This window comes from Brevibacterium marinum (assembly GCF_011927955.1).
Taxonomy (GTDB): Bacteria; Actinomycetota; Actinomycetes; order Actinomycetales; family Brevibacteriaceae; genus Brevibacterium; species Brevibacterium marinum.
Genome location: NZ_JAATJN010000001.1, coordinates 749143 through 806813, shown reverse-complemented (window position 1 = coordinate 806813; position 57671 = coordinate 749143). Strand labels below are relative to the sequence as shown.

Annotated in this window: 55 protein-coding genes and 2 pseudogenes (2 of these 57 only partly in view); 14 read left to right on the top strand and 43 right to left on the bottom strand. The window is 62.0% G+C overall.

From position 1 onward, the window contains the following. Positions 1 to 439: the 5' portion of a TetR/AcrR family transcriptional regulator gene (locus BKA07_RS03540; RefSeq protein WP_167949675.1), read on the bottom strand. Its footprint begins 257 nt before the window's first position; 439 of the gene's 696 nt are visible here — the first part of the coding sequence; the start codon lies at positions 437 to 439; its stop codon lies off the left edge, out of view. Positions 440 to 570: 131 nt separating this feature from the next. Between BKA07_RS03540 and BKA07_RS03535 the strand changes: the two genes are divergently transcribed. Then, a complete protein-coding gene (locus BKA07_RS03535) occupies positions 571 to 2181 on the top strand; it encodes an MFS transporter (protein WP_167949674.1) in 1611 nt (536 codons plus the stop codon). Positions 2182 to 2245: 64 nt separating this feature from the next. Here the strand turns inward: BKA07_RS03535 and BKA07_RS03530 are convergent, their stop codons facing one another. The 7 genes and pseudogenes from BKA07_RS03530 to BKA07_RS03495 all read right to left on the bottom strand — a co-directional run bounded on the left by BKA07_RS03530 (position 2246) and on the right by BKA07_RS03495 (position 11156). Continuing rightward, positions 2246 to 2467 carry a hypothetical protein gene (locus tag BKA07_RS03530; protein ID WP_167949673.1) on the bottom strand — a complete coding sequence of 74 codons (222 nt, stop codon included), beginning with the start codon at positions 2465 to 2467 and terminating at the stop codon, positions 2246 to 2248. A gap of 371 nt (positions 2468 to 2838) precedes the next feature. Next, entirely contained in the window at positions 2839 to 4059 is a 1221-nt protein-coding gene (nrfD, locus tag BKA07_RS03525; RefSeq protein ID WP_167949672.1) for an NrfD/PsrC family molybdoenzyme membrane anchor subunit, read from the bottom strand. Beyond that, complete coding sequence (locus BKA07_RS03520) at positions 4056 to 5204, bottom strand: 4Fe-4S dicluster domain-containing protein (protein ID WP_167949671.1); 1149 nt, start codon at positions 5202 to 5204, stop codon at positions 4056 to 4058. The genes nrfD and BKA07_RS03520 overlap by 4 nt, the downstream gene beginning before the upstream one ends. Before the next feature lie 305 nt (positions 5205 to 5509). Further along, positions 5510 to 8731, bottom strand: a pseudogene (gene fdnG, locus BKA07_RS03515) (formate dehydrogenase-N subunit alpha); the annotation flags it as partial. A 133-nt stretch (positions 8732 to 8864) separates the two neighbouring features. After that, positions 8865 to 9557 (bottom strand): methyltransferase domain-containing protein, encoded by a 693-nt coding sequence (locus tag BKA07_RS03505; RefSeq protein WP_167949669.1) that lies wholly within the window; start codon positions 9555 to 9557, stop codon positions 8865 to 8867. After that, positions 9554 to 9988 (bottom strand): thioredoxin, encoded by a 435-nt coding sequence (trxA, locus tag BKA07_RS03500; protein WP_167949668.1) that lies wholly within the window; start codon positions 9986 to 9988, stop codon positions 9554 to 9556. The genes BKA07_RS03505 and trxA overlap by 4 nt, the downstream gene beginning before the upstream one ends. A 130-nt stretch (positions 9989 to 10118) precedes the next feature. Next, the gene (locus tag BKA07_RS03495) at positions 10119 to 11156 is read right to left on the bottom strand and encodes an LCP family protein (RefSeq protein WP_167949667.1); all 1038 of its coding nucleotides are present in this window, start codon (positions 11154 to 11156) and stop codon (positions 10119 to 10121) included. A gap of 539 nt (positions 11157 to 11695) precedes the next feature. Between BKA07_RS03495 and BKA07_RS03490 the strand changes: the two genes are divergently transcribed. The 3 genes from BKA07_RS03490 to BKA07_RS03480 all read left to right on the top strand — a co-directional run bounded on the left by BKA07_RS03490 (position 11696) and on the right by BKA07_RS03480 (position 14044). Then, complete coding sequence (locus BKA07_RS03490; protein ID WP_167949666.1) at positions 11696 to 11899, top strand: cold-shock protein; 204 nt, start codon at positions 11696 to 11698, stop codon at positions 11897 to 11899. Positions 11900 to 12144: 245 nt separating this feature from the next. Next, the gene (locus BKA07_RS03485) at positions 12145 to 12789 is read left to right on the top strand and encodes an HAD family hydrolase (RefSeq protein WP_167949665.1); all 645 of its coding nucleotides are present in this window, start codon (positions 12145 to 12147) and stop codon (positions 12787 to 12789) included. Positions 12790 to 12820: 31 nt separating this feature from the next. Continuing rightward, entirely contained in the window at positions 12821 to 14044 is a 1224-nt protein-coding gene (locus BKA07_RS03480) for an amidohydrolase (RefSeq protein WP_167949664.1), read from the top strand. A 30-nt stretch (positions 14045 to 14074) separates the two neighbouring features. On the opposite strand, the gene BKA07_RS03475 is transcribed toward BKA07_RS03480, so the two are convergent. From BKA07_RS03475 to BKA07_RS03465, 3 genes are all read right to left on the bottom strand, one after another. Beyond that, a complete protein-coding gene (locus BKA07_RS03475) occupies positions 14075 to 14818 on the bottom strand; it encodes a GntR family transcriptional regulator (protein ID WP_342448984.1) in 744 nt (247 codons plus the stop codon). A gap of 145 nt (positions 14819 to 14963) precedes the next feature. Continuing rightward, positions 14964 to 15539: a sugar O-acetyltransferase gene (locus BKA07_RS03470; RefSeq protein WP_167949662.1), complete on the bottom strand. Its 576-nt coding sequence runs from the start codon at positions 15537 to 15539 to the stop codon at positions 14964 to 14966. A gap of 94 nt (positions 15540 to 15633) precedes the next feature. Continuing rightward, positions 15634 to 16161, bottom strand: coding sequence for an SRPBCC family protein (locus BKA07_RS03465; RefSeq protein WP_167949661.1), 528 nt, complete (start codon positions 16159 to 16161; stop codon positions 15634 to 15636). Between the two features lie 99 nt (positions 16162 to 16260). Here BKA07_RS03465 and BKA07_RS03460 point away from each other — a divergent pair, with 99 nt between their 5' ends. Together BKA07_RS03460 and BKA07_RS03455 are read left to right on the top strand one after the other, a co-directional pair. Next, the gene (locus BKA07_RS03460; RefSeq protein WP_209043850.1) at positions 16261 to 16578 is read left to right on the top strand and encodes a GNAT family N-acetyltransferase; all 318 of its coding nucleotides are present in this window, start codon (positions 16261 to 16263) and stop codon (positions 16576 to 16578) included. 62 nt (positions 16579 to 16640) lie between these two features. Further along, a complete protein-coding gene (locus BKA07_RS03455) occupies positions 16641 to 17831 on the top strand; it encodes a winged helix DNA-binding domain-containing protein (RefSeq protein ID WP_167949660.1) in 1191 nt (396 codons plus the stop codon). 22 nt (positions 17832 to 17853) lie between these two features. Here the strand turns inward: BKA07_RS03455 and BKA07_RS03450 are convergent, their stop codons facing one another. The 6 genes from BKA07_RS03450 to BKA07_RS03425 all read right to left on the bottom strand — a co-directional run bounded on the left by BKA07_RS03450 (position 17854) and on the right by BKA07_RS03425 (position 22292). Then, complete coding sequence (locus BKA07_RS03450) at positions 17854 to 18192, bottom strand: LysR substrate-binding domain-containing protein (protein WP_425339315.1); 339 nt, start codon at positions 18190 to 18192, stop codon at positions 17854 to 17856. A 17-nt stretch (positions 18193 to 18209) separates the two neighbouring features. Further along, positions 18210 to 18743: a GNAT family N-acetyltransferase gene (locus BKA07_RS03445; protein ID WP_167949659.1), complete on the bottom strand. Its 534-nt coding sequence runs from the start codon at positions 18741 to 18743 to the stop codon at positions 18210 to 18212. Positions 18744 to 19428: 685 nt separating this feature from the next. Next, positions 19429 to 19656 carry a hypothetical protein gene (locus tag BKA07_RS03440; RefSeq protein ID WP_167949658.1) on the bottom strand — a complete coding sequence of 76 codons (228 nt, stop codon included), beginning with the start codon at positions 19654 to 19656 and terminating at the stop codon, positions 19429 to 19431. 484 nt (positions 19657 to 20140) lie between these two features. Further along, entirely contained in the window at positions 20141 to 20314 is a 174-nt protein-coding gene (locus tag BKA07_RS03435) for a hypothetical protein (RefSeq protein WP_167949657.1), read from the bottom strand. 119 nt (positions 20315 to 20433) lie between these two features. Further along, complete coding sequence (locus tag BKA07_RS03430) at positions 20434 to 21066, bottom strand: response regulator (protein ID WP_425339314.1); 633 nt, start codon at positions 21064 to 21066, stop codon at positions 20434 to 20436. A 5-nt stretch (positions 21067 to 21071) separates the two neighbouring features. Further along, complete coding sequence (locus BKA07_RS03425) at positions 21072 to 22292, bottom strand: sensor histidine kinase (protein WP_167949655.1); 1221 nt, start codon at positions 22290 to 22292, stop codon at positions 21072 to 21074. Between the two features lie 167 nt (positions 22293 to 22459). On the opposite strand from BKA07_RS03425, the gene BKA07_RS03420 reads away from it, so the two are divergent. The 3 genes from BKA07_RS03420 to BKA07_RS03410 all read left to right on the top strand — a co-directional run bounded on the left by BKA07_RS03420 (position 22460) and on the right by BKA07_RS03410 (position 26669). Next, entirely contained in the window at positions 22460 to 23224 is a 765-nt protein-coding gene (locus BKA07_RS03420; protein ID WP_167949654.1) for an ABC transporter ATP-binding protein, read from the top strand. Further along, a complete protein-coding gene (locus BKA07_RS03415; RefSeq protein WP_167949653.1) occupies positions 23221 to 25617 on the top strand; it encodes an FtsX-like permease family protein in 2397 nt (798 codons plus the stop codon). Before BKA07_RS03420 ends, BKA07_RS03415 begins: the two co-directional genes overlap by 4 nt. 89 nt (positions 25618 to 25706) lie before the next feature. Next, complete coding sequence (locus BKA07_RS03410; RefSeq protein WP_342448982.1) at positions 25707 to 26669, top strand: nucleotidyltransferase domain-containing protein; 963 nt, start codon at positions 25707 to 25709, stop codon at positions 26667 to 26669. Between the two features lie 403 nt (positions 26670 to 27072). Here BKA07_RS03410 and BKA07_RS03405 read toward each other — a convergent pair whose 3' ends face one another. From BKA07_RS03405 to BKA07_RS03315, 19 genes are all read right to left on the bottom strand, one after another. Then, complete coding sequence (locus BKA07_RS03405) at positions 27073 to 27939, bottom strand: uroporphyrinogen-III synthase (RefSeq protein WP_167949651.1); 867 nt, start codon at positions 27937 to 27939, stop codon at positions 27073 to 27075. A gap of 209 nt (positions 27940 to 28148) precedes the next feature. Further along, positions 28149 to 28412, bottom strand: coding sequence for a CGNR zinc finger domain-containing protein (locus BKA07_RS19175; RefSeq protein WP_245161822.1), 264 nt, complete (start codon positions 28410 to 28412; stop codon positions 28149 to 28151). A gap of 150 nt (positions 28413 to 28562) precedes the next feature. Continuing rightward, on the bottom strand, positions 28563 to 28823 hold the full coding sequence (locus BKA07_RS03395; RefSeq protein WP_167949650.1) for a hypothetical protein: 261 nt from the start codon (positions 28821 to 28823) through the stop codon (positions 28563 to 28565). 393 nt (positions 28824 to 29216) lie between these two features. Further along, positions 29217 to 30617, bottom strand: coding sequence for a vanillate/3-O-methylgallate O-demethylase (gene ligM, locus BKA07_RS03390; protein ID WP_167949649.1), 1401 nt, complete (start codon positions 30615 to 30617; stop codon positions 29217 to 29219). 115 nt (positions 30618 to 30732) lie between these two features. Continuing rightward, positions 30733 to 31578, bottom strand: a complete 846-nt coding sequence (locus BKA07_RS19700; protein WP_167949648.1) for a tetrahydrofolate dehydrogenase/cyclohydrolase catalytic domain-containing protein — start codon at positions 31576 to 31578, stop codon at positions 30733 to 30735. Positions 31579 to 31642: 64 nt separating this feature from the next. After that, on the bottom strand, positions 31643 to 32527 hold the full coding sequence (gene purU, locus BKA07_RS03380; protein ID WP_342449134.1) for a formyltetrahydrofolate deformylase: 885 nt from the start codon (positions 32525 to 32527) through the stop codon (positions 31643 to 31645). Positions 32528 to 32621: 94 nt separating this feature from the next. Continuing rightward, entirely contained in the window at positions 32622 to 33482 is an 861-nt protein-coding gene (locus tag BKA07_RS03375; protein ID WP_209043848.1) for a methylenetetrahydrofolate reductase, read from the bottom strand. A 321-nt stretch (positions 33483 to 33803) separates the two neighbouring features. Continuing rightward, a complete protein-coding gene (locus tag BKA07_RS03370; RefSeq protein ID WP_167949647.1) occupies positions 33804 to 34535 on the bottom strand; it encodes a response regulator in 732 nt (243 codons plus the stop codon). 25 nt (positions 34536 to 34560) lie between these two features. Next, a complete protein-coding gene (locus tag BKA07_RS03365; protein ID WP_167949646.1) occupies positions 34561 to 35817 on the bottom strand; it encodes a GAF domain-containing sensor histidine kinase in 1257 nt (418 codons plus the stop codon). An 87-nt stretch (positions 35818 to 35904) separates the two neighbouring features. Beyond that, the gene (locus BKA07_RS03360; protein ID WP_425339313.1) at positions 35905 to 36516 is read right to left on the bottom strand and encodes a 4-carboxy-4-hydroxy-2-oxoadipate aldolase/oxaloacetate decarboxylase; all 612 of its coding nucleotides are present in this window, start codon (positions 36514 to 36516) and stop codon (positions 35905 to 35907) included. A 77-nt stretch (positions 36517 to 36593) separates the two neighbouring features. Then, a complete protein-coding gene (locus tag BKA07_RS03355) occupies positions 36594 to 37319 on the bottom strand; it encodes a PIG-L deacetylase family protein (RefSeq protein WP_167949644.1) in 726 nt (241 codons plus the stop codon). Between the two features lie 52 nt (positions 37320 to 37371). Continuing rightward, positions 37372 to 38148 (bottom strand): SDR family NAD(P)-dependent oxidoreductase, encoded by a 777-nt coding sequence (locus tag BKA07_RS03350; protein ID WP_167949643.1) that lies wholly within the window; start codon positions 38146 to 38148, stop codon positions 37372 to 37374. Between the two features lie 2 nt (positions 38149 to 38150). Further along, positions 38151 to 38426, bottom strand: coding sequence for a muconolactone Delta-isomerase (locus tag BKA07_RS03345; protein WP_167949642.1), 276 nt, complete (start codon positions 38424 to 38426; stop codon positions 38151 to 38153). A gap of 62 nt (positions 38427 to 38488) precedes the next feature. Then, complete coding sequence (locus tag BKA07_RS03340; protein ID WP_167949641.1) at positions 38489 to 39190, bottom strand: alpha/beta hydrolase family protein; 702 nt, start codon at positions 39188 to 39190, stop codon at positions 38489 to 38491. 79 nt (positions 39191 to 39269) lie between these two features. Continuing rightward, on the bottom strand, positions 39270 to 40655 hold the full coding sequence (locus BKA07_RS03335; RefSeq protein WP_167949640.1) for an MFS transporter: 1386 nt from the start codon (positions 40653 to 40655) through the stop codon (positions 39270 to 39272). Positions 40656 to 40761: 106 nt separating this feature from the next. Next, complete coding sequence (locus tag BKA07_RS03330) at positions 40762 to 41643, bottom strand: class III extradiol dioxygenase subunit beta (protein ID WP_167949639.1); 882 nt, start codon at positions 41641 to 41643, stop codon at positions 40762 to 40764. Continuing rightward, entirely contained in the window at positions 41636 to 41992 is a 357-nt protein-coding gene (locus BKA07_RS03325) for a protocatechuate 3,4-dioxygenase (protein ID WP_342448981.1), read from the bottom strand. Before BKA07_RS03325 ends, BKA07_RS03330 begins: the two co-directional genes overlap by 8 nt. A gap of 94 nt (positions 41993 to 42086) precedes the next feature. Then, complete coding sequence (locus tag BKA07_RS19890) at positions 42087 to 42503, bottom strand: AMP-binding enzyme (RefSeq protein ID WP_167952825.1); 417 nt, start codon at positions 42501 to 42503, stop codon at positions 42087 to 42089. A 181-nt stretch (positions 42504 to 42684) separates the two neighbouring features. Beyond that, the gene (locus BKA07_RS03315; protein ID WP_342448980.1) at positions 42685 to 44037 is read right to left on the bottom strand and encodes an aminomethyl transferase family protein; all 1353 of its coding nucleotides are present in this window, start codon (positions 44035 to 44037) and stop codon (positions 42685 to 42687) included. 138 nt (positions 44038 to 44175) lie between these two features. Between BKA07_RS03315 and BKA07_RS03310 the strand changes: the two genes are divergently transcribed. Both BKA07_RS03310 and BKA07_RS19885 read left to right on the top strand, forming a co-directional pair. Further along, complete coding sequence (locus BKA07_RS03310; protein WP_167949637.1) at positions 44176 to 45108, top strand: LysR family transcriptional regulator; 933 nt, start codon at positions 44176 to 44178, stop codon at positions 45106 to 45108. Between the two features lie 133 nt (positions 45109 to 45241). Continuing rightward, positions 45242 to 45742, top strand: coding sequence for a transposase (locus BKA07_RS19885; protein ID WP_425339348.1), 501 nt, complete (start codon positions 45242 to 45244; stop codon positions 45740 to 45742). 112 nt (positions 45743 to 45854) lie between these two features. Here the strand turns inward: BKA07_RS19885 and dnaB are convergent, their stop codons facing one another. The 4 genes from dnaB to BKA07_RS03290 form a co-directional block, all read right to left on the bottom strand. Continuing rightward, complete coding sequence (gene dnaB / locus BKA07_RS03305) at positions 45855 to 47192, bottom strand: replicative DNA helicase (protein WP_167949636.1); 1338 nt, start codon at positions 47190 to 47192, stop codon at positions 45855 to 45857. Positions 47193 to 47339: 147 nt separating this feature from the next. Further along, on the bottom strand, positions 47340 to 48713 hold the full coding sequence (locus BKA07_RS03300; protein ID WP_167949635.1) for an FtsX-like permease family protein: 1374 nt from the start codon (positions 48711 to 48713) through the stop codon (positions 47340 to 47342). A 28-nt stretch (positions 48714 to 48741) separates the two neighbouring features. After that, the gene (locus tag BKA07_RS03295; protein WP_209043847.1) at positions 48742 to 50103 is read right to left on the bottom strand and encodes an FtsX-like permease family protein; all 1362 of its coding nucleotides are present in this window, start codon (positions 50101 to 50103) and stop codon (positions 48742 to 48744) included. 8 nt (positions 50104 to 50111) lie between these two features. Beyond that, the gene (locus BKA07_RS03290; RefSeq protein ID WP_245161820.1) at positions 50112 to 50975 is read right to left on the bottom strand and encodes an ABC transporter ATP-binding protein; all 864 of its coding nucleotides are present in this window, start codon (positions 50973 to 50975) and stop codon (positions 50112 to 50114) included. A 251-nt stretch (positions 50976 to 51226) separates the two neighbouring features. On the opposite strand from BKA07_RS03290, the gene BKA07_RS03285 reads away from it, so the two are divergent. After that, positions 51227 to 51640, top strand: a complete 414-nt coding sequence (locus tag BKA07_RS03285) for a VOC family protein (RefSeq protein WP_167949634.1) — start codon at positions 51227 to 51229, stop codon at positions 51638 to 51640. A gap of 41 nt (positions 51641 to 51681) precedes the next feature. Here the strand turns inward: BKA07_RS03285 and BKA07_RS03280 are convergent, their stop codons facing one another. Continuing rightward, positions 51682 to 52536: an IclR family transcriptional regulator gene (locus BKA07_RS03280; protein ID WP_167949633.1), complete on the bottom strand. Its 855-nt coding sequence runs from the start codon at positions 52534 to 52536 to the stop codon at positions 51682 to 51684. 268 nt (positions 52537 to 52804) lie between these two features. Here BKA07_RS03280 and BKA07_RS03275 point away from each other — a divergent pair. Continuing rightward, positions 52805 to 54688: pseudogene (locus BKA07_RS03275) on the top strand (FAD-dependent monooxygenase). Between the two features lie 149 nt (positions 54689 to 54837). Here BKA07_RS03275 and BKA07_RS03270 read toward each other — a convergent pair. Continuing rightward, positions 54838 to 55425, bottom strand: coding sequence for a TetR/AcrR family transcriptional regulator (locus BKA07_RS03270; protein WP_167949632.1), 588 nt, complete (start codon positions 55423 to 55425; stop codon positions 54838 to 54840). A 101-nt stretch (positions 55426 to 55526) separates the two neighbouring features. On the opposite strand from BKA07_RS03270, the gene BKA07_RS03265 reads away from it, so the two are divergent. After that, a complete protein-coding gene (locus tag BKA07_RS03265; protein WP_342448978.1) occupies positions 55527 to 56441 on the top strand; it encodes an SDR family oxidoreductase in 915 nt (304 codons plus the stop codon). Positions 56442 to 56472: 31 nt separating this feature from the next. Here BKA07_RS03265 and BKA07_RS03260 read toward each other — a convergent pair whose 3' ends face one another. Next, positions 56473 to 57671, bottom strand: the 3' portion of a protein-coding gene (locus BKA07_RS03260; RefSeq protein ID WP_167949631.1) for an AMP-binding protein. 355 nt of this gene lie beyond the right edge of the window; only the last 1199 of its 1554 coding nucleotides appear in the window; its start codon lies off the right edge, out of view; its stop codon occupies positions 56473 to 56475.

Genomic DNA, 57671 nt, shown 5'->3' with positions numbered 1-57671 from the left:
GGGTCTGTCCGACTGCAGAACGCGCGGGTTCGATGATCGTGGTCAGGTACTGGTCTCGGAGTTCGGGTACCGGAGCGCAGTCAGCATACAGAGCGCTGAGGGTTTCGGGGCGAATGGTCCGGTAGGAGGTGAGGAACACGTTGAAGCTCTCATCGATGTCGCACAAGGTGCACCCGGTGTCAGGAGGCGTGGGAACGTCCAGCCGAGAAGCGATCGCGGCCAAAACCAGAGGAGCGCGCCCGGACCAGCGGCGGTAGATCGCCGGTCGAGACGTCCCGGCACGTCGGGCGACGGATTCCAGGGAGACGCCCGGGTACCCCTCCTCGTCGAGTGTGCCCAATGTGGCGGTGATCAGGGCATCGTCGATCTCCCTGCTCCGAGGCCGCCCTCCGGTCCCCTGCCTCGCCGGGGCTTCCGCCGAGTCGCCTGATTCCGTCATAACCACATTCTAAGACGTGGATCCATTGCGATATGTGATGCATCTGGTCGCAGCCCTCTTCCAGGGGTTGTGCGACGCGTCTTCATTACATTACGATCTGTAACGTAACGGAATGAGCGAAGGAGCCCGCCATGAAGCCGACTGATACCGAACGCCCGACGTGGCGCCAGTGGACCGCACTGCTGCTGTTGGGACTGCCCATGTTCATGATGGCCACCGACTTCACCGCGATCTTCTTAGCAGTGCCCCCGGTGGCCGCCGATCTCGAACCGACGGCGACCCAACTGCTGTGGATTGTGCACATCGGGGAACTCGTCGCCGCCGGCACGCTGATCACCATGGGCTGGCTGACCGGACGGATCGGACCGCGCAGGTTGCTGCTGCTGGCAGTGACCCTCTACGGAATCGGTTCAGCACTGGCGGCGTTCGCGCCCGATTCCGAGTCCTTTCTGGCCGCCCGCATCCTGATCGGCACGGCAACAGCTGCGGCAAGCCCCGCCGCCTTCGCAATGCTGCGGTGGCTGTTCACCAACGCCCGTCATCACAGTGTCGGCTTCGCAGTCGTGATGGGCGCATTCCCAGTCGGGTCGGCACTGGGCCCGCCGCTGACCGGTCTGCTTCTGGACCACTTCTGGTGGGGGTCGGTGTTCCTCATCAATGTCCCGGTCGCAGCCATAGCGGTGTTGGGCGGCCTCTGGCTCTTCCCCGATGCGACTGAGAGGACTGCCGACAGGATCGACATCATCAGCGTCGTGGTCTCGATGGCGGCGGTGATGCTCATCGTCTTCGGCCTCCAGGAGATCGCCGATCGAGGCATCTCTGTGACCTACATGCTCTCGATCACCGGCGGCGGTGTGCTGGGCTGGTGGTTCATCCGCCGGCAGCGACGCATCTCCAACCCCCTGGTGGATCTGAGTCTGTTCGCCTCTCGTGTGCTGCGCATCCTGATGATCTTCTTCCTGCTGTCGCCGCTGGCCTTCATGGCCGCGGACTTCATCCTCATCCAACACCTGCAGATCGTGGTCGGCATATCGACCAGCAGACTCGGGTTGGTCCTGGCGGTCCCCGGGGCCGCCTCGATCGCCGCCACCGCGCTGACTCCCGCCCTGACTGTCAGATTCACCCCGGCAACGGTGATGACCGTGGGGACAAGCACCGGCATCTTGGGACTCCTTGTGGTCCTGGCCGCGGTGATTGCCCACCCGGCAACCTGGCTGTTCGCCGTCGGCATGACGATCGCCGCACTGGGAGCGAGTCCGCCGATGGTTCTCGGTGCACAGCTGGTGATCACCTCCGTGTCGAGGGTGCAGACCGGCCCCGTCTCAGCGCTTCAGGACATCAGTGCGAGCCTGGGCAGCGTGTTGGGCATCATGGTTCTCGGCAGCCTGTCGACTGCCGTGTACCGCCTCAACCTCAGTTCTGCCGCACCTGACGGGCTCTCAGACGCCGAGGCGGCTGCCGCCGCCGACAGTCCCGGTGCCGCAGCGGCGATCGCCGCTGAGAGAGGCGGAGGCTCAGGAGAACAGCTGCTCACCAGCGTCCATGACGCCTGGACGTGGGCAACAGTGACCGTCTATGCCGCAGCAGTACTCATCGGGGTGCTCATCGTATTCATCGTGGGTCGTGGACTGCGCGGTGTCAGGCTCCCCTCCGATCACGGAACTGACGGTTCGGAACCTGACAGAGTGGCGCCCCCGGCGACGCGAGCACAGGCGCCCACCGAATGCCTTCCCGAACCGTGACGGGGAGGACCATGAGCGAGAGGCAATCGGTGCTGCGAATCGCACGACTCAGCTGACGACAGCGTCAGCGCGGAGTGACGTCCTCAGCGGCGAAACGCCTGAATCCGCTGAGGAACATCCAGTAGAAGAATCCCACGACGGGCCCAGCGATCAGTGCCTGCCACCATGAGAACGCGTCGCTGCCCCGGCCGAGCAAGTGCATTCCGAAATGCACGCACGGAAACATGATGGCGACGATGGCAGCCTCTTTCATGCTGCCCCGGTCTTTGAGCAACGATTCCTTCATAGCCCTTCCAGACTACTACGGCAGACGTAATGCACAAGCCACCTACCTCAACTCGCTATGCACCCCGCACCGTCCGTGCGATAACACCGCGTTGCAAAGGGGTGTTTCAAGGCTAACGGTGAATGGCGGCGAACTGTCGGTAGGCCGTGATGCGTGCTGTAGGAGATGGCGTCGACTGTAGGCGGTGGCGCCAACGGTAGGTAGCACTGACGGTGAGGATGCCGGAAGCGGAGCAAAGCAGCACACCGGCGCGCGGCCCAACGGCCAACAGCCGGCAGCCAGCCCAACGGACAACACCCGAGTAGCAGCCGGCAGCCGGCAGCCAGCCCAAGCGCCAGCCGCCGGGCAGCAGTGCAGCCAGCAGCTGGCCCCTACACCCCGGTTGTGATCGAGTCGTCGACGATGCCGCGGGCGCGGCGCTCCTCGAGGCGATCGCGCTGAGGTTCGACGACGTGGCGGGGGTCCTTCGTGGATTCGATGCCGGCTTCGAGGACCCCGAAGCGGGTATACGCCGAGGCGGCCGCGAGTGCCGCACCGCTGACGACGGAGAGTGCCCGCAATGCAGCCCGAGTCTTCCAACTGCCGCCCAGCTTCTTCGCGAACAGCCTGGCCCCGATCTCGACAGCGGCAGTGCCCGCCGCACCCGCGATGAGCAGCTTCTCCGCCCGGTGGAGCTTGCGGCCGGGTTCGCCGTCTTCGAGGGGGTCGACCTCGGCGGGGTGCATGCCCTGCTTCATCTGGTTCATGCCGATGACGTCACCGGCGGCGCCGGCGAGTCCGAGCAGACGAGCCGGGCCGGTCTCGCGCACTGGCGCGAGAACCATGCCCGCTCCCCCGGCGGCCATGGACGCCGAGGCGACGAACACGTACGACAGGCCATTGCGGCCGGCAGCGTTCCAGGTCGGGACCGCAGTATCGCCGAGCAGCGCTCCGGTGTACGCGGCCAAGGGAGTGGCGAAGAGGGCCGACTCGAGCGCGGCGGGAGTCTCCATCGCGTGCAGGACACGGCGCAAAGAGCCGAGCGGAAGACGCAGCCCGGTCAGACGGTCGACCTCGATGGCGGTCAGGACACCAGAGCCGACGCCGAATCCGGACAGGATCCAGGTGCCCAGGCTCATCGGCGAACTGACCTTGAACACGCGCATCATGTTGAGGAAGCGCTCGGGCCGGCCGAGGTCGGCGACAAGCGCCGCTCCGCCGGCCACAGTCGCGGTGATCGCGGTCAGCCGGGTCGCGATCCGCAGCTGCGGACGGTCACTGAACTGTGCGCCGAGCCCCAGCAGGCTCGAGCCCCCGGCCAGACCGCCGAGGAACAGGTAGATGGCGATCTCGTCGCCCCATGGCGGCGCCTTGACGATCGGCCTGCCGTAGTAGGAGGAGAACTCGACGTCCTCGACCATCGGCATCTCACGATTGCCCTCGGCGCCGCGGTTCTTCCACCCCTGGCCGCCAGAACCACCCTGACCACCACGACCGCCGTCACGACCACCGGGTCCACCGCGACCGCCGCCCGGTCGCCCGCCTCGGCGGCGTTTCTTCCGTCCGCCTTCCGGCTCGGGTGGGCGGTAGGAGTCGTATTCGGATGTGCTCATGGACGGCGGCTCCCGAGGAACGCGAGGCCGGCCGCGGCGGCCATGCCGAGTGCCGCAACACCGGCTGAGGCGAACATCTGGGGCAGGTCCTTCGTCGGCACACGTGGATCCGGCGGCAGCCCGTAGACCTCGGGTTCGTCGAGGATGAGGAAGACCGATCCGGTTCCGCCCACCCCGTCGTTCGGGTTCGCGCCGTACAGGCGGGCCTCCGTCAGACCCTTCTCGTGGAGCTCGGCCACGCGGGTGTGGGCCTTGTCGACCATGTCGTCATGGCCGCCGAACTTGATCGACTCGGTCGGACAGGTCTGCGCGCAGGCCGGTTCCTGGCCCTCGACGAGGCGGTCGTAGCAGAGCGTGCATTTGTTGGCCGTGTTCTTGTCCGGCACGTCCATGTCCGAGGCGCTGCGATCACGATCGGTGGGTGTGTTGATCGTGCCGTCGTCGCGGCGTTCGATGACGCCGAAGGGGCATCCGGCCACGCAGGTTCCGCAGCCGTTGCAGACGTCGTTCTGCACGACGACGGTGTCGAATTCCGTGCGGAAGAGTGCTCCCGTGGGGCACACGTCGAGGCAGCCGGCATGGGTGCAGTGCTTGCACACGTCCGAGGACATCAGCCAGCGGAAGTCGTCCGTGTCCGGAGGCGTCTTGTCGAGCTTGGCGATGTCCTCCGGGTCGCTGGGCTCCATGGCACCCGGTGCCAGGAGGTCGATGCCCATCGGTGGTGTCGAGGGCAGACCGCTTCCGTCGCCGGCCGTTCCCGCAGCCCCGGATTCCGCCGCGCCCAGGGCACCGCCGAGCGGCTGCGCACCCGCGGACTCGTCCGTGCGCGGGCGGATCGTGGGCATGCCGAGGTTGACGAGCTTCCGTCCCGATTCCCGGGCGGCTTCGATCCGCTCGCCGTCCTGTTCGATGAAGGCGACGTGGCGCCAAGTGTTCGCGCCGAGTCCGCCCGTGTTGTCGTACGAGGATTCGAGGAGCTCGTAGGTCCCGTCCTGAGGATTGTTGTTCCACTCCTTGCAGGCGACCTCGCAGGCCTTGCAGCCGATGCAGATCGACGTATCGGTGAAGAACCCCTTGCGTTGCTGTGCGGAGCCGTGCCAGTGCCCGTCGGCAACCACATCGGTCGGGGCAGTCGAAGTCGACATCAGTCCTCCTCCTCGTCTTCTCTGTCGTCCACCGTATCCTGGACCGCACCCTCGCCGAGGTTGCCGTGCTGAACCTTGTCGGCATCCGTGCCGACGTAACCGCGGTCGGGATCCCCATCGGTCGGGTCTCCGTCGTCCGCGCGGTTCGCGTCGATGGTCTCGGTCGAGTTCTGGTCCACGGCATCGGTGGACTGCAGATCGACCCGACCCGTGCGGTCGTCGGCACTGTCCGTGACTTCGCCTCCGAGAGTGCGTCCTGGGGTGACACCGACGGCGGAGTCGCCGCCGCGATGTGGATGCCCGCCCTTGCTGGCAGCAGAGTCCGCGGCGAGAGAATCGGCGACGACGTCATCGGAGACCGTGACCAGCTGGTTGCCCGATTCGGGACTCAGCCCGGCTTCGCGCTGGTACTTCTCGACGAAGTCGACGAGCTCGGGCCCGCGTGGTCGCCTGCCGGGCATGATCGTTCCGGCCACATATTTGCTGTTCTGGATGAACACATTGGGATCCATCGTGACACCCAGCAGGTCATTGGCGGAGTCGCCCTCGACCGCGGCATCACCGCCCACGCCCCAGTGGTAGGGCAGACCGATCTGGTGGATGGTCCTCCCGCCGATCCTCAGCGGCGTCATCCTCTTCGTCACGAGCACGCGGGCCTCGATGGCTGCCCGCGGGGAGATCAAGGTCGCCCAACCGTAGGGCTCAAGGCCCACCTCGGCGGCGAGTTCCGGCGAGATCTCAGCGAACATCTCCGGCTGCAGCTCGGACAGGTACGGCAACCACCTCGACATGCCGCCCGCGGTGTGGTGTTCGGTCAGGCGGTAGGTCGTGAACACGTACGGGTAGACCTCGGACCCGGGAGTGCCGGCACCGGGTGCGGAGAGGTTGTCCTCACGTCTCATGACCAGGCGTGTCGGCGAGCTCTGCTGATCGTAGAGCGGGTTGGCCACCGTCGATTCCTGCGGCTCGTAGTGCGTGGGCATCGGCCCGTCGACCATGCCACTGGGGGCGAACAGCCAACCCTTGCCATCGGCCTGCATGACGAAAGGGTCGTCTCCGTCAAGGTTGGCGGGGCCGCCGTAGGGCCGATCAGTGCGTGCCGAGGGCGCTCGGTCGATCGGGAAGTCAGGAACGTCCTTGCCGGTCCAGCGACCGCTCTCCTCGTCCCACCAGACGAACTTCTTCCGCTCCGACCAGGGGGAGCCGTCCGGCGCCGCCGAGGCGCGGTTGTAGAGGAGTCGGCGGTTCGCCGGCCAGGCCCAGGCCCATTCGGCGGCGGTCTCGTCCTGTTCGTCACGGGGTTTGCGGCGGGCGGCCATGTTCTGACCACCTGAGTAGATGCCCGCGTAGATCCAGCAGCCGCCGGCGGTGGTGCCGTCATCGGTCATCTGGTTGAAGTTGTCGAGCGGCTGCCCGTCCTTCTCGCCGCCGATGTAGTAGCCGTTGATCTCGGACAGCACCGATTCGGGGTCGACCTCTCCCTCCTCGTCGATCGGGTAGTCCCAGGTCATGTCGAGCAGCGGTCGGTCGCGCGGATCGGTCGAGTCCTTGAGCTTCTCCCGCACGCGCCTGCCGAGTTCGAAGAAGAAGTCGAGTTCGCTCTGGGCGTCCCCGGGCGGATTGACGGCCTTGTGCCGCCACTGCACGAGGCGCTGCGTCTGGGTGAAGGTGCCGGCCTTCTCCGTGTGGTTGGCGGCGGGCATGAAGAACATCTCGGTATCGATGTCCTCGGTCTTGAGTTCACCGCTGGCGATCTCGGGACCGTCCTTCCACCAGGTGGCGGATTCGATGAGGCGGAAGTCGCGGACGACCATCCACTTCAGGTGGCTCATCGCCATGCGCTGCATCCGGCCGTTGGCCGATCCCACGGCCGGGTTCTGGCCGAGCAGGAAGTAGCCGTCGACACCGTCGTTGAGCATCCTCACCTGTGTCTGATACGTGCCGTGGGCACCGTTGATGCGCGGCAGATAGTCGTAGGCGAAGTCGTTCTCCGGCCTCGCCGCATCGCCCCACCAGGCCTTGAGCAGGTTGGTGGCGTAGGCGCGACCGTTGGCCCAGAAGCCCTTGTGGGTCTCCGGGGTGCCGACGGCCCCGACGTAGTCCTCGAAGGTCTCGTGGACTCCGGCGCTGGGCATCGGCAGGTAGCCGGGCAGCAGGTTGAACAGGGTCGGGATGTCGGTCGATCCCTGGATCGTGGCGTGCCCGCGCAGCGCCATGATGCCGCCGCCGGGACGTCCCATGTTGCCCAGCAGCAGTTGCAGGATCGAGGCGGTGCGGATGAACTGGGCGCCGAGGCTGTGCTGCGTCCAGCCGACTGCATAGGCGAAGCACGTGGTGCGTTCACGCCCGGAGTTCTGTGTCACCGACTCGACCAGGTATTCGAAGTCGGCGGGCTTGATGCCGCAGTTCTCGGCCACCATCTCCGGCGTGTAGCGGGCGTAGTGGCGTTTGAGGATCTGGAACACCGTGCGTGGGTCCTGCAGGGACTCATCGGTCAGAGGCGCCCCCGACTCGTCGGTCTGGTAGGACCAGGTCGAATTGTCGTAGGAGTTCGTGTCCGGGTCGAAGCCGGAGAACAGTCCGTCCAGGTCCTCCGTGTCCTGATAGTTCTCACTGATGAGGTTCGTCGCGTTGGTGTACGCGCGGACGTACTCGTCGAAGTGAGCACCGTCGGTCAGGACACGGTTGATGAGCGCACCGAGGAGCACGATGTCGGAGCCGGCCCGGATCGGGACGTGCTTATCGGCGACCGCCGTGGTGCGCGTGAAACGAGGATCGACGTGGATGACGCGGGCACCTCGGGCCTTGGCTTCGGTCACCCACTGGAAGCCCACCGGGTGGCATTCGGCCATATTGGATCCCTGGATGATGATGCAGTCCGCATTCGCCATATCCTGGACGGGTTGTGTGGCGCCGCCTCGCCCGAACGAGGTTCCCAGACTGGGAACCGTGGCGGAGTGTCAAATACGGGCCTGGTTCTCGATCTGGATCGCCCCGGCCGCCGTGTAGAGCTTTTTCGCGAGGTAGTTCTCCTCGTTGTCGATGGTCGCCCCGCCGAGGCTGGCGATCCCCATCGTGCGACGCAGCGGGTGGCCCTTGTCGTCGACGTCCTCCCAATGGTTGCGGCGGGCTTCGATGAAGCGATCGGCGACCATGTCGATCGCCGTGTGCAGATCGATCTTCTGCCAGTCCTTGGCTTTGGGGGCTCGGTAGAGCACGTCGGTGACGCGTCCGTTGGCATTGACCAGCTGTTCGCTGGCCGCGCCCTTGGGGCAGAGGCGTCCTCGTGAGATCGGGGAGTCCGGATCACCTTCGATCTGGACGACCTTGTCGTCCTTGACGAAGATCTTCTGACCGCAGCCGACTGCGCAGTACGGGCAGACGGATTGGACGACCTTGTCGGCGGTCGCGGTGCGCGGTGTGGTGTCGCGGGTCTTCTGGGACACCACAGATTCGCCGCGTCCCGACCCATCGGAGGAACGCAGCTGCCGGATCACCGGCCACTCGAGAGGACTGAACCGAGCCATGGCTCAACCATAGCCCTTCCGAGTGGCCGTGGTGGTCATTCCGGTCTGGTAATTTCGGAGCGTTTCACGAGGTGAGATGTGGTGATCTCATTCGCCGAGGTGGCCCTCGGGTCACGCTCGAACGTCGGCTGTCTCAGTCGGTGATCCGGCGTGCCAGGAGCACACTGTCGTCGAGTTCGGCGAGTTCGCCGTCAGGCCCTTCGGCCTCGCGGGTGCGCAGTTCCGCCAGTTCGATCTCCCACCGCTTCGGACTGCCGCCGATGAGCAGGGCGAAGTCCCCGTTCGGGCTCACCGGCTCATGGTGGTGACCGAGGCCCTCGCCCAGCTCCTCATCAAGATTCTCTGCCCAGGGCGGCATCTCCGCATGGGAGACCAGGAGCAGCCCGCCGCCGGGGGCGACGTGCTCGGCGACTTTCCCGACGAGCTCTTCCCGGGTGTCGGGCAACCGGGTGTGAAGGAAACAGCCGACGACGAGATCGAAGCCGCCTCGGTGTGGTTCGGGATCATTCCAGGTGGAGATGTCGCCGACCTCGAAGTTCGCGGTGACGCCCCTCGCCGAGGCCGCTTCAGCGGCCCGGTCGACCGCCGTCTGCGACAGATCGATGCCGGTCGCCTCCCACCCGTGTTCGACGAGCCAGATGACGTCGGCACCCTCACCGCAGCCGACGTCGAGGACTCGGCCGGGGGCAAGATCGCTGACCGTGGCGACCAGCGACTCGTTGGGGTTGCCCGACCAGATCGATTCCTCGGTTCCGGAGTAGCGCTCCTCCCAGGCCGCGACGGAGCCGGGGACTGCCTGGTTCGCGGTCTGTTCGGATTCGGTCACTGCTGATTTCCCGCTTCGGGGGAGGCCTCGGTGACCTCCGACTCCACGGTGGCGTCTGAGCCCTCGGCTTCGGCCTCCTGCTTGGCCAGCTCTGCGCGAACCTCGTCCATGTCGAGTTCCTTGACCGCGGTGATGACCTGCTCGAGCTGGGGCGCCGCGAGTGCACCCGGCTGGGCGAAGACGACGATGCCCTCACGGAAGGCGACGAGGGTCGGGATCGACGAGATCGAGAAGAGTCCCGCGATCTCCTGCTGTGCCTCGGTGTCGACCTTGCCGAAGGCTACGTCCGGGTACTGTTCCGAGGCCTCTTCGTACACGGGTGCGAACTGCTTGCAGGGGCCGCACCAGTCGGCCCAGAAGTCGAGAAGAAGGATCGAGTTGTCGGTGATGGATGACTCGAAGTTGTCTTTGGTGATTTCAATCGTAGACATCAGGGCAGTCTAAACGGAGATCATGAATACTGTCTGGACAGTGGGCTGATTCTCTTCGCTGATTCTCTTCGCGAACACCCGGCGGATCCCCGAGTTCGACCGTCACGAGGAAATCTTCGAGGCTGACGGGTCAGTCGACGAGGTGGTCGATCGGCTGGTCCGAGGCGATGGCGGTGAAGACGGTGTCGGCAGACGGAGATTTGACGACTCGGTTCGCGTTGTCCGGAGCCGCCTGCCACGGCATGATCGCGAAGGTGATCTCGCTCTCCGGCACCGAGGACACGGTCGAAGCCAGAGAGCCGAGGGACGAGACCGAATCGAGGTCCTCATCGACGCGCAGCGACGAGGTCACGGCGTCGAGGAAGCCGTAGAGGCGGTCGGGGCGCGAGAGCACCTCGGAGCTCTTCGCCCGGTCGATGATGGATTCCATGACCATCTGCTGGTTGTCCATGCGGGAGATGTCGCTGCCATCGCCGACGGCGTGCCTGGTCCGCGCCAGGGCCAGGGCCTCGGTGCCGTCCAAGGTCTGCTCGCCAGCCGGCAGATCGAGATTCGCCTTGGGGTCGACCAGGGCATCGTCGAGGTCGACGGAGATTCCGTCCAGGGCGTCGACGATGGTGGCGAAGCCGTCGAAGTTGACCTCGATGAAGTGGTCCACGCGGACTCCGGTGAGCTCCTCGGCCGCGGAGACCGAGCAGGCCGGGCCCTGATTGAGTGCCGAATTGATCATCGTCCGCTGGGCCGCCGAAGCGCCGGAGCCGGTGTCCTGGCAGGCGGGCATGTCCATCATCGTGTCGCGGGGGATCTGGACGGCGTCGATGCGGGAGGAGTCGTCGGAGATGTGGGCGAGGATCATCGCGTCGCTGCGCGCACCATCGCCGCTGCCGTAGTCCTCGGTGCCCAAGGCCCGGGTATCGGAGCCGAGGATGAGGACGTTGAGTTCGTCCGTGATCTTCTCGGGCGCTTCACCGTCACCGGCACGCAGCGGAGAGGACGCGATGTTCGACGACAGGCTCTGCATGACGGAGACGACCGTGACCGGCACGGCGATGATGAGGATCGCGGCCGCGGCTGCCACTGTGCGGCGCCGACGGTACTTCATCGCCAGCCGCCGCTGCCGTCGTGGACCGAGCTGCTGATGGTCAGGACCGGCTTCGGGGTACTGCATAGAGTGTCACTTCTGCGTCGGGGGCGGATTGCATACAATCCTAAACATGATTTCTCCGAACTTTCTGGCACCGATGGCCCAGACACTCTGTTAGAGTTGAATTGTTCTCGTACGAGACCGTGCGGAGCGTATGGTGCCGCAGGCGTAGGTAGATTCGCTTGGCGTCGTGCTGTTGCCTGTTGGCGCGTGTCTACCGTCCGCGCCTCTCATATACTTCTGACTTTTCCATCCAGTCGTTCTTCGACTTCCATCCAGCACCTTCGGGTGCATTATCGATACCGATCGTCCCCGCTTTCGCCTGAGACAAGGACTCTTCACATCAGCACGAATTCCGGAATGTCGGTTTCTCCCCAGTTTTTCGTTGGATCTGCGTTCAATGCGCAGTCCCTCCAGCGAGAAGTCACACAGTCAGACGATCAACCGGTCGGCACCGTCGACCAACCCTGATCTCGGTCGGTGTGAACAGCCGGGCCTGCACAAGGGTCCGACCATCAAGACCGCTCCGGTGGTCACCAGTTAAAAATAAGGATACAAAGATTATGGCTACAGGTACCGTGAAATGGTTCAACTCGGAAAAGGGTTTCGGATTCATCCAGCCTGACGATGGTTCGGCGGACGTCTTCACTCACTTCTCTGCGATTGAAGCAACCGGCTACCGCGAGCTCACCGAGGGTCAGAACGTCGAGTTCGACTCGGAGATGGGCTCCAAGGGTCTTCAGGCCACCAGCGTTCGTGCCCTCTGAGAAACGCGTGACTCTTCGGAGTTGACTTCAGTTTCACCAAAAGCGTGTGTTCGCGCTTGGAGCTTGTGTTCGTCACCTGCTCCGAGTTCGATCGCACGCTTTTCGGCGTTCCGGGGGCGATGCTCCCGTGAGTCGGCGACCTCCTGCCGAACAGCAGTGATGGCCGGCCCCCGCGGCCGCAGATGACTGTCGCGCTCAATTGCTAAGGTGAGACCGCCGACCCTCATAGAACAGGTGATTCCGCCATGCCAGAACCGACCGACCCCCGCCCCACCACCGTCGTCTTCGACCTCGGCAACGTCCTCGTCGGATGGGACCCGTCAGGGCCGCTGTCCGATCGCATGACCCGTGATCAGTGGAATGACTTCGCCGCCGAGGCGGGCTTCCCCGAGTTGAATGCGCTGGCCGACAGCGGAGTGCCGATCACAGAGATCGTCGCTCGAGCCGCCGGGTCCGATCCCCGCCACGGTGAGATCGTCGAGCTCTACTACGACCGGTTCCCCCGGTCGCTGACAGGTCCGATCGACGGCATGGCCGAGGTCGTCGACGATCTCAGGGACTCAGGCATCCGCCTCCTCGGGCTCTCCAACTGGTCGTCCGAGACCTTCCACCATGCACCCCAGGTCGCACCGGCGATCGGGGAGCTCGAGGACGTCGTCGTCTCGGGACGCGAGGGTCTGACCAAACCCGACCCGCAGATATTCGAGCTCCTGAGACGACGATTCGATCTCGACCCCGCGCGCACGGTCTTCGTCGACGACCTGCAGAAGAACGTCGATGCCGCCGAGCGCCTCGGCTACATCGGTCTGCTCTTCACGGATGCGACTCAGCTGCGCAACGACCTCGGCAGCCTCGGTCTCCTCACGGGCCCTGCGAACGTTGACGGCTGAGGACGAGCACACTCGAGGACGAGGAGACGTGATGACGAGCACCGACTTCCTGGACGGCATCGGCTCTCAGCTGGACTGGCAGCGCGATCTCTACAAAGACTTCCACCGCGAACCCGAACTCGGGCTCGCCGAGCACACCACCTCGGCGCGCATCACCTCCGAGCTCACGGCCATGGGGCTGGAGGTCGAGCACATCTCTGCAACGGGCCTCGTCGCCGTCCTCGACAACGGTGACGGGCCCACGGTTCTGGCCAGAGCCGACATCGATGCTCTCCCGGTAACCGAGGACACCGGCCTCGACTACGCATCCACGGTCAACGGCGTCATGCACGCCTGCGGACACGATATGCACATCACCGCCCTCCTCGGCGCCGTCCGACTGCTCCATGAGAACCGTGATGCCTGGTCAGGCACGTACATCGCACTGTTCCAGCCGTCGGAGGAGGATGCCGCCGGCGCCAGGGCCATGCGCGATGACGGGCTGACTGCGAAGATCCCCACACCGGACATCGCCTATGCCCAGCACGTGATGCCCATGCCCACCGGCACCGTCAATACGAAGGCCGGACCCGTGCTCTCGGCCGGGGACTCCGTGAAGATCACCGTGTTCGGTCGCGGAGCGCACGGATCCATGCCGCACCTGTCCGTCGACCCGGTGGTGCTGGCCGCCACGATCGTTCTGCGTCTGCAGACCATCGTCTCGCGGGAGACCGATCCGGGCGAGTTCGCCGTCGTCACCGTCGGGGCATCGAACTCGGGGTCGAAGTCCAACATCATCCCCGACCGGGCCGAGCTCCTGCTCAACCTGCGCACCTACGACATGGACGTCCGCGATCGGATCATCGCCTCCATCGAACGCATCGTCGAAGGCGAGTGCCGGGCCGCGGGGTCCCCGAAGGAGCCGACCTTCGAGTACTACGACCAGTTCCCGCTGACGGACAACGATGAAGATGCCAACGACACGGTCACCAAGGCCTTCGAGGACTACTTCGACGAGGGGGTCGTCCTGCCGGCGACTCCCGCCACCGCCTCGGAGGACTTCAGCGAGATCCCCGACGCCTTCGGCATTCCCTACGCCTATTGGATGATCGGATCGACCGATGCGCAGAAGTACGAGCAGGCCGCCGAGGCGGGAACCGTGAACACGGACATCCCGGCCAATCACTCACCCCAGTTCGCTCCGGTCATCGACCCGACCCTCGAAATCGCCACCAAGGCGCAGGTCATCGCGGCCCTGTCGCAGCTGGGAACCTGAGCGACCCCCACAGGACCGGAAGCCGAGAGGTCAGCGACCGGTGACGAAGTGGAACTTGAAGTCAGTGGGACGATGGATCGCCGAACGCCATCCCAGGGCGTTCCCGCCTCGGTCGTAGAACACCGAATCGATGAGCAGCACGGGCTCGCCGAGTCCGATTTCGAGCGTGTCCGCCGGCCCCTGGACGGCCTGGGTCGCCGAGGCCTCGTTCTCCGCCCGTGCGACGGTGATGCCGTACCGGCTCTCGAGGATGTTGAAGACCGAGCGCTCCTGCTCGAGCTCTTCGACGGTGGTGACGAAGTCGGCTGGGACCTGGATGTAGACCTCATTGCCGGACAGCGGTTTGCCGTCGACGAAGATCCGTCGGTGGAAGTGCAGCAGTGATTCACTCTCTGCCGAACCCAGCAGACGCTGCACCTCTTCGGGAGGAACCGCGCGTTCGAGCCCGGTGACCTCGGAGGTCGGGTGCAGACCGCGGTCGATGAGGTAGTCCTGGAAGGCTCCCGGTCTGATGTCCGCAGGCCGGTGCACAACCTCTCCTGGGATGGGGAACGTTCCCTTTCCCTGCATGCGGTAGACATATCCCTCGTCGGCAAGCTCCTGCAGCGCCTGCCGAATCGGAGCGCGACTGACGTCGAAGCGTTCGAGCAGGAGCGCCTCGGTGATGGGAGTCTTCTCGTCGACGACGCCGTCTGAGATCTCCGTGCGCAAGATGTCTTTGATCTGACGATAGAAGGGGACCCCCGAAGAGGGATCGATTTCGCGAACAGACACGAGTTCCCTCACCCCTCTCCATGGTTCCTCATCGACGGACAACTCTCCATACTGCCACATCGGCGAGTCCTCGCTCGAGGGGACCGGTTCGTCGGACGACCAAGGGAACGACATGGACACGCAGAAGGGCGGCGCGACCTCGAGTTCAGGCTCGGTCGTTGACCGATCGCACCATGCGTGCTGGTGAGCCGACCACGACGGTTCCTCCACGCACATCCTTGGTCACGACAGAGCCCGCTGCGACCACCGAGTCATCGCCGATGCTCACACCGGGCAGGACGGTCACGTTCGACCCGATCCACACGTTGCGCCCGATGATGATCGGCGCCGGATGCATGTCGGCCCGACGCTCCGGGTTGATGTCGTGGTTGAGGGTCGCCAGAACCGTGTTGTGGCCGATGAGACTGTCGTCGCCGATCCTGATCCCGCCCTGGTCCTGGAAGCTGCATCCCGAATTGATGAAGACTCGTCTGCCCAGCGTGGTGTTCTTCCCGAAGTCGGTGTGGAACGGCGGGAACATCGTGACGGTCGAGTCCACCGACTTGCCGGTCAGCGAGGCCAGCAGCTGCCGGACCTCGTCGGGCTCCCGATACGAATTGTTGAGCTCGGCGGTGATGTGAAGCGCCTCCTGGCTGGTGCGGTGCATGACCGCGTGCAGGGGTGAGTCGCTGAGAATGGTTTCACCGTTGTTGAGTGCCTTGAGCAGATCCTTGAGTTCCATACCGCCCATCCTTTCGTGTTTCCGGCCATCCTGCATTCTCGGCTGGAAACACGCTCACGGTGTGAGAAGGACCGTGATCACCTCGCGCTTGTCCTCATCGGGCGGGCGAGGACCCCGTCCCGTCCGAGTCCGCGAATTCGTCCTTCATCGTGGTCAGCGTCCTGTGGATGTTCAGCTTCTGAAAGTCGGCGAAGCTTCTGCCTCGGGTGAGCACACGGTCGACGATCGCCGCCGCCCAATCCGGCCAGCTGGTGCGGTCGTCGTTCCAGGTCTCGGTGACTCGGGTGCGTCCGTCGATATTCTCGAACTCGTAGACCCAGGTGGCGATGCTTCCACCGAGCTTCGGCGAGCCGGCACCGATCTTGCGCACGTGGAAAGCGAACCGTTCTCCCGGTTCCGAGGCGGTGACGACGCATTCGGTGACCCACGCCGCTCGGCCGCGACGGTTGCTGCCCTCGAAGACTTCGCCCACCTGCAGAGGTCGTGCTTCTGCGGGGGTGTGCGCACCCGTGTTCTCCGGGCTCCAGCGCGACATCTGCGTCGGATCGGCCACCTGTTCCCACAGAGTGTCGGCGTCGACGTTGACCATCATGCTGTCGCTGACCTGCATCGTGCGCTTCATCGGAATCCCTTCCTCGGTTTCGTCCAGCCTAGGCGGTCGGGCGGGAGTAGGCTGAATCGCATGCCACCGAATGAGACGTCCCGCTTGAGATTCCGAGCGATGTCAACGAACGATCTCGACGAAATGGCGAACCTCCTCGGCGACTGCGGTCTCACCTGGCAGATGCTGAATGCGACGGCCGAACTGGAGGTCGGGTTCCATGTGAAGACATCGGCTCAGTACTTCGGATTTGCCACCGAGGCGGCCATTGCCTGCCGTGAATACGCCCGTTCACATGCACTGGCATCCCGGTTGGTCTCGATCATCCATCGGGACAACCGGCCCTCACAGCGTGTGGCGCAGAAGACCGGCATGAGCCTGGATCGCTCGCTCACGCATTCGTCGCCGGTCCATGACGTCTATTCGATGGACTTGTGAGTACTCGATGGACCTGGAAGTTCGGCGAAGTGCCGCCGAGCTTGCCACGTTAGCCTGGACATATGAGCGTGGAGGTCACGCGGGACGAGGTCATTGCGTTCCGTCTCGAGGCACAGAACCTGAACCGGCGTATGGCCCGGCAGTCTCTGGTCGATGCCACCGGGATCTGCGGTGTTCAGAACAGCCCATCCGGTTCAGCTCTGCTCGCTCTCAATGCTCGGGTCTCCGGTGTCACCCGGGAAGCGCTGGACAATGCGATTTCCGAGGACAGAAGCCTGGTCCAAAGCTGGTGCATGCGCGGTGCGCCGTTCTACTTTCCGACAACCGACCTTCCGGTTTTCACGACCGGTGTCCTCCCGCCCGACGACAGTTCTCGGCGCCACTTCATCCTCGGTGTGGAGCAGTCGCTCGACGAACTGGGGATGCCCCTCGCCGAGGTTGTCGACCGGATCCGGGACAAGATCGGATCCGTGTTGTCCGGTCGCAGACTGACCGTCAATGACCTGGGAACGGAGCTCGCTGAGCAGATCGCTCACGATCTGCCGAAGAGCCAACGCAACAGCTGGGAGCAGGAGGGGCCATATGCCAAGGGCCAACCTCGCGGAGAAGGTGTCGTCCATTTCTGTCTGCGCATCCTCACCTTGCAGAAGGTTATCTGCTTCGCGCCGCGAGAAGGGAACAAGGCACCGTTCGTACTGCTCGATGAGTGGCTGGAGATCCAGAGGCACGAGATGGGCCCAGAGGACGCTCGGGCCGAGCTCCTCCGTCGCTACCTGCACGCATATGGGCCGTCCACTCGTGGGGACTTCGCCTCATGGCTAGGTGTGCGGTCACGCGAAGCCGAGTCATGGTGGAACCTGCTCGAAGATGAGATGACCGAAGTCGACTTCGGTCGCCGAACCTGGATTCTCACGGACGACCGAGATGCGCTTCGGTCGCCGCGGACTCCAGCTGGTGTCCGACTGCTTCCGCCACGCGATCCTTATATCCAAGGGCGTGATCGGGAGACGATCATCGACAAGGAGTTGCATCGCGATGTATTCACGACCGTCGGTGACCCGGGGACCGTGCTTGTCGACGGCAGAATCGTCGGCATATGGCGAGCGCGCAAGAAGGGGAAGAAGTTGAGCATGTCCGTCACAGCGTTCGAGACGGTATCTGCTCGAGCCAAGAAGGCAGTGGAATCTGAGGCCGACGAGGTGGCGAGCCTGCGGGGTGCCGCGTCCGTTGAGGTCGACTTCGGTTCCTACTGATCGGAGCTGAATTGACGTCCCGTCAGCGTACGCCGCGACCCATCAGTGCCTCACCATGGGCGACGGTCTGATCCCGCAGGGCCTGGACGACGGCGGCGACGGCCGGTCGGCGCATCGAATCGGTGACCGGAGTTCCGTTCTCGGCCAGGTAGTCCCGTGAGGCGTACATGTCCAGCCCTGATCTCTGCTGCAGGGCCTGTCGCGTCACGGTCACGATCTCCACGCTGAGACCGGGGTGCCGCCGTCGCAGTTTCCCCACTGCCGGAGCCGCCACGTAGGCGCTGAACCCATCCGTGGCTGTCATTCGAACCACTCCGGTGATCGGGTCGGGGCCGCGCCTGGGATCGCCGAGGCTGTTCATCAATGCGCACGCTGTGGTCAGAAGCGGTCGAATGGACTCGCGTACTGGAACGGCCCACCCTGATCCTCATAGTCCGAAAGCGTGCGGACCTGAAAATAGTCGCCCCAGGCCGGGTCCGGGGAAGTCACTGCGGTCGTCGATGCTGGGACGAAACCGAAACGTCCGTAATAGGCGGGATCTCCGAGCAGGCCGACTACTGTCTCACCTCTGGCATCGGCTGCCCCGAGCACCGCATGCATCAGGGCCGAGCCGACACCGGCTCCCTGCCGCTCAGGAAGAACACTGATCGGACCGAGGCCGAGAGCCGGACATGAACCTACGTGCGCCCGTGTCGCCACGACGTGCCCGATGATCTCGTCGCTGTCGAGAGCGACAAGCGAGAGCTCGGGGATCCACCCAGGATCGGACCGCAGCCAGGAGATCAGGGTCGCCTCGCCGGGATCTCCGCCCGGCTCCGCCGGCGGAGCGCTGTGCTCCGCTGCGCGAAATGCGGCTGCCGTGACTGCGCGGATCGCTTCAGTGTCGCCTGAACGTTCTCGTCTGATCAGCATACGTAGTGAGCCTACCGTGTGCCGGTGCGCATACTCACGTTCTGCTGGTGTGACCCCGGGCTTCCGGTCCAGCCGTCGGCCGGTGAGAACTCATCGCCGCCCACAGCCGTCGCCCACACCACGCCCGCGTACTTTGCACAAAACCGACACTGCGGTGATCACCGTGCAAATTCCGGGGGCCGGGCCTGCGCGGATTGGAACCACCAGGAGTTGGCGTCAGCGACGTGGAGAAGCTTCAAGTGCGAACAACAAGAACCCACGAGAGGATGAAAAATGGTCAAAACCATCCGGATAATGCTCACAAGCTTCTGGTAACGGCTGTGGTTCGGTGATGCTTGTGACGCGGAAGCCGGACGAAGAAATCGCAGCCGCATCCGATGTCAAGGACCTGACGATCCGTAACGTTCCCGAGGAGGTCGAGCATGGCTGGCGGCTCACAATACGCGTTTGTGAGACTGCCGTCATTCTCTGCCGAGCAGGTTGCGGCGAAGGAGTCGTAATTGTTCACCCGCCGTGTATCTGCCTCTCTTGGTGTTGAGTGATCGGGTCGATTCGTCACAGGTTCGATCCATTTCGCCTGCACGGCTGTGGCAGATCGGTTGTCCACCTTGTACCGCCGAATTCCCGTAGCCCAGAAGGAGAACTTCGGCTACGACAGGGAGCGGGGTCGACTGAACAAGCGACGCTATATGACCGCAGTCTCGACCGGTACGTCAAATCGATAGATGAGCGGTTCGCCGTTGTTCAGACCGACGAACACGGGGCGACCGACAGGTGTGTACCCGGCCCTCCACGTTTCCTCCATAGCTTCGTCATCAAGCTTCACGATTCTCTCTCCACGCTGGTAGACAGACTGAATTCGCTTGGCCTCGATCTGATCGGTTGCGGCAATTTCAATTCTGAGCATCGGCATACGACGACCGTAAGTCACTACTCCCTGACAATTCCCGTGGGATGAACCTGAGCAATCTCTGAGACGTCCTTCGTATCGAGAGCCCTGCGGCCGGGATCATAGTTCCATAGACGCTCGTTCCGTTTGCTCGACCTCCTCCCTCGTTGAGAGGCAACATATCGTGAGCGAGCAGTTGCGAGCGCGTATCGCCCGTCTTTGCAACGCTGGCATCCCTATTGAAGCCGCCATAGCCTTGTCGGCTCTCTCTTATCGTTGAAATATGAGCATTAATCAGGATCAGATCAACAACTATCTCGACCGCTATGCAGCTTCCCTGAGCAGTTTCGACGCCGAGACCGCGGCGGGCTTGTGGGCGACTCCTGGCGTAATCGTCGACGACCGGCTCTCGGGGGTTGCCGAATCGAGAGACCAAATGGTGCAGACATTGGAGCAGTCCTATCCCCTGTACCGGAAACTCGGACTCGCCTCTATAGGGAACGAAGTGCTAGACGAGAACCATCTCACGAACAATCTCGTTCTCGTTCAAGTCCAGTGGAAGTTTTTCGACGATAAGGGCGAACTGCTCACCGACAGCAATACCTATTATCTGCTCCGTGCCGAAGATGAGGGCCTCCGTGCGACCGTCTGCATCCAAACCGACGACCTTGAAAAGCTCCAAGCCCTCGCAACTTCACGGGGAATAGATCTCTCCCTCCCGCAGAATAGACTCCGGTCCCACCGCTGGAACTGCAGAGTCACCGCTGGGCCCTTGAAGCAAACCCAACCCAAAATAACTTGTCAGCTTCGCAAGTATTCAAGAACCGCGGCTACTCGACGGTGTTCGTCGCCGGTTGTGGAGAGCTCGAGCTTGGCGAAGATGTTGCCGATGTGTTTATTGATGGCTGCATCGGTAACCACGAGCTCACGTGCGATTGCTGCGTTGGAGCGTCCCTGAGCCATTTGGTAGAGCACCTCACTCTCCCGCGCAGTCAGACGGGCCAGAAGGCTACCACGCTGAACGAGTAGTTGCCGGATAACATCGGGATCGAAAACTGTTCCGCCGGAGGCAACTTGCTCGGCGGCGTCGACGAAGTCGGTGACCGCTCCGACACGGTCCTTGAGTAGGTAGCCGACTGCCCTGCCGTCTCCGGAGTCGAGAAGCCGCATCGCATACGACTTTTCCACGTATTGACTGAGGACGAGCACCGGCGAGCCCGGGGTTTGTTGGCGTAGGTCGAGGGCAGCCCGGAGCCCATCGTCGTTATGGTCTGGAGGCATACGTACGTCGGTGATGACCAGCTGGGGTTCTTCACGTTTGGCCGCTTTTGCGAGGTCGCCGGCGTTGTCGACGGAGGCGCACACATCGTGACCGAATCGCTCGAGCAATGTGATGAGCCCATCGCGCATCAACGCCGAATCTTCGGCAACCACAATCCTCACCGGCACGGCACCTCCGCACGCAGGAGAGTGGGTCCTCCGGCGGGACTGGAGATTTTCAACCGCCCTCCTTGGACTGCGAGGCGTTCGGCAATGCCGATGAGTCCTGTACCTGCGGAAGGGTCGGCTCCGCCGCGACCGTCGTCTCGGATTTCGACGACGAGGCGACCGTCGTGCTGTCGTCCGATCACCGTGGCGTTGTTGGCGTTGCTGTAGCGGTCGACATTCGTCAGTGCCTCGCTGATGACGAAGTACATTGCCACCTCAATCGATACAGCCACACGGTCGAACAGGTTGAATTCGACGCCGACCGGTGTCGCGCAGCGGGACGCGATATCCTCAACTGCCGCCGCTAGTCCGTTGTCAGTAAGCACCTGGGGCTGGACGCCCCGAGTCAGGTCGCGAAGCTCGCCCAGCGCCAGGCTGACCTGCTGGTGCAGCAGCTCGAGTTGCTGACCTACTGGGGAGCCCGGGGTAGCATCGAGACGCAACAATCCTATCGATACGCCCATCGAGGACAGACGTTGTTGAACTCCGTCATGCAAGTCGCGTTCAATGCGCGTTCGTTCGTTGTCGAATGCCTGCACCAGCCGTGCCCGTGACCGGGTGACCTCGGTCAGGGCTGCCCCGACTTCTTCGTCACGAGCAGAAAGCATTGACCGTGACAATGCTGCTCTCGCTGCTGCCCAGGCCGTGATGATGTAGGGAGCAGTGCAGAGAAGCGCCAGACCGATCAAAACCCACGGCCAAGCATCCGGATCGTTGGTCGGCGCGCCAAAGCAAAACACCGGCAACACTAAGGCGAAGGCAAGTACTGCCGCATCGACGAACCACAACGAGGTGGCCGAGACTATCGCGAAGGCGAGCTCCCGCCACGTCGCCTGCTCTCGCAGCCGCGCGAGAATCCACGCTCGAGCCCCTGGCTCGCAAAGCGTGCGGTGTGGGTCTTCGATGCCGTTCGTGTCGACCCACTGGGTGCGGCGTCGCTCGAGGCGAGCAACGACGACTCCGGACAGGGCGAAGCCGATCAGGAACACGATGCCGATGACTGCTACCGCAGAGACCAGTCCTGCGGCGAGTAAAGCCGCAAGGGATGGCAACGTGATGACTCCGATCACGACTCCCGAGGCGAGGTACACCAGCGACTTCAAGGGCCAGGGCGAGCTCACGAAGTGCAGTGGCCGCAGGGCAAGGGCCTGCCAAGCGGTAGTGGGCGACATGAACCCTATTGTAGGCGTTGCCAAACGGATTATCGGTAGTGCTGGCACTACCAAGAAGTCTCCTTCTCGTACCCGTGACCGCGCTCGATTCTCGCGGTGGACTGAACACTATGACGAAAAGACCTCACATCGACACAGTTGAGTCCATCGATACGCCGGGATCTCACATGCCGTCCAATCACGCTGCCGATCTGATTGACGTCACGAAAAATTATGGCATCGGTGAGGGCGCGGTCACGGCTCTCGACCACGTTTCAATCCGGTTCGCAGCGGGAACGTTCACCGCGATCATGGGTCCTTCCGGCTCCGGCAAGTCGTCCTTGCTGCAGTGCGCCGCAGGTCTCGACAATCCCACGAGCGGGCAAGTTCTCCTGGCGGGTGTGGACGTCGGGCAGCTCAACGAGCAGGACCGGACTGTCCTTCGACGTGATCACGTAGGCTTCGTGTTCCAGTCATTCAATCTCGTCGGTTCGCTGACGGCGGCTCAGAATGTCGAGCTGCCCCTGCGCATCGGCCGTCGCCGCCTCAGCAAATCCGTGCTTGAGGACGCCCTGCGCATTGTCGGCCTCGAGGACCGGTCGACCCACAAGCCCAGCGAACTATCCGGTGGCCAGCAGCAACGCGTTGCCCTTGCCAGAGCTATGGTCACCCGCCCGGAAGTCCTCTTCGCCGACGAGCCCACTGGTGCCTTGGACTCTGCCACATCTCATGACGTACTCGCCCTGCTCCGCGACCTCGTCGACCAGCAGGGCCAAACTGTAGTGATGGTCACCCACGACGCCGACGCCGCATCATATGCGGATCGTGTGATCTTCCTAGTCGACGGCGTCGTCTCGGAGATTTTGGACCTCGATTCGCAACCGCGGCAACATCAACAGCGTGCCGACTCGGCGACGCGGATCGCTGCCCAGATGACCCAGGTGGGGGCATGATGCTCGCATTCGCCCAATTGCGTTCCCGCTGGTCGGGCTTCGTCGGCAGCTTCGTCGTCATCGTGCTCGGCGTGGCTCTGGTCACCACCACGTTGCTCGTCATCATCGCCTCCGAGGCAAAAGTGCCAGACCGCCTCGCCGACACCCCAATTGTCGTCACCCAGCGTCCGACTGCCACACTTACAGGTTCCACCGGGGCCCGCCAACCGTGGGAAAACTCCGTAGGAGAACGACTTGCCAGCGACCTTCAGGGCGTTGACGGCGTGGACTCCGCCATTGTCGACCGCTCCTTTTATGCCCAAGTCGTCAAAGACGGTAAGCCGATTGGCGACGACGAAGACACTACTGCTGGGCACGGCTGGTCCAGCACGAAACTTGCCCCTTACCGGCTGACCACGGGGACTGCTCCAGATGGGCCACACGATGTCGTCGTCGACGACTCTCTCGGCATCGGTGTCGACGACACAGTGGGACTCCTGACGGCTTCCGGTGAGCGAGCCGTGACGGTCACAGGAACTGTGGACGGTCCTGGCGTCTATGTCAGTGAGTCGATGGCCGAGCGATTGAGCCCAGGGGCGGCCGCCATTGGTCTTACCCTTGACCGCGGCACCTCGTCAGAAGCTGTAGCATCGGACGTTGACGATATCGCCGGCAGTGCGGATGTACTTACCGGCCAGCAACGTTCGGCCCTCGAATCGCCCTCATTGGCAAAGATCCGAGCCCAAGGAGGACAGCTCCTCAGCGCCATGGCTCTGCTGGGAGCTTTCGTCAGTGTTTTCGTCGTCGCTTCTACCTTCGCATTCGACGTCGCCCGGCGTCGCCGCGAACTCGCCCTACTGCGCGTCATCGGCGCCACGCCTCGCCAGATCAGAGGCATGATACTCGGTGAAGCAGCAGTGACTGGAGTGATCGGCTCGATCGTCGGCGCTGTCGTCGGCGTCATCGGTGGGCCACCGGTAGGTGCTCTGCTTAAACACCTGGAACTCACAGATCCGGCTCTGCACGTGCAACCCGCGTTCGTTCCGATAGGCGTCGCGGTCATCATGGGCGTAGTGGTCGCCCTCGCAGGAGCGGCCTCCGCCGGTCAGCGGGCGTCTCGTGTCGTTCCGATGAAGGCGCTGCGTTCGGCCCAGGTCGAGAGTCGTGGAACAACTCGTGCTATGGCAGTCCTTGGATCGATCGCACTGGCTGTCGGGGTCGTCTTCGCTGTCATCACGGTGATGACAGAGGCCAATCGTCAGTTGGTTCTGGGCCTGGTCACCGCCATGATCTTAACTGTCGCAGCGGCGCTCCTGGCACCGTTCCTGATCGTGCCCGCGGTGAAATTCCTGTCGTGGCCGGTACGACGCTGCCGCGGTGCAGCAACGATGCTAGTACGGTCCGAAATCCTCAACGCACCACGCCGGGCAGGTTCCATCGCAGCTCCGATCATCTTGACGATTGGATTTGCCACACTCATCAGCGCCCTCGCGCCCACCATCAGCACCGCCTACCCAGCCGGAGTCACGGCAGCTCTCTCAGGTCAAAAGATCGTTCAGCCCGTCGGCACCCCTGGGCTGTCCGAGCCGCTAGTGCAGGACATCACTCGCGGTACCGACCAGCACGTGGCAGCGCTATACACCCAACTGTTCGTTGACGACCCGTCAATGCCCGGCGAGGCCAACACTATTGTCGACGCCCAGGGCAGACTTGCTCCTTCTGACCACACAAGTGACGGTCTCGTGGTCCAACAGCAGTTGGCCGATCAGTTCGGCTGGGCGACCGGAGACAGTGTACGAGTCGGTTTTGTCGACGGCACCAGCGAACACCTTCCGATCACGAAGATCATCGAGACCAGTACGGCCCAACCACCGGTCAGCCTCTCCCGGAGCATCGTCAGAAGCCACGACCGATCGACGATGACCGATGATCTGTTCATCGCCGCCCAAGATGCCCCAGACGACGCAGGCCCGCGCGCCGAATCCCAGGATGCGAAGACTTTCGCAGACCGCGAGTACGCTGACGACGCCCGCCTGTTTGAGCAGTTCTCCACAATCTTGCTCATTCTCGCCGTCGGATACAGTGCCCTCTCGGTCGCGAACACGATAGGTATGGCCGCCCACGCTCGTCGTGGCGACCTCGCAGTCCTACGCGGCGCCGGGGGGACCATTAAACAAATAGTCGGTCTTATCTCGGCTGAAACATTCCTGATCGGACTCATAGGCGCATTGCTGGGGTTGACAGCTACCATGCCTCCGCTCGCGGCCATCGCGGCCGGCCTCGAGCAAACGACCGGTGTGCCGGTATCCATTCAACTCGACTGGGCAACTTTTGTACCCGTCACCGTCGGCACCCTGGCCCTTGCCACCGCGGCAGCAGCAACCATCACCCACCGATCACTGCGAAACGCATGACAGCTAGATCAGATGCCATCTAACTCTCCATCAGTCCCTCCGCAGTTTGGTTGCGACAGCACGACGTGCACAGTTGCGGCGGAGTACACATGTGTGATGACCTTGATGCTCGAGCCGGAAGCCATCTGCGCGATCCTGCCCATATCAGTGATGCCGCCGACATTGCGCCGAAGTCGAGTACGCTTCACAAAATGCTCAACGACTCCCTGAAGGGACAGTCAACCGTGCCCATCGAACACGTACTAGACACAGTGTCTCAATCACTTCAAGATATACCGGGTGTGCATGCCATCGTTCTCGGCGGGTCTCGGGCCCGCGGAACACATTCAGCCCAGTCCGATATCGACATTGGGATCTACTACGATGCTGCTGAGCTTGACCTCGCGCAGCTCAAGAAATGTGCCCGCGAACTCGACGATGACAGTCGCGATGAGCTGGTCGCGGCACCGGGCGAATGGGGAGAATGGATCAACGGCGGCGGATGGCTCGTCATCGACGGACACCATGTCGACCTGATCCTTCGCGAGACCGGTCGCGTCGCAACTGAGCTCGACAACTGCCGTGTCGGCAGAGTCACCGCCCACTACCAGCCCGGACACCCCCACGCCTATATCAATGCAATGTACGTCGGCGAGTTGGCCATCAGTCGCGTTCTGTGGGACGGTGCAGGCGAAGTGACGAGGCTGAAATCTGGCGCGGAAACCTACCCGGCAGAACTCAAAGCGTCGCTGGTCAACTTCTTCAAGTTCGAGGCAGGATTCTCAGCGATGTTCGCCTCAGCCAACGCGGACAAGGCCGACCCGTACTACGTCCACGCTCACGTCACACGGGCAGTCTCCTGCCTCAATCAGGTGCTCTTCGCCCTCAATGAGCAATATTGCATCAATGAGAAGAAGGCAGTCCAGATGATCGACTCCTTCCCGATCAGTCCCGCGCACTATCAAGATCGCATCGCTGAACTCTTCACCGCCTCAGTCCAGGATCTGATGGCCACATGCGGGCTACTCGATACCCTGATCGACGAAACCCAGGCACTTATCGACAACCAATAGTATTACGCAGTCTAGATAGCGTGAGTCGACGTCGCGCTTACCGAGCGCCACCCCAGCCCGGGATTAGGAAAGTCGAAATGAGCACACCGGAGGGGTCAGAACACATACAACCTGGCCGACTGAACAAAACTGCGATTGCAGCCATCGTCTTGGCACTGGTCACCGTTTCGGGGGTCTGGCTATTTGGGGCGGCGGTTCTTGCCGTTTTCGCAGTGGGCGCCGGACACGTCGCTCTGGACCAGATCAAACGAAAGGGTGAAGGGGGCCGCTGGCTGGCAATCGGTGCTCTGTGCATCACGTATTCCCTGGCAGTATGGGCGCTCCTCTCCACTCTGGGATACGTTCCTGTGCTCGTCCAGCAAATGACCCAGTAAAAGCGGAATCACGAAGGCAGCCGCTCAGCTCACCGACCGCCCTCGACGCCCGCACGCTGCAGGGCAGTGAGTTTGGCGACCAGAGTGCGCACGAGTGCGCCCAGGCGGAATCTGTCCGGGATCACGGGCTTGATGCCGTGGCTCCACAGCGGTGCCGCCGTGACATCGCCGACCGCAGCTGCCAGTACACCGCGTTCCTCGTTGAAGGCGTCGATGACCTGCGGCAGCACACCCTGATCGCGGGCGACCTCGAGGAAGGCAGTGGCACCAGGCGCAGACGTGAAGGCCACAGCTTCGCACTGGCGACGCGCGATGAGGTGAACGGCCGCCATCACGGCGTCCGGGTCGGGTGCGGGCCCCCACCGGTAGATCACCAGTGAGCAGACATCGGCCCCCGCGGCGGCGAACGCTTCGTCCAGGCCGTCGGCGCCGGCCCCGTGGTGTTGAATCGCTATCCGTACGTCCCGTACGCCTTCGTCGAGCAGTGCCTGCTGGATCTCGGCGCTCGTTTCGGACTCTGCGACCCAGTCGGGGACCAGTCCGGCTGCTTGGATCGCACCACGGGCCTTGGGACCACGGGCAATGATTCGGGCGTTCGCGAGCATCGCGTGCCATTGCTCAGTGAGGCCGGCGGCCTCGGCAACCTCACCCCAGCCGGTGAAACCGACGCCGGTCGTGACCACGACAATGTCAGGCTGCTGGTCGAGGAGCGTGCGAGTGCGCGCAACGAGTTCGGGATCGTCGATGTGCGGCACAACTGACAGCGCGGGCGCATGAACGATCGCCGCACCGTGGCGCTCGAGAGCAGCTGCGAACTGTGCGGCGCGCCGCTGAGCCGTCAGCACCACACGGCACCCGGACAGCTCGCCGGCGAGGTCGGTACGAGGCTCTTCCATACACACATCCTGGCCCCGCAGACTCACCAGAGCAACTGCCGCTGCGCAATCAGGTGCTTCATTCATGCCTCTATTGGCGGACGCATTGACGAACCTCAGGTTGCCCCCTACGAGGCGAGCTCCGGGTCCGCGAGTTGACAGTGGTGCTCAGTATCGTAACCAGATGAGACTATCTCCCGGTAGCTTTGGCAGCGACCGAGCAGTCCCACTCATCGCTGCTGACGCGTGCGCTGGGCGTGGGCTCGTACCTTCATCCGGTTGCCGCAGGTGAACATGGAACACCACTTCGCCGTGCCTGGCCGGCTGTGGTCGATGAGGAAGAGATTGCATTCGGTGTTGGCACAGGCACGCAGGCGGCCGGGATGCGGTCCCGTCTCGGTAGATCTCTTCTTCGGTGATTCCTTGAGACTGATCAAAAACAGCGACCAAACGAGGAGACTCAGAAGACATTCGTGTGTCCAAGTCTTGAACATTTCGACCGCACCTACGCTATCGATACTACGACGAAAGCGTTGAGGTCCCTCGCCAACCACGAGCGCACGCCTGTGTCACGCAGACTGCAACGTCCGCTGGGTGTGCACCCTCAAATTCGCACCAGCCACTCCCATATCCGAAATCGCCTTTCAGAATCCCGTCCGCCCTTCTGGCTTCGGCCAACTCGGTTCCAAACCGACGGTTCTCACCTTAAAGTTCAACTGACTCCTCTGGATTTGACTGACAAGATTTCTTGTCCTGCTTACCCAGATCCGCAGTGCTTCTTTGCTCAACCCGAGCTCGTTCGCGACGAGGGTGATGGCCCCGGTCGCAGTCTCGGGATCATACTGGGCATAAATGACGAGCTCAACGGCAGAAGCCTTGAGCTCGTCGATATATTTCACTGCCACGACAGAATCTCCCTCTTTCAATCTCCGTGCCTCGATCCTCCCTGGGCGACTCCCTCAGGTGTTCCGGACGACGTTTGCCTAGCTTCCTTCCAGTCGTGAGCACCGTGAGCAAAGTGTCACGAATGTCGTTGACGTGCTCACGTTTGGCCCGAGGTTGCCGATCGCAGCCACCTGACCACGTCGTCACCACAGCGCCGCGTCAGCCAGTCGGCGAACGCCCTTGGTGAGGTGGCGGAGGCGGGAGACAAGGTCTTGGTTCTTAGCAGATTCCTGCAAGCTGCGGGAAACTCCGCCGAGGCTGGGAAGAGCCACGAATGGCCACAGCCCACCCCTTGGGCCCACTGTCGCAAGGAATGGGCTGTGCGTCTGCAGTGCAGGTGGATCAGTGGCGAATCACTTCTTTCGCCACCCGCCATCGGTGTAGGTCTTGCGAACGACATCGGAGTACGGGACTGTGCTGACGTCGACGTCGACCTCGTACTGACGGTGGGGCTCGACGGAGGACTTGCTCGTGCCGCCGTCGGGTTCGCCCCATACGACCTTGAGCTGAGAACCGATCTCGACGTCCGGGTCGACAATCGCCAGCGACAGCGGTCGCTTCTCGTTCCAGCTGTAGCCGGTGAACATCGATTTGCCGACGACCTTGCCCGAGTGGTCCAGCACGGAGTCGAAATTCGAGGCACCGTAGTTGGCATTCGGCAGATCGAAGAACTTATAGGGCAGTTCTTCCTTCTGATACATCGAAGCATGGATGGTCGCAACGTCGTCGCCGTCCCATGCGAGAGTGACCTTCTTACGCTGAGCCTCGGGATCCATAGCTTTGAGGGCATCGGCACCGATGAAGTCGTGGTCATGTTTGATGAATGACCCGTAACCGAGCTCCCACGGGGTCGTGTAGTAGCCCTCAATCGTCTCGGGAACGTACGACCCTGCGACTGCGGAGTTCGCCTCATAGCTGTCGGCGCCCAACCACTTGCGGTAGTCGGCAAGCTTGTCGCCGGAGTAGATTCCCGGCAAGGGAGAGGGGATCCAACCGGACTCCAGTGTGTTGCAGGAATAGGCTCGTGCACCTGCGGGTTCCAACCCGAACTCGGCACCGGCCTCGATGATGGTTTCGCGAATGAAATCGTAGTCCTCGTAGGGACCCCACAGCTCCAAACCGGGGGCGCCGGCCATGCCGTGACGCAGAGTGCGGACTTGTTTGCCGCCGACATTCATCGTCGACATGTTGAAGAACTTGAGCTGCTCCAGAGGACCGCCGTGAACCTTCTCGATGACTTCCCAAGCCCTGGGGCCCTGGATCTGGAGGCGCCATTCCTCGCGATTGACAGCTTTGCCCATGGGGCGGGAGGGAGAGCGGCGGTCGACGGTGAGTTCGACGTTGTAGTTGCCGGTCTCGGCGTGGAAGGTCAGCCAGTTCGCCGCCGGGCTACGTCCGACATAGACGAACTCCTCTTCAGCCAAGCGGAACAAGATGCCGTCGCCGATGACGTGACCGTACGGCGTCACCGGTACATACTGCTTGGCCTTATTCACCGGGAACTTCGCCACCGAGTTGATTGCGGTATCCGAAATCAGCTTGAGGGCATCGGGACCCTTGATGTACAGGTTGTCCATATGGTGCGACTGGTCGAAGAGCACTGCGGCGTCACGCCATGCCTGGACCTCGTTACGCCAGTTGCTGAATTCGGCGGCGACAACAGGATAGACATAGGCGCCGACCTTGACATTGCGCAGGTGCTCGACGACGTCACCTGACGAATCAAGTACATCTTGCAGAGATTTCTCACTCATTTTCTTGTTCCTCTCTTTCCAGCGAAATGGAAGAGCCCATCTGGTCTCTTCAAGCCGATGTGGTGCAGTTGATTGTGGATCTGGGTGTAGATTGCAATTTCGGGAGCAGACGACCTCAGTCCAGCCCGTGGCGTCGTCGGTGGGATTCCACGGTTTGCTCGAGGAGACAGGCGATGGTCATTGGACCAACACCGCCTGGCACTGGAGTGATCCAAGCGGCTCGGTCTGCAGCCACGTCGAACTCGACGTCACCCGCGTTATCGGCATAGCCTGCGTCTGCAACGACCGCACCCGTTTTGATCCAGTCCCCGGCGATGAGTCCGGGCTGTCCTGCAGCCGCGACCACGATGTCCGCCTGAGACACGTGATCTTTGAGATCCACGGTCTTTGAATGGCAGTAGGTGACGGTGGCGTTCTCTGCCAACAACAGAAGCCCCATAGGGATTCCGAGAATTCGGCTGCGACCGACGACTATCGTGTGCCGCCCTGCGAGTTCAATCCCATATTCTTCGAACAGGCGCATGATCCCGCCAGGAGTAGCGGACCGAAACCCCTGTTCCTTGAAAGCCATAGCCGCCAGCGAGCCAGCGGTCACACCGTCCACGTCCTTGTCGGGATCGATCGCTTCGAACACCTGTTTCTCGTCGACCTGGGCAGGCGCAGGATGTTGCACGAGGATTCCGTCGACAGAATCATCTTCGGACAGTTTGCGCACTTCGCTCACGACTTGTTCGGTGCTCGACTCCGCAGGCAAGGTGATCTGACGCGGTTCGATGCCGACCTTTCTGCACCGGTTGACCTTCATTTTCACGTAGGTGTGCGAAGCTGGGTCATCGCCGACGATGACCGTTGCCAGTACCGGGCGCTTCCCTGTCTGCTCAGACAGTCGGCTCACCTCAGCGATGAGATCGTTGAGGATGGCTTTCGCGGTGGCATTTCCATCGAGGATCTGTGCACTCACGTGACACCGTTCCTTTCAATAGTCATGATGACTGTGGTCTGCATTGCGGCGATCTGACAGATTGTCAGAAGACGATGGTGGCGTTGCCGTCGCGCAGCACGCGATCCTGGCAGTGAGCCTCGACCGCGAATGAGAGCACCCTACGCTCGACATCAGCGCCCCTGCGCTGCAGATCGGATGCAGACTCCTTGTGCGTGACAGGGACGACATCCTGAGCGATGATCGGACCCTCATCGAGATCCTTCGTCACATAGTGTGCGGTCGCGCCGATCAGCTTGACGCCTCGCTCCTTCGCCTTGCGGTAGGGCGCCGCACCGATGAAGGCCGGAAGGAAGGAATGATGGATATTGATGATCGGGACTCGGACCTCATCAATGAATTCCTCGGTCAGGATCTGCATATAGCGGGCAAGCACGACCAAGTCAACGTTGTTGCGCAGCAGTTCAAGGTGACGTTGCGTAGCTTCGTCGCGCTTCTCCTTGTCCACCGGGACATAGAAGTAGGGGATGCCGAAGGCGCGAACATCTTCACTGAGATCGGGATGGTTCGAAATCACCATCGAAATGGTCACTGGGAGTTCGCCCCGGCGCTGCCTCCACAGGAGATCGAGCAGGCAGTGGTCGGACTTCGATGCGAAGACTGCCACTCGCTTGAGATTCTTCGCCTCAATGAGCTCCCATTGCAGGCCGGTGCCTTCCAAGGCACCACCGAGCGCTGCTCGAAGGCGCTCGACCTCCACGCTCAGGTTCTCGAGTGAGAACACCGTGCGCTGAAAGTAGCGCCCTCCAACGGGATCTGAGGTGTACTGGTCGAAAGCGATGATGTTTGCCCCGAAGTCCGAAAGGACGCTGGTGATCTCTGAGACGATGCCCGGGCGGTCAGTGCCGTGGACAATGAGGCGGGCGATGTTCGCCTCATCGGGATCTGCGACCGGAGACTTCCTCGGTATCGGGGCGGCTGTCTTCTCAGCTACTGCTGTGTTAGTTGTCACCGCTGGTGCTCCTCACACTAGAGTCGGATGGTGCTGACGGCTTAGTCGCTGGTCATTGGGTCTGCTCGATGAGATCTCGCCGCCAAGCTTCGGTTCGCGCGAGATCGTTGAACGTGAAGATGTGTAACCCGGTGATCATGGTGTCGGATTTCGATAGGTCCTGAACCAGACCTCGGATCAGTTTTGTCGGGGTGTACCCAGACGGGCTGAAAAATCGCCAGAACATGTTCTGCTGCTTCTTGAGGAAGTTCGCTGACTGGCCCAGTCCCAGCCCCGCGGAGATCCGCATGAGCTTCTGTCGACGGACCGGACCGGGCATACCGACGAAGGTGGGGAGTCCGATGCCTTCAGCTTTCAGTCGCGCACCCCATGCGAGGAGTGTGTCTGAGCTGAAGCAGATCTGAGTCAGGATCCGGTCAGCGAACGGTGCCTTGTCATGGACAGCTCTATTGACCTTCTCGTCGGGGAGCAGGGCGTGCCCTTCGGGGTAGCCGCCGATGCCGATATTCGAGAACGAGTGCCCGCGTACCTTGAGAGCTTTGAGCAGGTCGAGTGCATCGTTGAAGAGGCCAGCTGGCTGTTCAGCGTCACCGGCGACAATGAAGATTCGGTTCACTCCGGCCGTTTCGAGACGTGTGGCGATCTGGTCGAGTTCTTCTGGCCCGGCAACCAGGCGGGCCGGAATGTGAGGGGCAACTGTGTAGCCCTTCTCAGTGAGCTCGATCGTCGCATTCAGCGTGGGTTCCAGTCCCTTCCCGCCTGTCGCTGTAATCGTGAGAGGCACCTCGGTGGGGACATCTGAGATGACCTTGGACACCGCGCTCTTGAAAGGCATCACTTCATAGCCGATGTTGTCCAGGAGCCCGGCAAGCGCCCTCTTCTCCTGTGGGGTCTTGGCGATCAGTTTGGCCATGGCGATTCATCTTTCTGCTCTCGAGTCGTCAGATCCGACTCGTTCTCGGCTCATAGAGCGGTGTCTGACCGGTGAGAACGGGAAGTCTGCAGCGACTGCGATTCCGTTCCGGCTGACGATCCGCGACGATCATGAGACCGTGACGACGGGTGTTACGTGATTCGGTTCACATTGAACTCTAGGAAGGAGGGGGCCTCAGGAAGTATGGAAATCGGCGCGATCGACCCGAGACGTTTGACGTATCTTTCCGTGCCGAATCGTGAATGGTGGCAAGCTTCGGTCGTACGGGGCGTCACACCGGATCACCCAGGTCACACCGGATCACCCAGGGGGAGCAATGAGGCCGGCATTGACGGCCAGGAGCGCGGCTTGTGTGCGCGAGGTGAGATTGAGCTTGCCCAGCATGTTGGACACGTGGGTGCGTGCCGTGCGTTCGGAGATGAACAGTTCGGTGGCGATCTCGCGGTTGGATCTGCCTTCTCCGACCAGCATCAGCACGGTTCTCTCACGCTCGGTCAGCGATGAGATTCCTCCGGCTGGCGAGCTCATCATCTGCGTGAGTTTCTTCGCCATGGCCGTATCGATGAAGACCTCGTCTCTCGCAGCAGCTCGGATGGCTGCGGACACCTCGATTGGGCCGGCGTCCTTGAGCAGGTACCCGACCGCACCCAGCCGCATGGCAGTGTTCAGTCTCTCCGTTTCTCCATAGCTCGTGAGAACGACGACCTTGATCTCAGGATGGAGCCGGCGAATTTCCTTCAACGCGCTCAGCCCGTCGAGTCGCGGCATGAGCAGGTCCATGATGACGACCTCAGGCAATCCACCGAAGACCTTGAGCTCAGCAAGCTTGTCAAGAGCGTCCTGCCCGTCGACGGCCTCCCCCACAGACTCGATGTCCTCGAGCACATTGAGATAAGCCGAAATCCCCATCCGTGCGACAGCATGGTCATCGACGATGAGAACTTTGAGCGCGTCCTGTTTCGCTGCCGAGTCCCTGGGCAGGCCCGGATCGTCAGAGGCATCTTCGCTTCCGTCTCTCCTCTGAACATTCATAAGTTGTCCCAACCCTTTGCGGTGATCATCCGTTGTCGAGTTCCCATTCGCGGTGCGGGATCCGAGCGCGAATTGTTGTTCCACCTGAGCTGCCACCAATGGAAACTTCGAACTGGCCATCCCAGCGCTCCACGCGCTGTCGCATAAAGGTCAGTCCGTTGCCGGCGATGAGCCCGTGGTCATCACGCAGGAGATTCGTGGTCAGGTCCCCGTTGTCGTTGATGTGCAGGTCGATCATGCCCTCTTCGTCGCGTTGGATCCCGATGGAGATGAGATCTGCTGATGAGTGTTTGACGGCGTTGTGGACCGCCTCAGCGAAGACGAAGTAGACATCCTCCGCGATTTCACCGCCGATGTCATCTACCGCCTCGGCGATATCGGTCTCGAATTTCACTCCGGTCTGCCGGTGTGTGGCCGATTCCAGCTTAGACACGGCTTCGCGCAGTCCGACCCCGGACACAGCAGAGGGACGGAGTTGGGCGATGAGTCCGCGCAGGTCCTTCAGCGCAGAACCGGTGATGTCCACGAGGTCGGTCGTGATCTCCTGGATGCGGTCAGAACTCTCGGTCCGATCATTGTCAGCGAGCACCTTGAGCGTCTGCGCGAGCATGCCCATGGAGAAGACCTGTTGAACAACGGAATCGTGCAGGTCGCGAGCCAGCTGCTGACGTTCCTCACGTTGGGCGGCATTGCGCTCCTGTTCGAGCAGGGAGGCGTAGTCGATGGCCAGTCCGGCTTGTTCGGCCATCGAGACGAGGAAGTCGAATCCTTCGCTGTCGATCTCCTTGCCGGGGGACACGAAGACATTGAGTACGCCGATCGTCGTCTGGCGTATGGTGATCGGCACTGAGGCGAAAGCGTCCCATTCCGGTTCGCGGTGATATTCGTGCAGCGGTTCCCAGGCCGGACTATTCATCACGACCGCGTATCGGTGAGGAAGGATGATCGGCTTTCCCGTCCTGAAGACATCCAACATGCGCAGGTCGGCTCCGCGACGCCGGCATTCCATCAGCAGAGAGAAGAACGAGCTGTTCCTTGACGCGGGAAACCCTGCGGTGCCGAGCATGTGCAGTTTGTCACCGGAGTGTTCGTTGGTCAGCACCTGAACTCCTGCCAGACCGTCGGCCTGCAGAATCTCCTCCGCCAGAGCGTGCAGTGTCGCAGGCAGTGAACGCTTCGATGCCACCTGTGCTGCGGTGCGTGCCACTGCCGCCGCGTGCCGGCCCCGCCTTCGCAGAGCCTCGATCTCTGCGGGCGCCAGAGGCTCGGACGAGGTGACCATCAGCATTGTCCGCTTCTGACCAACGGTCCGTGCCCGGGCTGAGAGTGTGCTCCGCTCGCTAGACCACGGTGCCGACGGCGTCTCGCGCTAGTCCTGGTCGACATACTCAATGCCCAGCTCTTCCAGTTTGGGTCGCAGATCATAGATGTCGAGCCCGAGGGCACCCTCGGCGAATTGATCGCGCTTCCGCTTCTCCTTGTCCTCCCTGGACTGGGCCTTCTGCGCAACCGCGGCGGCCTCAGCGCGGGGAACCACGACCACTCCGTCATCGTCGGCGATGATGGCATCGCCCGGGTTCACTGCGACTCCCGGCAAATGAACGGGCACATTGATCGACCCGGGGTTGAGTTTGTTCGTTCCCTGCGCATGAACAGCTCTGGACCAGACGGGAAAACCCATGGCGGTGAGATCGGCCACGTCACGCACCCCGGCGTTGATGATCAGGCCCGCTGTTCCGCGTGCCTGCAGTGCAGTGGCGAAGAGGTCTCCGAACATTCCATCGGTCGACGGAGAGGTTGTCGTGACGACGAGGACGTCTTCGGGGCCGCACTGCTCGACTGCCGCGTGGATCATCAGGTTATCTCCGGGGTGGCTGAGCACGGTGATCGCCCGGCCGGCGATGCGCGCCCCTGCGTAGATGGGACGCAGCACCGGTTCGACGAGGCCCCGTTTTCCCATTGCCTCGTGGACGGTGGCCACTCCAAGACGGGAAAAGGTCTCAAGCGCCGAGGCGGGGGGACCTGAGATGGATCGAGAGCGAACGATTCGCTGGGCACTCATACGAGATCACTTCCGACGACTGGGAACAGGCGAGCATGCGCCTCGGCGTGTGAGATTGAGCTGTTCCCGCTGTTGCGAACAGCCTGGACACCGCGACGTACCGCCAGTTCCGTGTAGTACTCGATGAGGTGGCTCTGTGCGCCCATGCACTGCATGGCCTTGAGCTTGACGTCGAAGACCTCGGTGATGTCGAGGATGAGGTCGACGGAAAAATTGCACATCTCCGGCTGGTGGGGTTCGAACATGAGCACTTGCGGAGCACCGAGCGGCGGGTCTTCGGTCTTATGACCCATGGCCTGAGCGACCATGCGGGACCGCAGCAGAACTTCATGAGCCATATTGTGGTCGCGGTTGTACGGGTCGTTGGCGACATGCGTGATTATCGTGTCCGGCCGGTAGCGGCGCAGAAGGTCGACCACATGGTTGAACGCTTCGTCATCGACGTTGAGCGGGTAGTCGCCGAGGTCGAGGAAGTCAGCGCTTGCACCGAGGATCTCTGCAGCTGCGGTGGCTTCAGCGAGTCGCTTCTCTCGCACATTTTCGATGGTCATGCCGTCCTGCTTCCACAGGCCTTGGGATTCACCCCGTTCTCCGAAGCTCAGGCAGATGACGTGGACATCGTCGCCGCGAGCTGCTGATACGGCGATCGCTCCACCTGCTCGCCAGACGAAGTCCCCGGAGTGAGCGCTGAAGACTACGATTGATTTCTTGTCTGTTGTCATAACTGGACTACCACTTTCGTTGGATTCGGCTGACTCATCTGCCGTGAGGATCTCATCTCATCAGTCCGCCGCCATCACAGATCAAGGACTGTCCGGTGATGAGGGCACCGTCGGGCGAGGCCAGAAAGGCCACGAGACCCGCAAAATGCGAGGGGGTGACAAACTCTTCGATCGCCTGCTTGTGCATGGTCGTGCTGAACACTTCTTCACCGGAATGCTTTCGGGTTCCCGGCGTTGCCACTTGTGCGGGCATGACAGCATTGACTGTGACCCAGTCCGGACCGAATTCTTTGGCCAGGACCCGGGTCATGCCTGTGAGGGCACCTTTGGAGGCGATATATGCCAACTGGCCAGGGTTGCCCATAAAGAAGGTTCGAGATGCCACGTTGATCACGCGACCACGCCACCGGCTGGCTTTCAGCTGCGGATAGCAAGACTGCACCATATGCATCGGGCCGACAGCGTTGACGTCGAAGTACCGATGCATCTCCTCAGCGCTGGTGCGCAGGGAGCTTTCCCGCCCGGACAGAATCCCGGCGCTGTTGATCAGGATATCGATCCCACCAAAGAGTTCGGTAATGTCGTCGACCACCGACTCCACCGCGGCCGCATCGGTGATATCGCACTTGAAGAAATGATCCCGATTGTTTGCCCCGTCGGCGTCTGCGGGCTCTTTTACATCCAGGCATGCCACAGTGCTGCCCTCTGCGGTCAGACGATCAGCGATGGCACACCCCAATCCGCCGGAGGCTCCGGTGACGATGGAGACCGTTCCCTCAAGCCTATTCGGTGGAATGGGGAGGACCGTCTGATCTTCGGGTTGAAACATCGTCACTTCTCCTGAGGATGAGTCGCAAGAGGTTCGACAGTGGCATCCATCCAGGCGAATTGCGGTAGGGAAGCCAGAGCAGCATGCAGTTCGGTTGCATCGACTGCAGCCCAGAGTCCGACGGTCGCTTTGCGGCCGGGGACGCGCCAGAGCTTCTTCAGGATGCCGGACTGCCGCAGCTCTTGAGCTCTCTCGCGTTCAGCTGACTTCAGTCCGGCGATTTCTTCTGCGCTCATCGTCTCGGGAAGATTTGTCTCGAAGCGAACCAGGAATTCCATAATTTGTCCTCAGCAGTAGTGATGGGAATGGGCCCGCAGCTGTGTACCGTGCGGATCTGGTCTCAGGCGGCGACTTCGTCGAGCAGGGCGGCCAACTCCGATGGGGCGGTCACCATCGCTTCGTGCCCGGTTGCGATCTCGTGGACCGCCCACCCCAGCTCATCGGCCCTCTCGCGCGATTGCCGGAAGACTCGCATCCAGTCGACACATTCGATGAACACTCCCTTCACCCGCTCGTGTGCGCCGGTGAGCGGGAGTTCATCGGTGTAGGTCTTCCACGGATGAGGAGTCAGTCGGGGCGCCAGCCAGTCGAAATCGCTTTGGTTGCTCACGCCCAGCTTTTCAAGCGGACGGGTGGGTATCAGCCAACCGAACCCAGAGCCCTCGACGGATTCGCGGTAGTGATGGGCCACCTCGGCGGGCTGCATGTCGACGGCAGCGCGACCATCGCCGATGAAAGCGTCGAGATGTACTCGGACGGAGATACGCTCAGGCACAGCATCCGCGACCCCGGTGATGACCTGACCGGCATAGCTGTGGCCGACCAGAATAACGTCGTTGAGATCGTAGGTTTCGAGATAGCTCACGACATCGGCGATATGCGTGTCGAGGCCGACGGCGGGACTGATCAGGTGGGCTCGATCGGATACTCCTGTCAAGGTGGGTGTGTGAACCTCGTGTTCAGCTTGTTGGAGGAGAGGTACGACCCTCTGCCAGCACCAGCCGCCATGCCAGGCTCCCGAAACCAGTACGAATATGCTCATAGGACTCTGCCTCCGTATCGTTGTGTGTTTGCTGTCGTTGTGGGGTGAGCGCCGGGCTCCGACGAAACGGCCCGCCGATTCATATGCTGTCGGCCGACGCTCGGTGCACCCCGACCTTGAGCGCAGCCATCGCGATGAAGCTGATCAGCCCCATCGCCAAGAGGTAGAGGGCGATTGGCGTCGAGCTGTGGAATGCGGCGTAGAGGCCAGTGCCGATGAGCGGCATGAACCCACCTCCGAAGATCGATCCGATCTGATAGGCCACCGACGCCCCGGAGTAGCGGACTTCGGCGGGGAAGAGTTCGGCGATGAGGGTAGCCTGAGGGCCGGCCATCAAGGATTGAACGAACAGCAGCACTGCGAAGGCAACGGCGATGGAGAGCCAGTTGCCGGTGTCGATGAGCCAGAAGAAGGGGAAGGCCCAAACCACCAGTAGGCCTGCTCCCCAGAGGAACACCGACTTCTGCGTGAATTTGTCCGCGAGAACTGCTCCGAGCGCCACCGTGACGAGGTGACAGACCGCACCCCAGAGGATCAGCGCCAACATGACATTCTGGGAGACGCCGTCCGTACCGAGATTCTCACGATGGGACAGCATCCACACCGAATACATGTAGCCGAGGGCGGGAGATGCGATCGAGATGGCTCCGGCCAACAGCACGGTCCCCGTGTGCTTGCGGAACAGGTCGATCATGGGTGCCTTGGAAACAGTCTTCTTCTGCTTGACGCTCTTGAACGCTGGAGAGTCCTCGACATGAAGGCGAATCCACATTGCGATGATCACCAACAGTGCACTGATGAGGAACGGCACGCGCCAACCCCAGCTCTGGAAGGCCTCGGGCGACATGATGTTCGACACCACGATGAAGACGAGGTTGGCTCCGATGATGCCCAACGGCAGACCCATCTGTGGGAATGCTCCGTAGAGAGCCCGACGATTGCTCGGCGAGTACTCAACCGCCATGAGCACAGCGCCGCCCCATTCGCCTCCGACGCCGATTCCCTGGAGGAGACGGAGGACGACGAGCAGGATGGGTGCCCAGATTCCGATCGACTCGTAGTTCGGCAGCAGGCCGATGAGTACGGTCGCAGATCCCATCAGCAACATGGACACCAGGAGCATGGCCTTGCGTCCGATCCGGTCGCCGTAGTGACCCATAATGAGTCCGCCCATAGGGCGGGCGAGGAAGCCGACGGCGAATGTTCCGAATGCTGCGAGGGTGCCGAGGATCGGATTGTCGCCGGCGGGGAAGAACTGGGGCCCGAAGATCATTGCGGCGGCCGACCCGTAGATGAAGAAGTCGTACCATTCGATGGCGGTGCCCGCGAGAGAGGCACCCAGCACCTTGCGCCGTTCCTGCGCTGTGGGTACCTGCCCGCTTACTGAAGCTGCGGTCGAGCTGCAGTGACTCGCCGCATTGACACTGTCAGCATTGACAGCGTCGGAAGCTTGGTGCTCGTTCATGTCTTAGTCCTTGGTCCCTATGCACAGCCACAGTGGGTACCGGCACGCCCTCGCACGGAGTCATTGCTTGGTGCCCACTGCTCTGTTGCCATGGTTGTCGGATCGATCACTGCGCAATCGCAGCATCCGTATTCTCTTCGGCCGATTTCTCGGCGGCGAACAGTGCCAATGCTGCCGCGGTGTTAGAAGCCGGCACATGGTACGTGTCGTGGACTCGGCGAATGTTGTCGCCCAGTGCACCCCTCATGATCAGCCACATGATCATCTCGATTCCTTCCGAACCTGCCTGCTCGACATATTCGGCGCGGGTGATCTGGGAGAGCGATTCGGGGTCGGTTTCAATCTTCTCGAGGAAGTTGCGGTCGAACTCCTGGTTGATCAGTCCCGCTCGCTCGCCGGAGAGTTGGTGGGACATTCCTCCGGTGCCGAAGACGGCGACCTTGATGTCCTGTGGGAACGAGCGAATGGCACGCCCGAGGGCTTCGCCGAGGGCCAGGCAGCGGTCTGCCGTCGGCTGTGGGTACTGCAAGACGTTGACGAGCATCGGCACGACCCTGCAGGGCCAGGCATCGCCGGGATTCGGAGTATAGACAGAGAGGGGAACTGTCAGCCCATGATCGACGTCGAGTTCCTGCAGCACAGTCATGTCGAATCCTTCGTCCACGAGGTTGACGAGGATGTGCTCGGAGAGTTCAGCGTCGCCGACGATATTCGGCACCTGACGCGGTCCGTAGCCTTCATCGGCCACATCATAGTGTTCAGCTGTTCCGATCGAGAACGTCGGGATCATCTCCAGGCCGAGGGCGTTGGCATGGTCGTTGTAGATCACGATCGCCACATCCGGCTTCTGCTCGGCCATCCATTCGCGGGCCGGTTGGTAGCCGTCGAAGAGCGGCTTCCACAGTTCGTCCTCCGTCTTCTCATTGTCCATTGCGGCACCGATCGAGGGTACGTGGGACGTTGCGAGTCCCCAGGTGATCTCAGCCAAAATTCCGTCCTCCTGCTTTCAGCTCAGCCTTGAACTGTTCTGTGCTCATCCCGGTGAAGACTCCGCCGAGGTCCTGCATCGACTTCTTATCAATGGCAGCGAGCTTGATGACGTAGAAGATCGAACCGCCGATCTCGGTCATCTTCTTCCAATCGCGGTCGAGGACCGCCAGCTTCTGTTCGGCACTGAGGCCGTGTTTGTCGCAGTACGCGGACTCATCGGCGATGAAGAGTTCGCGATTCTCTGGATTCTTGAGTGAGTACAGCATTTTATTGAGGGCTCGTCCCTGACGACTCATCTGAGTGTCGTAGACGTGGGTCCCTTCAACCTTCGGGGTGTAGGACGACACGATGCTTCCCTTATCTGTCGTGGTGACGACTGTCTTTTACAGTGATTCATCTCACTTATCGAGCCTAGGGGGCCGGGATGCGGAGAACATCGGCTCATCGACCCGCCCGATTCGCGACATTTGTCTCGGTTGACTCAGCTCCGTCGCTGTACCCCTGTCTGAACTCTTCCTTCGTGGCGGCGGCTTCGCCCTCCCCTGGGCCTGGCTCCATGAGGTCCGAAGCAAGTTCCTTCGCACGGGCATGATTGAGCTGTCCCGCTGGCGTCCGGCCCAGAGACTCGCGGATTCTGATGACTCGAGGCTTGTTGTATCCGGCGAGTTCTGCACCCACCCGGGCCTGCAGATCCTGGACCGTGACACTCGCCTCGCTCTGTACTGCCACGACTGGCGAAACTTTCTCACCCAGACTTTCGTCTGGCAGGCCGAACACTGCGACGTCATATACTCCGGGGTAGTCAAGCAGTCCTTCTTCGACTTCGGAGGGGTAGACCTTTTCCCTGCCTGTATTGATCGCTGCCGAACCGCGTCCAAGGAATTCGACCTATCCACCTTCGAGCACCTTCACGTAGTCACGGGTACGAACGTGGCGAATGCCGTTGATCACCGGATGCGATTCGGCTGATTTCTTTCACCCCTGTGCGAAATGGTATGAGGCTATGGAGTCGGCCGTGGGGGCGAGCGGCGTTAGGCGATCAGTTCTTGCGGTAGTTTTCGCGAGCGAAGGCCGAATATGGGGCGGGTTCCACTGTCGCGCGGATGCTCACCTGCCGATGTTCTTCCACCGCCGCCTTCGCAGAGACCGGGTCTTCGCCCCACACGATCGTCACTTCGGTTCCGGGCTTCGCGTATTCGTTGTCGACGCTTGCCAACGAAACGAACGCCTGTTCATTGGTGATGTAGCCAGGGTCATGTGAGATTCCGATTTCTCTGCCATCGACGAGCACCCGATCGACTTGGTATTGCCCGTAGCGAGACTTCGGAAAATCGATGTACTTCGCGGGAACGCCCGACTCGAACTGAGTCTGGATGGCGGCCGCGACATCGGAAGGGTCCCACAGCAGGGTGACTTTCTGCCGAGGCGGATTCTCAGCGAGGCGCTGAAGTGCCTTCTTGCCGATGAATTCGTGATCGAATTTCACGCTTCGACCGTATCCCAGATCGTATGGCGTGAGGTAGAAGTCCTCAACCCGGTCGGAGTCGAAGCTTCCGGCGAGGGAGCCTGCACGATCGGCCGGCAGCCAGTTTCGGTATTCTTCGGTGCCTTCTCCGCTGAAGATCGCAGGGAAGGGTGAGGGGACCCACGCCGACTCCAGGTTCGATGACGAGTATGCCTTCGAGCCGACGAGCACGAGGTCGAGACCTTCGCCGGCCTTGATCAGTGCCGACCGGACGCGCTCGCCCTCGACCCAAGGACCGAAAAGCTCGAAGCCTGGCTGCCCGGCCATGCCATGACGCAACGAGCGGACCTGCAGTCCGTCGATGACGAAGTCAGTCATTCCGAAGAAGCGAGTCTGCGGCACCTCGCCGCCGGTCACTCTTTCCATGAGTTCGAGTGCCCGTGGCCCCTGCACCTCGTAGCGGTACTGGATCGGGTCACCCTTGCGCACGGCCGAGCTGGCGTCACGCTCGAAAGTGACATCGTAGTCGCCCGTTTCGCCGTGGTATTGGAGCCAGTCCAGAACCATGTGCCAGCCGACGAGATCGAATGACTGCTCTTCAAGGTAGAAGAGAATGGCATCCCCGATGAGGTAGCCCTCGTGATTGACCGCAATGAACTGTTTAGCTTTGTTGGGAGTGAATTTCTCAAAGCTGTTCACGGCGACATCGGAGAGCAGCTTCAGCGCGTCAGGACCTTTGATAAAGAGATCGGACATATGGTGCGACTGGTCGAGCAGCGCAACGGACTTCCGCCACGACCTCTGCTCGGTTCGCCAGTTACTGAACTCGGGCTGCACAGGGAAGATGGTGGGTTTTGCCTGTGCATTGCGCAGCAGCGAAATTGCTCCGCCTGCGCGCTGGATTGCTTCTGCAAGTGATTCGGTCACGGGCACTCCTTCGTGGGACTGTGTTGCGTGCTTGTATAGACGATACATATGATGATCACTATGAAATATTAGACTTACTTATACGAGCTATTGGGTTGTGTTTATCGGTTAGCACCTGACGCAAAGGCGGGCAACGCTGTGGATCTAAATCTGCTGCGCATCTTCATCGCAGTGTATGAAACTCGGAGCCTCACAGAGGCGGCCAACCGACTGTTCCTCACCCAACCGGCAGTCAGTCAGGCATTGGGCAGGCTGAGACGCAGTCTGGATGATTCGCTGTTCGAGCGAAGCGGCAGAGGTATGGCTCCGACTCCCTTGGCACACAGCGTCTACCCTGAGCTCCACGAATCGTTGTTGGCCATCGATCGCACCTTGGACGCCGTGCACGGGTTCGATCCCGAGTCTTCGGGTCACCATTTCCGCATCGCGATGTCTGAGTTGGGTGAGGTTGGATACTTTCCCGCCCTCTACTCCGCAGTCTGCGACACCGCGCCGAACGTCACTGTGGAGGTCGTTCCCATAGACATGTCGCAACTGTCGGCTTGGCTCTCGCACGGCACCATCGATCTGGCCATCTCTCCGATGCTTCCGAAGGGTAACTTCGATCAGAGGCTCCTCAAGACCGAGAACTACGTCGCATTGATGAATCAGAACAACGGTTTGGCGACCGGTGAACTGACGGTGGCGCAGCTCTTGGACGCCGAGCGTGCGATCGTTGCCGGAGATTCGGGGGCACCGAACCTCCGAGCAGCATTCACTCGGGTGGGCGGCGGCTGGGAGGGAGCAGTGACCGTTCATCGATTCTCCTCGCTTCCGCCTCTGCTCAGTGTCTGTGAGAGTTTGTTGGCAATAGTTCCCGAGTCGATTGCCGATGGTTGGTCGACGACATGGCCGCTGAAATGGCGGCCACTGCCTTTCGACCTTCCACCTGCCGAGATTTCGTTGCTCAGGCGCACGACTCTGCAGCACACATCTGCATTGGATTGGTTACATCGAACCGTGTTGCGGGCTTTGAGCGGAGATCCCGGCGAGTTCTCCGCCATCGGCGCCTCGCCTCAGCCTGAACCGTGAACTCAGCGGGTGCAAGTTGAGGCAGAGACTGAATCACCACGTGGTCATAGAGGCAGGGAGATTGGAAGAAGGAGATTCTCTCATGCCGGTGAAATACACCGACGAGCTCTAGGCTTGAGCCGTCGAGCTCGTCATCCATGCCCAAGCCGATGCTGAGACCGCGAATGGGGCAATCACCCGCGTCGCGAACGAGCTCAGAATGAGCAAGGAAACTTTGCGCGTGTGGGTGCGCAAGCACAAGGACTCGGGCAAAGCCACGCCGACCGAATCGGTTGATCTTAAGGTCGAGAACAGCCGACTGCGCGCCGAGGTGGCCGAGTCCAAGCGGGCGAGCGAGATGGGCTACTTGCGTTGCTTGGGCAAGACAGGGAAGTCCTTTGCGCGGCTTCATTGTCTCCATTATTACCGGTGCGAATCAGAGATTCGTACTGCTTGGAGACAAGTAATGCCAGGGGCACGATTAAACCACTGCCACTTGCGGATGGCACCGTCGACTTTAAACGTCCACCAAGCGTTCCTCGTTATGAGAATGAACGATCTCGCAAAAACACTGAGCACCCCACTCGCTAACAATGGTCTAGCACATTCTGTGGAGAAGAGTGACCTTGCTCACCAACCGTCCACATTTACCTGAGCTCAATCGATACATGGCACAGCGCATTCAGTCAAGCAAAAAACGCAGTTCTGGCGTAACCAATGTATCGAAGCATTTGTACAAAGTAGGACGCATCTCTACAAGAGATGTCTTACTGCGGCATGTTGACGAACCGGGACTTCGCACCCTGGAAGGCCACAGAGATGTCCGCGGTCGGACCGGCACGGTGCTTGGCGACGATGATGTCGGCCTCTCCGGCGCGTTCGTGTTCCTTGTCGTACATGTCATCACGATGGATCAGCAGCACCATATCGGCGTCCTGCTCGATCGAACCGGACTCACGCAAGTCCGAGATCATCGGCCGCTTATCGGTTCTCTGCTCACTGCCGCGGTTGAGCTGCGAGAGCGCAATGACTGGGATCTCAAGTTCCTTCGCCAGCAGTTTGAGCGAACGGGAGAATTCCGAGACCTCCTGCTGACGCGATTCGACTCGTTTGCCCGAGCTCATCAGCTGCAGGTAGTCGACGCAGACCATCTTGAGATCGTGCTGCTGCTTGAGACGACGGCACTTCGCGCGGATCTCGGTCAGCGCCATGTTCGGCGAATCGTCGACGAACAGCGGCGCATCGTTGATGCGGGACTCCGTCGCGGCCAACGTCGTCCAATCATGCGGAGACAGCTCACCTCGGCGCAGATTCTGGAGGGGGATCTCCGACTCCGCCGACAGCAGACGCATGACGAGTTCGTTCTTGCCCATCTCCAAGGAGAAGAACACGGCAGCCTGGCCGTTGTGGATCGCCGCCGAGCGCATGAAGTCCAGCGCCAGAGTCGACTTGCCGACACCTGGGCGAGCAGCGATGACGATCATCGTGCCCGGATGGAAGCCGTTGGTGAGCAGGTCGAATTCGGTGAATCCGGACGGCACACCGGCAGTCATACCGTCGGTGTCGCCATTGCGTTCGATCTCCTGAGCGACATCTCCGAGGATCTCGGACAGGATGACGTAGTCCTCGGTGGTATGGCGCTCGGTGACCTGGTAGATCTCCGCCTGAGCCGAGTTGACGACCTCATCGGTGTCGCCTTCGGCGTCGTAGCCCATCTGCACGATGCGGGTGCCGGCCTCGACCAGGCGACGCAGCACCGCCTGTTCGCGCACGATCGCGGCATAGTAACCGGCGTTCGCCGCTGTCGGCACGGAGGAGATGAGCGTGTGCAGGTAGGCGGCGCCGCCGACGCGGGAGAGATCACCTGTCTTCGTGAGGTAGTTGGCCACCGTCACCGAGTCCGCGGGTTCGCCTCGCGAGTAGAGATCGAGGACGGCTTCGTAGATGGTCTCGTGAGCCGGCTTGTAGAAGTCATCGCCGGCCATGGCCTCGACGCAGTCGGCGATCGCGTCCTTGGACAGGAGCATTGCACCGAGGACGCTCTGCTCGGCCTCGACGTCCTGCGGCGGGGTTCTCAGCCCGTCATACCCCTGATTGCTGCTCAATCGTCATCCTCTTTCTCGAACCTCGTCGGCGGACACCCGCTTTCAACGCCCTCCAACTGTACCTGGATCGCCGACCCCAGGACCCACCTCGGCGGGGGCATCCGGGTGTGAGCGCAAGCTCACTCCGGCGCACTCGGTTCGCCGCCCTCACTCCCGTGAACGACCTGCCGTCGCCACCGCCACCAGGATCGGCTTCGCCAGCTGCAGTCCCGATCTGATGATGAGAATACCGACGGCCACTGACGCGAGAATCGTCAGGAACGTGCTCGGTCTGAGCACCAGGGCCGCACCGGCGAACGGCAGGACCAGAACCAGCCCGAGCCCACCGGCCAGCAGAGACACCCAGATGACCGGACCCATCACTGCACGCACCATGGCGGCTTGCATCGTGCCCGGGTCCATACCGGCGGCATAGAGGTCCTGGAAGGTGTCGGCTCGGTCATAGATGTCGGCGACCTGGTTGATCAGGGCGGATACAGCGATGAGCAGTATCGAGATGCCCATCACCAGCATCACGCCGGTGAAGATGTCCTGGAAGAGGAACCGATCCGCGTCCCGCATCTCTGAACCAGGTCCGTCGGCGGCGTCGAGACCGAGCTGCATGAGGGAGATGCCGGACCCACCCACGGCCGCAACGAACGCGGTCATGGCCAGGCCGGAGACTCGGCGCCAGAAGCGTTTGGGTTCGTCGGAGACCAGACGTGCGGCGATGAGCCGTTCCGGAGTCTGAGCGCGATTCCCACTCAGATAGGCGAACCACCTGATCAGCAGCCCACCGACCAGGTCGACGACGAGCAGACCGATGACAAAGACCGCAATGAAGCCTGAGAGCAGTACGGCCACCCCGAAACCGCCGCTCCTCGTCAATCCGACGACGACTGGCAGGAGCAGGATCGCAATGGCTGCCATCACCACTTGGACCACCGGGAACTTCCGTTCCAGGGCCTTCGTCCGCACGCCCAGGGGCGAGATCGCAACCTTGCGCAGCCCCACCAGGGCAGCGACGATGCACACAAGGATGAGGAACACGACGACGGCGCCCACCAACCACGCCGGCATGAGCATGTTCTCGTAGCCGATGGGCCGGCCCATGAAGTGGATGAGGCTCACCGGCCAGGCCAGTCCCAGGTAGCCGACCACCCCGAGGACGATCCCGCAGATCGCGGGCACCAGCGGCTCGGCCACAGCCAGGGTGACGATGGACGAGCGCCTCGCCCCGAGCAGCGACATCGTGGACAGGCGCTCATCCTGTCGACGGGCGGACAGGGTCGCCGAGGCCGACGCCAGGGTGCTCGCCGGGATGACGAGCAGAATGGTCGCGAAGCTCGCGAGGAACCTGTACATGCCGTCCATGCCCGGGTCCGGACCGGCCGGGGCCTGGAAGAACATCCATGCCCCGGCGGCCACGGTGAGGAACAGGGTGGCACAGGCGAAGAAGGCGCTCATCACCAGGATCGAACTCGATGAGGACAGCGTCCTGCGGCCCAGGACGAGGGGGACGACTCGGGTTGCTGTTGACACGTCGGACTCCTTTCTCAGCTTCTCGCGCTCATGCCGCGGCGGTCACTGCGGTGACGCTGCGGACCAGCGGACGGGTGAACTGCAGTCCCACCCACACCATGGCAACCCCGCCGACAAGCACCGAGGCGACGACCGCGATGGTCACAGGATCGCCGAGGTCGCTCGCCGAAGCCATGAGGGCCGCGAGCATTCCGCCCAGCACCAGAGACACGAGGGTGACGAGCAGGATGGGCGACATGACGGCATTGACGGTGACGCGGTGCATCATCTTCTGCGTCATTCCGGCCGAATGCAGTTCCCGGTACGTCGCTGCTCGATCGAGGATGTCGGCGGCTTGGTTGATGGTCGCGGAGACGACGATGAAGACGAATGCGATCGCCAGGGTGAGGATGAGTCCGGTGAAGATGTCATCGGACATGTACTGGTACGGGCCCATGATGGCCTTCTCTTCGGCGGTGAGATCTCCCTGGCCTGTGCGCATCATCGCCGTGCCGGCTCCGCCGACGACAGCGATGAAGGTGATCATCGCCAGCCCCGCCACTCGCCGCCAGTACTGCGCGGGAGCATCGGCGATCATCGCGGATGCGATCATCCCTGTGGGCCTGCGGGCGAGCTGGTTGCTGAACCATCCGTGGATGCGCATGACGAGAACGCCGACGACGTTGATGAGCAGCAGCGCGATGCCGATGGTGACGATGCTGGCGACGACATAGGTCATCGTCGGCAGGTTCCGGTTGAGGGAGAAGACAAGCGCCCCGATCATTCCTGCCGCGAGCACGACCACCGTGATGATGCGGGCGATCGGGAACTTCCTGGCCAGTGACCTCGTGCGCACGCCCAGGGGTGAGATCGTGATCCTGCGCAGGCCGATCAGAGCCGAGAAGAGGCAGACGAAGAGCAGCCCGACGACGACTGCGGCGAGCAGCCACACCGGCATCATCAGCGCGGAGTAACCGAGTGACTCACCAGTGAAGGAGAGAAAGCTGAGCGGGTAGGCGAGCAGAAAGTATCCGAGAATTCCTGCGAGGATGCCGACGGCCGCAGGAATGAAGGGCTCGGCGACCGCCAGGAGCCGAACGGTGCCCGGCTTCGCTCCCAGCAGGGAGAGTGTGGACAGACGTTCGTCCTGTCGACGCGCGCTCAGCTTCGCCGAGGCGACCCCCAAGCTGATTGCGGGAACGACGAGGAAGACGGTGGCCAAGGTCGCGAGCATGCGATAGAGGTCGGCCACCTCGGCGTATCCGGAGACCTCGGGACGGTCGTTGAACGCCCAGGCACCGCCGGCGACGGTGAGGAAAAGGGTCGAGCAGGCGAAGAAGGCGATGGCGACGAGCTTCGAGGTCGTCGAAGTGAGTGATTTCCTGGACAGTACGACGGGAAGGATATTCATGGTTCGAATCACCGGTTGCTCTGCATGTACGGAGCGTTCTGGACGTACTGCTCGGGTGCTTCGTAGCGGGTCGGTGCCGGCTGCTGGTTGGGCATCTGCTGATTCGGCCCCTGCTGGTTGGGAGCCTGCGGGTTGGGCATCTGCGGGTTGGGCACCTGCTGGGGCTGATTCGGCGAGTCGGAGACGATCCGGCCGTCGGCCAGGCGAACGATGCGGGAGCAGCGGGCGGCGACGGTCTCATCGTGGGTGACGACGACGAGGGTGGATCCTCGTCCGGACGTCGACGCCAGGAGTTCGGAGAGCACCTCGGTGGAGGTGGCGGAATCCAGGGCGCCCGTGGGCTCATCGGCGAAGGTGACCACGGGCTGGGTGACCTGGGCGCGGGCGATGGCCACGCGCTGTGCCTGTCCGCCGGAGAGCTGACCGATTCGTTTGCTCAGATGCTCGGCGAGACCGAGGCGCTGCAGCCAGGCGCGAGCATGCTTAGTCGCATCGGGGCGCTTCATGCCGGAGAGCATCGCGGCGAGCGCGACATTGTCCTCGGCGGTGAGTTCGGGCAGGAGCAGGCCCTGCTGGAAGACGAAGCCGAACACCTCGCGGCGCAGTGCGGTGCGGCCCTTCTCCTTCAGTGATGTGACCTCTGCGGCGGCGCTGCGGTCGGTGGGCAGGAGGCGAATGTTGCCCTCATCAGGGCGGATGATGCCGGCCAGGCAGTGCAGGAGGGTTGTCTTGCCGGAGCCGGAGGGACCCATGATGGCCAACGATTCGCCGAGGCCGATGCTCAGGTCGACTCCGGCGAGCGCGTAGGTCTGGTTGTAGTGCTTGGTGACGTTCGCCGATGTGATGATCGCGGGAAGCTGTGTGTTTGTCATGTCTCCATGTTTTCGCAAACAGCCTTGCACGACCATGAAGTCCTCCCACTATCCGGGAGGGGAAAACCCGACATTCGGTGCGGGGGCTGAGATTCGAGCGGGCCTCCTGGTGATTGCCTCAAAAGTCGGTCCTGCAATGGACCGAGGGACGATCATCCGCCTATTGTGATTGCGTAGCGGATGTCGCGACGGCTCCGATTCGAATGAGCACACGACATGACTTTCGAACACACGACGACTGAGGAGTCATCTTGAAGGCACAGTGGATCAGCATTCCGGTCGACGACCAGGCTCGCGCCCTGAAGTTCTACACAGACAGGCTCGGCTTCATCCCGAAGGTCGACGTACCCGTCGGGGAGGACTTCCGATGGCTGACAGTGGTCTCGCCAGAAGACACCAACGGCGTCGAGGTCGTCCTCGAGCCGAAGGGCCATCCTGCCGCGGACACCTACACCAAGGCTCTGCGTGGCGACGGAATACCCATCAACCAGTTCGCCGTCGAGGACGTCCAGGCCGAGTACGAACGGCTGACCCGCCTCGGCGTGACCTTCACCCAGGAACCGACGACGATGGGCCCCGCGACCACCGCGGTCCTCGACGACACCGTCGGCAATCTCATCCAGCTCATCCACCAGGAAGAGGGCAAAGAAGCCGACCTGCCCTGAGGGAAGGGTTCGCCGTCCTCGTCGGTTCCGGCGGGCCCTTGTCAGCTGCGATCGTGGGCTTCGAACTGTGACTCGAGCAGGGTTTCGAGGGGAATGTGCACGATAGCCTGCTCGAGACGGTTGCTGATGCCCTGCAGCGCAGGCAGGTGACGGGTCAACGTCGAAGCCTTGTCGGAGGCGACGACGAGTCCGAGCGCGGCACCGATGCGCCCGGTGTGGAAGACCGGCACGGCGATCGAACATGTCCCCAGACGCTGTTCCTCGACGGTGACGGCATAGCCGTCGTCTGCAACGGCATCGAGCTGTCTCGACAGGACACCAGGATTGATGACCGTGCGCGATGCAACGTGCTCCATCGGTCCCTGGAGGTAGGCTTCACGGACCCATGCCTCTTCGAAAGCGAGAAGCACCTTGCCCACCGCCGTCGAATGCATCGGCACTCGACCGCCTACACGAGAAGCGCGCGGAACACGTTTCGTGCCGTAGACACGATCGATGAAAAGGATCTCGCGACCATCGCGAATCGCCAGCTGAGTGATCTCGCCGGTCAGGGAATAGAGATCCTGGGTAAAGGGTCGTGCAGTTTCGCGCAGCTGCTGGCCGACGTTCTGGCCCATCTCCCAGATGCGCAGACCCAACTGGTATTTTCCCTGTGCCGTTCGCGTCAGGAATCCCCAGTCCACGAGTTCGTTCGTCAGCCTGTGGGCCGTGCTCAGCGGAACCTCGGCCGAGTCGGCCATCTGAGTGAGAGTGAAACTGCGCCTGGGGTCCTCGAAAGTCGTGAGCAGACTGAGCACCTTGTGGGTGACCGTACGACCACCGGGTGAGCTCGGCTCAGGACGTGTCGGGTGCCTCGCTCCCGACGCATCAGCGGAAACCACCGGGCGGGAGATCATTGTCGGCTCTCATTCTGTCTGCTTCTTTGCATAAACGAAATATCGGTCACCGAAGGCGGCACTGTCAATCCGGCGAGCCTGCAATTCACTTCCGTTGAGTGGAAGGCTCAAGTGGCTTTCCGCGTGGAGCGCGCGCAACATGTCCATTGGACATCAAGTGCCACAGATCACTATGCAGTGAGTGAAAAGGATCGAGCGAGGGCTTGACCCCTTCAATGTGAACCGCCCCCGAGCCTGGGGACCGATTCACACAGCAAAGGAGCTAAGAATGCAGTATCACCACAACGGATATGTCGGCCGCGACCCTCGAATCAGAGAAGCGGCGGGCACTGGCGTCGATCGAGTCGAAGAGCTTCCCGACACGATGGACGTGCTCATTGTCGGTGCGGGCCCCTCAGGCATAGTTCAGGCCGCGCAGCTGACAGAGTATCCCGATGTTCACACTCGAATCATCGAACGGCGTCCGGGTCGCCTCGCGGCCGGCCGGGCAGATGGGCTGTTCCCCCGCAGCTGTGAGACGTTTCAGGCATTCGAGTTCTATGAGGCCATTGCTCAAGAGGCAAGCCACATGAGGGAGATGAGCTTCTGGGGACCGAAGCCGGACTGCCCCACCGAGGTGGCTCGCGGAGCTCGGGCACCCGATCCTCCGTCATATGTCAGCGAGTTCCCCATCCTGACGGTGAACCAGGCACGTGTCATCGACTACTTCGCCGAGCGCGCAGCCAACGGGCCTGCCAAGATCAACATCAACTACGGTTTTGAGTTTCTCGACCTGACCGTCCATGACAGCGGAGAGTATCCGGTTGAGGTTCATCTCGAGGATGAACACGGCAGGAAACGCACGGTCTGGGCGAAGTACGTGACAGGCTGCGACGGTGCACGCAGCAAGGTACGCGACTGCATTGACGTAGAGGTCGTCTCCGACCCGTCCGCTCAGGCCTGGGCTGTCATCGACATACTCGCCAATACCGATTTCCCGGATTTCCGCACCAGGAGTGGGATCCAATCGGACAAAGACGGGTCCATCCTGCTCATTCCGCGTGAGGGCGGATTCCTGACCCGCTTCTACGTCTCCCTCGAAAGCCCGACCCCAGAGACCAGAGACAGAATTCTGGCCACCACAGCAGAAGAAGCGATCGAGCGGGCCAACCGCATCCTCAACCCCTACTCGGTCGACGTCCGCGAAGTGACCTGGTTCAGCATCTACGAGGTCCGTCACACCGTCGCTCAGAGTTTCGACGATGTCGCCGCTCAGAACAATCCGGATCTGAACCCGCGGGTCTTCATCGCCGGTGACGCTTGCCATACCCATAGCGCCAAGGCGGGCCAGGGCATGAACGTCTCCATCCAGGACGGCTGGAACCTTGCCTGGAAGCTGGGACAAGTGCTCGAAGGTCGCAGCGACGAGTCCCTGCTGCAGACCTATAACGACGAGCGCCAGGATGTGGCCCAGAAGCTCATCGACTACGACAAAGAGTGGTCGGCCATGATGTCCAGGAGTCCCGAAGAGATGGAGAGCCCCCAGGAGATCGTCGACTTCTTCGTCGACACCGCCAACTTTCCCGGCGGATTCGACACGAAGTACCTCCCGTCCCGGCTCGTCGGCGGCGACGCACAGCAGGATCTGGCGCAGGGCTTCCCCCTCGGCATGCGCTTCAAATCCGCGCCGGCGTCTCGAGTCGCCGATACGAACACGGTCCACGTCGGCCACCACTTCCGGGCCGACGGACGCTGGCGGCTCTATGCATTCGCCGACGCCGATGGAACCGCGGTGGCCGACCTTGCCTCCTGGCTGGAGGATTCGGAAGACTCGCCGGTCAATCTCTTCACACCGGCGAACACCGATGTCGACAGCGTTTTCGATGCCAAGGTGATCTATCAGCAGAGCTATCACGACGTCGATCTGGCCAAGGTGCCCCGTCTCTTCATGCCGAAGGTCGGTCGCCTCCAGGTGATGGATTAAGAGAAGGTCTACTCCACGATCGAGGACAATGACATCTTCGAAAACCGCGGCATCGACCGCTCGGGTGCCCTGGTCATCGTCCGTCCGGACATGTACGTTGCCCATATTCTGCCCTTGAGCGCTCGAACCGAGCTCACCGAGTTCTTTGCCCAGAGCATGGTGCGGGAGAAGGCTCTCAGTTTGGCCTGACCTGATGGAGCAGCGCTGATGGAGCTGTGCTGAAAGGAAGAGACCATGCCAGGGTGGAGGGTCATTCGTCCCCCACCCTGGCATGGAGGTCCTCACCCACACCGTCGGCAACCTCAGCCAGCTCATCCACGAGAAAGGGATTGGGACCCTCAGCTCTGACCTGACCGGCAGATTCCGTCGAGAACAAACCCAGTTCGCCGATCGTAATCGGCCCTGGAGGGGCGAATTCCAAATTTGAGGGCAAGTGAGTTGTCGACGGCCATCGCCTGGAAGTCGTCCGAAGTGACCCCTTCGGAAAGAGCACCCGTCGCCCGTCCCTCCTCGACCAGTTGATCGTGGAAACCTCCCCCAGTGCGACAGAGTTCCATGAGCGGCTCCGAGTCGGGGAACGCCTGCAGGAGGACGTCATTGACCGCCGGCAGTCGGTACTGAAGATCTCGGATGGCACCGACGTAGAATCGGATCCGCTCTCCGACGCCGCACACGGAACGAGCGTCATCGATGATGTCCGTCAGCTGGGTCGCGACGACTTCGTCGATGACGGCATCGATCAACCCGATTCGCCCGCCGAACCTGTTGAAGATCGTCGCCTTGCTCACCTCGGCGGCATCGGCGATGTTCTCCAGCGGTGCAGCAAGTCCCTCGACGCGAAACACATCGATCGCGGCGGCGCGGATGCGCTCGACATTCCGGCGGGCATCCATGCGCAGCGTCGATCCGGATTTCCTACCGCCCATCCTCCGCCTCTCTCAGTTCGATCATAACTTGACTTACCTGGTCAGTTTACCGCAGGCTGGATATCGGGACTAAATTGACCAAATGAGTCAACTTAAAGGACGTGTCCTCGATCACCGCCGGTCATCTGACCGGACTTCAGCGAAAGGCCATCACCATGATCATCGTGACCGGAGCGACGGGAGCCCTCAACGGGGCCACTGTGGAACATCTCCTCGACCAGCTTCCCCCGGGCGACATCGGCGTCAGCGTCCGTAACCCCGAACACGCACAGCAACTGGCTGACCGAGGAGTTCGCGTCAGACAGGGAAGCTACGACGATCCTGCCGCACTGAGACACTCGTTCGCCGATGCTGAGCAGGTGCTTCTCGTCTCCTCGAGCGACGTCACCGCCGATGTCAACTCTCAGCACAGGACAGCCATCGACGCTGCAGTCGAGGCCGGGGCCCAACGGATCTTGTACACGAGCTCTCACGGGACAGGGTTCAACACGCCCTATCCGCCTCTGGCGATCAACGCTGCTGCAGAGCAGTACCTGGCGGAATCGGGCGTGGCATGGACGGCACTGCGCAACGGATTCTATGGGGACCTCGGTCAGCTGCTCGGGCCCTGGCAGGCAACGGGCACGATCGCCATGCCAGCGGATGGCCCGTTCGCATGGGTCGATCGGCGCGATGCCGGCGAAGCGGCTGCGACGATACTCACAGGTGATGAGTCGTTCGACGGTCCAGTCGATCTCACGCCGCCTACATCGGTGACTCTCGCCGACTTCGCCGAACAGGCTTCCGAACTGTCGGGCCGCTGCGTCGAACGCATCGTAGTCGACGATGAGAAATGGGTCGCCGGAGAGATGGCTACCGGGGTCCCGGAGACCGCAGCGCGCTTCACTCTGGCGATGTTCCAAGCAACGCGAAGCGGTCACTTCGCACAGCCCGACCTCACACTGTCCCGCCTTCTCGGACGAGAACCTCGCAGCATCGCTGATCAGCTTGCGGAGCAGTTCGTGCGAACGGGGTGAGCGTACCCGGGACCGCTGTGTGCCGACCGCTTCAAGAACTCGAGCCGGCAGTTCCGCCATCGACCAGTTCATGGCGGATATCACCTTTGAGAACCTTGCCGACCTTGGACCTGGGAAGATCACTCCAGGCGTCGATCCGCTTCGGAGTCTTGATGCCGCCGACTCGTGCTTTCACATGAGCACGCAGATCCTCCATCGTCACCTCACCGCCTCGGCGAAGCTGGACCACAGCGGTGACCATCTCACCCCAGTGCTCGTCGGGCAGCCCGATGACCGCGCAGTCCTGCACATCGGGATGGGACAGCAATGCCTGTTCCACCTCGGTGGAGTAGACGTTGAACCCTCCGGTGATGATCATGTCCTTGGCCCGATCGACGACGAAGAGGTAGTTGTCCTCGTCGAGGTATCCGATGTCACCGGTGTGATGCCAACCGAATCGCGTCGCCTCATCGCTCGCTCCTGGATCCTTGTAGTAGCCCTCCATGACGAGGGATCCACGAACAACGATCTCGCCGCGTTCGCCTCTGGGCAGGATCTCTCCGTCCGGAGACATCACCTCCACCGTGCACAGCGGGGAGGGTCGCCCAGCCGAACTCAGACGCCCCTTGGCCAAGGATCCGTCGGGCAGGAAGTGATCCTGAGGTGCCATCGTCGAAATCATCATGGGTGCCTCTGTCTGTCCGAACAGCTGGGCCATGACCGGTCCGATCCTCTCGATCGCCTCCTCCAACCGCACCGGCGACATGGGCGCCGCCCCGTACCATAGGCATTCGAGGGAGCTGAGATCCGTGGAGTCGAGGCCCGGCTCGGCGAGGATCATATACACGATCGTCGGTGGCAGGAACGAGTGTGTCACCCCGTGCTCTTCGACGTTGGCCAGGAACGCTCCGACGTCGGCACCGCGCATGATGACGATCTCCCCACCGAGGGACAGGATCGGAAAGCACAGGACCCCCGCGGCGTGCGTCAGCGGTGCCATCGCGAGATACACCGGCCTCTTCGCGAACGGATAGGACATCAAGGTCAACGCAGTCATCGTCTCGAGATTCCGATTCGACAGCATCACCCCTTTGGGCCGCCCGGTCGTGCCACCGGTGCCGACGACCATCGCCAGATCACCCACCGGCATATCCGAGGCTGGCCGATACTCACCAGCGCCGAGGAACTCGTCCCAGCCGAAGGAGCCCTCGGGCTCGGCATCAAGACATACCCAGGTGTGGACCATCGGCA

Bases quoted from the DNA above. Each gene is read 5' to 3' on its own strand.
- BKA07_RS03425 (WP_167949655.1), bottom strand. From the start codon at position 22,292: ATGTCGCCCACTACCGCTTGGCAGGCCCTTGCCCTGCGGCCACTGCAC.
- BKA07_RS03535 (WP_167949674.1), top strand. From the start codon at position 571: ATGAAGCCGACTGATACCGAACGCCCGACGTGGCGCCAGTGGACCGCA.
- BKA07_RS03485 (WP_167949665.1), top strand. From the start codon at position 12,145: ATGCCAGAACCGACCGACCCCCGCCCCACCACCGTCGTCTTCGACCTC.
- BKA07_RS03270 (WP_167949632.1), bottom strand. From the start codon at position 55,425: ATGGGCGGTAGGAAATCCGGATCGACGCTGCGCATGGATGCCCGCCGG.
- BKA07_RS03450 (WP_425339315.1), bottom strand. From the start codon at position 18,192: ATGAACAGCCTCGGCGATCCCAGGCGCGGCCCCGACCCGATCACCGGA.
- BKA07_RS03355 (WP_167949644.1), bottom strand. From the start codon at position 37,319: ATGACAACAGACAAGAAATCAATCGTAGTCTTCAGCGCTCACTCCGGG.
- BKA07_RS03340 (WP_167949641.1), bottom strand. From the start codon at position 39,190: ATGAGCATATTCGTACTGGTTTCGGGAGCCTGGCATGGCGGCTGGTGC.
- BKA07_RS03490 (WP_167949666.1), top strand. From the start codon at position 11,696: ATGGCTACAGGTACCGTGAAATGGTTCAACTCGGAAAAGGGTTTCGGA.
- BKA07_RS03335 (WP_167949640.1), bottom strand. From the start codon at position 40,655: ATGAACGAGCACCAAGCTTCCGACGCTGTCAATGCTGACAGTGTCAAT.
- BKA07_RS03530 (WP_167949673.1), bottom strand. From the start codon at position 2,467: ATGAAGGAATCGTTGCTCAAAGACCGGGGCAGCATGAAAGAGGCTGCC.
- BKA07_RS03295 (WP_209043847.1), bottom strand. From the start codon at position 50,103: ATGAATATCCTTCCCGTCGTACTGTCCAGGAAATCACTCACTTCGACG.
- BKA07_RS03455 (WP_167949660.1), top strand. From the start codon at position 16,641: ATGAGCGTGGAGGTCACGCGGGACGAGGTCATTGCGTTCCGTCTCGAG.
- nrfD (WP_167949672.1), bottom strand. From the start codon at position 4,059: ATGAGCACATCCGAATACGACTCCTACCGCCCACCCGAGCCGGAAGGC.
- BKA07_RS03495 (WP_167949667.1), bottom strand. From the start codon at position 11,156: ATGCAGTACCCCGAAGCCGGTCCTGACCATCAGCAGCTCGGTCCACGA.
- BKA07_RS03415 (WP_167949653.1), top strand. From the start codon at position 23,221: ATGATGCTCGCATTCGCCCAATTGCGTTCCCGCTGGTCGGGCTTCGTC.
- BKA07_RS03345 (WP_167949642.1), bottom strand. From the start codon at position 38,426: ATGGAATTCCTGGTTCGCTTCGAGACAAATCTTCCCGAGACGATGAGC.
- BKA07_RS03460 (WP_209043850.1), top strand. From the start codon at position 16,261: ATGTCAACGAACGATCTCGACGAAATGGCGAACCTCCTCGGCGACTGC.
- BKA07_RS03480 (WP_167949664.1), top strand. From the start codon at position 12,821: ATGACGAGCACCGACTTCCTGGACGGCATCGGCTCTCAGCTGGACTGG.
- ligM (WP_167949649.1), bottom strand. From the start codon at position 30,617: ATGAGTGAGAAATCTCTGCAAGATGTACTTGATTCGTCAGGTGACGTC.
- BKA07_RS03375 (WP_209043848.1), bottom strand. From the start codon at position 33,482: ATGGCCAAACTGATCGCCAAGACCCCACAGGAGAAGAGGGCGCTTGCC.
- BKA07_RS03470 (WP_167949662.1), bottom strand. From the start codon at position 15,539: ATGGAACTCAAGGATCTGCTCAAGGCACTCAACAACGGTGAAACCATT.
- BKA07_RS03520 (WP_167949671.1), bottom strand. From the start codon at position 5,204: ATGTCGACTTCGACTGCCCCGACCGATGTGGTTGCCGACGGGCACTGG.
- BKA07_RS03465 (WP_167949661.1), bottom strand. From the start codon at position 16,161: ATGAAGCGCACGATGCAGGTCAGCGACAGCATGATGGTCAACGTCGAC.
- BKA07_RS03410 (WP_342448982.1), top strand. From the start codon at position 25,707: ATGTGTGATGACCTTGATGCTCGAGCCGGAAGCCATCTGCGCGATCCT.
- BKA07_RS03440 (WP_167949658.1), bottom strand. From the start codon at position 19,656: ATGCCGATGCTCAGAATTGAAATTGCCGCAACCGATCAGATCGAGGCC.
- BKA07_RS03420 (WP_167949654.1), top strand. From the start codon at position 22,460: ATGCCGTCCAATCACGCTGCCGATCTGATTGACGTCACGAAAAATTAT.
- BKA07_RS19175 (WP_245161822.1), bottom strand. From the start codon at position 28,412: ATGTTCAAGACTTGGACACACGAATGTCTTCTGAGTCTCCTCGTTTGG.
- BKA07_RS03365 (WP_167949646.1), bottom strand. From the start codon at position 35,817: ATGGTCACCTCGTCCGAGCCTCTGGCGCCCGCAGAGATCGAGGCTCTG.
- BKA07_RS03405 (WP_167949651.1), bottom strand. From the start codon at position 27,939: ATGGAAGAGCCTCGTACCGACCTCGCCGGCGAGCTGTCCGGGTGCCGT.
- BKA07_RS03280 (WP_167949633.1), bottom strand. From the start codon at position 52,536: ATGATCTCCCGCCCGGTGGTTTCCGCTGATGCGTCGGGAGCGAGGCAC.
- BKA07_RS03290 (WP_245161820.1), bottom strand. From the start codon at position 50,975: ATGACAAACACACAGCTTCCCGCGATCATCACATCGGCGAACGTCACC.
- BKA07_RS03350 (WP_167949643.1), bottom strand. From the start codon at position 38,148: ATGTTTCAACCCGAAGATCAGACGGTCCTCCCCATTCCACCGAATAGG.
- BKA07_RS03370 (WP_167949647.1), bottom strand. From the start codon at position 34,535: ATGAATGTTCAGAGGAGAGACGGAAGCGAAGATGCCTCTGACGATCCG.
- BKA07_RS03445 (WP_167949659.1), bottom strand. From the start codon at position 18,743: ATGCTGATCAGACGAGAACGTTCAGGCGACACTGAAGCGATCCGCGCA.
- trxA (WP_167949668.1), bottom strand. From the start codon at position 9,988: ATGTCTACGATTGAAATCACCAAAGACAACTTCGAGTCATCCATCACC.